Genomic DNA, 55673 nt, shown 5'->3' on the forward strand with positions numbered 1-55673 from the left:
ACCAAGAGCTGAAGGCCGGCACCCCGAAACGACGGGGTGCCGGCCTTCACGCGTCCGGGTGAACCGAGCCCGGTAGCCGGGGTGGCCGCAGCGGCCGCGAGGGTTGGATGCGGGCATGGACGAGGTGGACGCCCCGGCACTACGGCAGGCGTACGAGGAGTTGTTCGCGGAGATCGACGCGGGCGGGTTCGGGCCGCCGCCGGAAGGGCAGTTGAGCGCCGAGCAGATCGTCGCGCACCTCGCCGCCAACGACGAGCTGATGAGCGAGGCGACGGAGGCGGTGCTGGCCGGGTCGCCGTTCGCCTACTACGACCTGGACACGATCCACCGTCCCCAACTGGACGCGCTGGTCTCCGAGTGCGGCGGGCTGGACGGTCTGGCCGCGTTGTTCCGGGCCACCAGCCAGAAGTTGTGCGCGCTGGCCGAGCGGCTCGGCCCGGCGGCGGAGACACCAGTGGACACGGTGCTGCGCGAGGGCTTCGACCTGGACGTGGACGACTCGCTGCCCTGGGGCAGGGCGCTGGACCTGCACATCCGCGTGCACCTGCCGCTGCACCTCGCCCAGCTCCGCGCCCTGCGCCGCCAGCCCCACCTCGCCTGAGCCGCCCGAACCATAGAGCCGCCCGAACCGCCGAGCCGTCGATCATGCAGTTGTGGCAGTGGACAACTCCGGCATGCCCGGCCTTCCAGGCGCCACAACTCCAAGATCAACGAGAGTGGAGCGCGGGGCGGAACGCGGGGCAGGAGACGGGCGGAACGTGCGGCGGTAGGCGGTGGGGGATACGCCGACCCGGGTGTGGAAGTGCTGGCGCAGCGCGGCGGTGGTGCCGAAGCCGGCGGCCCGGGCGATCCGGTCCACGCTCAGATCAGTCGTCTCCAACAGCACCCGGGCGTGCTCGGTCCGCTGCTGGAGCAGCCACTGCGCCGGGCTGAGCCCGGTCTCGGAGCGGAAGTGCCGGGTGAACGTACGGACGCTCATCCGTGCGTGCGCCGCCATCTCGCGCAGCGCCACCGGCTCGTGCAGCCGCTGCCGTGCCCACTCGCGGGTGGCGGCCGTGCCGTTGTCGGCGCCGCGGGGCACCGGCCGCTCGATGTACTGGGCCTGCCCACCGTCGCGCCACGGCGGCACCACGCAGCGCCGGGCGGCCCGGTTGGCGACCGCGCTGCCGTGGTCGGTGCGGACGACGTGCAGGCACAGGTCGATGCCGGCGGCCACTCCGGCCGAGGTGAGCACGCGGCCGTCGTCGACGAAGAGCACGTCGGGGTCGAGCGGTACGCCGGGGTGCAGGCGGCGGAAGCGCGACGCGTACGCCCAGTGTGTGGTGGCCGGGCGGCCGTCGAGCAGGCCGGCGGCGGCGAGTACGAAGGCGCCGGTGCAGATGGACATGACGCGCGCGCCCCTGTCGTACGCGGCCCGCAGCGCGTCGGCCACCTCGACCGGAACCGTGCCGTCGGAAAGCGGCGAGCCGGCGTGGATGCCGGGGACGATCACGGTGTCGGCGCGCTCCAGCAGCTCCAGGCCGTGATCGGGGAGGACCTGGAAACCGGCGCTGCTGCGGACCGGCAGCCCGCCGGGGGTGCAGGTCGCCACGGCGTACAGCGGGATGTTGTCGTCGGCGCGGGCGGCGCCGAGGACCTGGGCCGGGGTGCCGAGGTCGAGCGCCACCACGCCGTCGAGGGCGAGCACGGCGACCCGGTGCGGTACGGACATGGCCCGATTATTGCGCACGATGGCTTTCCGGCCACTCGTCGGAGGAGCCGCCCGGCCCGAGACTCGGCTGGTGAAGCGATCCCGCCTGCATCCGGCCTGGCTCGTCGCCGCCGTCGCCTTCGTCGCGCTGGTCGGCGCGGCCGGTTTCCGCGCCACCCCGGGCGTGCTGCTGCACCCGCTGCACGCCGAGTTCGGCTGGCCGCTGGCGACCATCTCCGCCGCCGTCTCGGTCAACCTGCTGCTGTACGGCCTTACCGCGCCGTTCGCCGCCGCGCTGATGGACCGGTTCGGCATCCGCCGGGTGGTGGCCGGCGCGCTGGTGCTGGTCGCCGCCGGCAGCGGCCTGACCGTGGGGATGACGGAGAGCTGGCAGCTCCTGCTGTGCTGGGGCGTCCTCGTCGGGCTGGGCACCGGCTCGATGGCGCTGGCGTTCGTGGCGACGGTGACCGGTCGCTGGTTCGTCAAGCGGCGGGGCCTGGTGACGGGTGTGCTCACCGCCGGGGGCGCGGCCGGGCAGCTCGTCTTCCTCCCGCTGCTGGCGGTGCTGGTGCGCGACCACGGCTGGCGCACGGCGGCACTCGTCGTCGCCGGGGCCGCGCTGGCGGTCGTACCCCTTGTGGTGTGGTTGTTGCGGGAGCATCCGGCGGACCTGGGGCGGCCCGCCTACGGCGCGACCGAGGTCGTGCCGCCGGCCCGGCCGGAGGGCGGCGCCGCCGCACGGGCGGTCGGCGCGCTCGCCGCCGCCGCGCGGACGCGGCCGTTCTGGCTGCTCGCCGGCGGTTTCGCGATCTGCGGCGCGACCACGAACGGCCTGGTCGGTACGCACTTCGTGCCCGCGGCACACGACCACGGCATGCCGGAGACCACAGCGGCCGGGCTGCTCGCCGTGGTCGGGATCTTCGACATCGCCGGCTCGATCGCCTCCGGCTGGCTCACCGACCGGGTCGACCCCCGGCTGCTGCTCGGCGCCTACTACGCGTTGCGCGGGGCGTCGCTGCTGGTGCTGCCGAGCCTGTTCGCCGGTACGGCGGAGCCGAGCATGCTGGTCTTCATCGTGTTCTACGGGCTGGACTGGGTGGCGACGGTCCCGCCCACAGTGGCGCTGTGCCGGGAGTGGTTCGGTGCGTCCGGCGCGGTGGTGTTCGGCTGGGTGTTCGCCGCGCACCAGTTCGGCGCCGCGCTCGCGGCCACCGGCGCCGGTCTGGTCCGGGACCGGCTCGGCGACTACGCGATGGCCTGGTACGTGGCCGGTGCGCTGTCGATCGGCGCGGCCGGGCTGTCGCTGCTGCTACGCCGCCGTCCCGCCGACGAGCCCGCGTTCACGCTGCCGGTGGTCGCGGGCCGGCGGGCCTGGAGCTACCGGGGGTGACGGGCCGCCGCCACCGGGGGCTGACAGGTCAGCGCCACCGGGGCCGACCGGTCAGCCGGCCGCCCACTGCTGCTCGGGTGCGCCGCTGCACGGCGCCTGCTCCAACTCACGACCGGGCTCGGTGCCCGCGTCGTCGACCTGCGCGCACTTGCCGCTGTGCACCGCCACGAGCAGCGCCGCGCCGTCACCGGCCGCCTGGAACTTCCACTGCTGGTTGGCCTGCCCGTTGCAGGACCACTGCTGCACGTCCGCGCCGTCGTCGGTCTTCGCCTCGTTGACGTCCAGGCACTTGCTGCTCGCCGCGTTGACGAGCAGGTAGGTGTCGTTGGTGACCGGCGTGACCACCCACTGCTGCTCCGGCCCGCCGGTGCAGTCGGCCAGCGCCGCCTGGGCGCCCTCGGCCTCGTCGCCGGTCACGCCGAGGCAGCGCCCGGAGGGCACGCCGCGCAGCACCTTCGGCGTGGCCACCGGCGCGGCCGGGGTGGTCGGCGCCGCGCTCGGCGACGGCGACGACGAAGGCGTGGGCTCCGCCGTCGGTTCCGCGCTCGGCTCGCTCGCCGCCGCTGTGGGCACCGCCGCCGCCGGCACCACCGGCCGCTCGCCGCCGCCGCCGAGCACGCCGGTGGCGAAGAAGGCCCCGAGGAGTACGCCCGCCACGCCGACGCCCAGCGCGACCCGCATCAGCGGGTCCTGGGGCAGCCGGACGCCCCGGACGCGCCGGGTGCGGCGGGCGCCGCCGTAGACGGTGCCGGACGGGTCGGAGTGCGGGTCGGCCATGGGAGCATGGTGACCCACCGGGGCCGCCGGGTGCCAGTCGCACCGGCGGCACGGTGACTCAGTCGACGACCCGGACGTCCTTCCAGAACGCCACCCGGTCGCGGACCATCTCCGCCTCCGGCTTGGGATCGGGGTAGTACCAGACGGCGTCCGGGCTGGTGGCGCCGCCGTGTTCGAGCGTGTAGTAGGAGGCCGTGCCCTTCCACGGGCAGACCGTGTGGGTGTCGGACTCCCGGATCAGGTCCTCGCGCAGCGCGGTACGGGGGAAGTAGTGGTTGCCCTCGACCACCACTGTGTCGTCGCTCTCGGCGACGACGAGGTCGTTCCAGACGGCTTTCGGCATGTCCTCCACGCTATGCCGGTGGTCGCGTACCGGCCACCGTTCAACGCGTCGGCTCCTCATCGGTCACGTCGGCCACCGTCGCGCCGAGCGCGGCCAGCGCGGTGTCCGCGTCGACAGCGACGGCGAGGCCGTGCTCGCCCGCGCCGAGCGTGATCTCCCGGCCGCGCAGCCGCTCGTCGGCGATCACCGGCCAGGCGGTGGTGGAGCCGAACGGCGTGATGGTGCCGCGCGCGTACCCGGTGGCGGCCTTCGCCGCCTCGGCGTCGGGCATCGACAGGCGGCTCACCCCGAGCAGGGCGCGCAGCTTCGGCCAGGAGATCACCCGGCCGCCGGGAGTGAGCACGAACAGCAGGTCGCCCTCGCCGCGGCGGACCACGATCGTCTTGACCACGTCGGGCACCTCGACGCCGCGCGCCGCGGCCGCCTCGGCGAGGCTCGCGACCGGACCGTGGCGGATCACCCGGTACGGCAGGCCGGCGTGGTCGAGAGCGGTCAGCGCGGGATTCGGCATGGCGGTCACGGTAACGCGCGCGTCGTCGGCGAGTCGCCGAAAGGCCACCGTGGACGTCCCACGAATTGTCGTACCCGAGCGTAAGGTGATCTCATGCACGCTGTCCGTGATCATGAACGGGCGGTGGACACGCTGCGGCGCTCCTACGCCGCGGTGCCCGCCGGGGAACCCGTACGGCTGGCCAAGCAGACCTCGAACCTGTTCCGGCCGCGCTCCGCGCCGCGTACGCCCGGCCTGGACGTGAGCGGCCTGACCGGGGTGCTCGCCGTGGACCCGGCGGCCCGCACCGCCGACGTGCAGGGCATGTGCACGTACGAGGATCTGGTCGACGCGACGCTGCCGCACGGCCTGATGCCGCTCGTCGTGCCGCAGTTGCGCACCATCACGCTGGGCGGGGCGGTGACCGGCCTGGGCATCGAGTCCACCTCCTTCCGCAACGGCCTGCCGCACGAGTCGGTGCGGGAGATGGACGTCCTCACCGGCGCGGGGGAGATCGTCACGACCCGGCCGCAGGGCGAGCACGCGGACCTGCACCGGGCCTTCCCGAACTCGCTCGGCAGCCTCGGCTACGCGACCCGGCTGCGCATCGAGCTGCAATCGGTCCGCCGGTACGTGTCGCTGCGCAACATCCGGTTCACCCGGCTGGAGGAACTGGTCGACGCGATCGGCGAGGTGGTCGCCAAGGGCGCCTGGGGTGGTGAGCCGGTCGACGCCGTGGACGGGGTGGTGTTCAGCCCCGGCGAGGCGTACCTCGTGCTCGGCACGTTCACCGACGAGGCCGACGAGCGTCCGTCCGACTACACCGGCCAGGAGATCTACTACCGCTCGCTGCGCCGGCGCACCCGGGACGCGCTCACCGCGTACGACTATCTCTGGCGTTGGGACACCGACTGGTTCTGGTGTTCGGCGGCGTTCGGGGTGCAGCACCCGGTGGTGCGGCGGCTGTGGCCGCGGCGCTACCGGCGCAGCGACGTCTACCACCGGATCGTGCGGCTGGAGCACCGGCACCAGGTGGCCGCCCGGGTCGACAGGTGGCGTGGCCGCCCGGCCCGCGAGCGGGTGGTGCAGGACGTCGAGGTCCCGCTCGACCGCACGCCCGAGTTCCTGCGCTGGTTCGCCGCGAACGTGGGCATGACGCCGGTGTGGCTGTGCCCGCTGCGGCTGCGGGAGCCGTCCGGTCCCGGGTCGGCGAAGGCGTGGCCGCTATATCCGCTCCAACCGGGCGAAACGTATGTGAACATCGGCTTCTGGGGAAGCGTGCCCATCGCGGCGGGCGCCGCCGACGGCGACGTCAACCGCCAGATCGAGCGCATGGTGTCGGAGGTGGGCGGCCACAAGTCGCTCTACTCCGACGCGTACTACGACCGGGGCGAGTTCGACCGCCTCTACGGCGGGGACACCTGGCGTGCCGTGAAGGACCGCTACGACCCGGACCACCGACTCACCGGACTGTACGAGAAGGCGGTATCCCGAGCATGAGTCTGACCGACCGAACACCGGGGGCGGCGAGCGTCCCGGCCGGCCCGCCGGCGGGCGGGCGGCGTACCGGACCCACAGTCGCGGACGTGGTCCGCGCGGTCACCACCGGCGACCTGCCCGTCCGGGTCGCCGGATACGACGGCAGCGCGGTGGGCCCGGCCGACGCCGGGATCACCCTGGCGATCCGCACTGAGCGGGGCCTGTCCTACCTGCTCACCGCGCCCGGCGACCTGGGCATGGCCCGGGCCTACGTCAGCGGCGACCTGGGGCTGGAGGGGGTGCACCCGGGCGACCCGTACGAGGCGCTGCGGGTCATCAAGGACGAGGTGCCGCTGCGGATACCGGCGATGAGCGAGGCGCTCGCGCTGGTCCGAGGGCTGGGCTGGGAACGGCTGCGCCCGCCGCCGCCCCCGCCCCAGGAGGCGGCCCCGCGCTGGCGGCGGCTGATGACCGGGCTGCGTCACTCGCGTACCCGGGACAGCAGCGCGATCTCGCACCACTACGACGTGTCGAACGCCTTCTACGAGAAGGTGCTCGGGCCGTCCATGACGTACACCTGCGCGGTGTACCGCAGCCCCGGCGACACGCTGGAGGAGGCGCAGCGGAACAAGTACGACCTGGTCGCCGGCAAGCTGGCGCTCAAGCCGGGGATGCGGCTGCTGGACGTCGGCTGCGGCTGGGGCGGCATGGTCCGGCACGCGGCCCGGGAGTACGGCGTCAAGGCGCTCGGTGTGACGCTGTCGAAGGCGCAGGCCGAGTGGGCGCGGGCGGCGATCGAACGGGAGGGGCTGAGCGAACTGGCCGAGGTGCGCCACCTGGACTACCGGGACGCGCCGCGCGAGCAGTTCGACGCGATCTCCTCGATCGGGCTGACCGAGCACATCGGGGTGCGCAACTACCCGGCCTACTTCGGCGCGCTGCGCTCCCGGCTCAAGCCGGGCGGGCGGCTGCTCAACCACTGCATCACCCGTGCCGACAACCGGGCGCCGCACCGCTCCGGCGCGTTCATCGACAGGTACGTCTTCCCGGACGGTGAGCTGGCCGGTCCGGGCCGGCTGATCAGCGAGATCCACGACGCCGGGTTCGAGGTGCACCACGAGGAGAACCTGCGCCAGCACTACGCGCTGACGCTCGCCGGCTGGTGCCGCAACCTGGTCGAGCACTGGGACTTCTGCGTCGGCGAGGTCGGGCCGGGCACCGCGAAGGTGTGGGGTCTCTACATGGCCGGCTCCCGGCTGGCGTTCGAGCGCAACGGCATCCAGTTGCACCACGTGCTCGCCACGCACAACGGCCCCGAGGGGGTGAACGGGTACCCGCTGCGTCCGGACTGGACGCCCTGACCGGTCGTACCGACGAAAGGCCGCGCGGACCGCGCGGCCTTTCGTCGAAGCCATTGACAAAGAAGTTTTGTACGTACAAACTGATTTTGCCATGAGAGACGTCCTGTATCTGGAACAGCGCGAGCAGGCCGAAGTCCTGCTCAAGCCGCAGCGCATCGAAGTGCTGCGGCAACTGGCCGAGCCCCGCACCTGCACCGAGGTCGCAACCCGGCTGGAGCAGACGCCGCAGCGCGTCTACTACCACGTCAAGCAGCTCGTCGCGGCCGGGCTGGCCGAGCAGGTGGCGCAGCGGCAGGTGCGCGGCATCACCGAGGGCATCTACCAGGCCGTCGCCCGGTCGTACTGGCTCTCGCCCCGCCTGGTCGGCCGCATCGGCGGCACCCGCCGGGCCCGCGACGAGCTGAGCCTGGGCTACCTGCTCGACCTCATGGAGGAGGTCCAGGCCGACATCGCCGCGCTGGACCGCACCGCCCCCGAACTGCCGTCCATCGGCGTCTCCGGCGAGATCCGGGTGCCCGCCGAGCGGCGGCAGGAGTTCCTGCACGACCTGCAGACGACGCTGCAGGACCTGTTCACGCGCTACGGCGGCGCCGAGGGAGACGCCTTCAAGCTCGCCGTGGCCTGCTACCCGAAAGGCGACACGCATGACTGAGCCGATGACCATCCGCGCCCGCCTCGCCGCACCGGTGGCGACCGTTCGCCGCGCCCTGACCGACCCCGCCGAGCTGCGCGTGTGGCTCGCCGAGCACGCCGAGGTCGAGCTTCCCCGGCGGTACGAGTTCTGGGGCCGCTACACGCCCGAGGGCGACGCGCCACACCAGCGGCTGCTGCACGTCGACGACCGGACGCTGCGCTTCGCGTGGACGCTCGACGGGGTGGAGACCACCACCGAGTTCGAGCTGGAGCCCGACGGCGACGGCACCATACTCACGCTGCGGCAGAGCCACTTCGACTACGCGGAGGCGATGAGCGGCAGCAGCATCCGCGGTGTGCTCCAGACGTACTGGTACCTGGCGCTCGCCCACCTCAACGACTACCTGGACGGCCGGCCGCTGCTGCCGCGTACCGACTTCACCTCCGCCGACCTGCGCGGCGAGATGGTGATCGACGCGCCGATGGACAAGGTGTGGACGTCGCTCACCGACTCCGAACAGGTCACCGCCTGGTTCGGCTACCCGATCGGCGTCGAGCCCTGGGAGGGCGGCCGGTACGCGATGGGCGGCCTCGACGCCGGTGAGGCCGCGAAGGTGTTCGACGTGAAGCCGGGACGGGCGCTGTCCATCGACTGGGGACCGGTCGGCGTTACGTCCTGGGAGCTGGAGGAGTCCGACGGCCGGACGAAGCTGACGTTCGTGCAGTCCGGCTTCGACGAGGGCAACCCGCCGTATGCGGCGTGGAGCGGCAACGTGGCCGGGTGGGCCGAGTTGCGCCGCTTCCACGAGGTGCCCGACTGGAAGCCCATCTGGCTGACCGACGAGGTTCCCGCCTGACCTTCCGGTGACTCACCCGGGGCCCGCTTAGCCCGGGCACCGGGTGGGTAATGCCGGGCGATGTTCTTCATCTTCGGGCTGCGGACCAAGGTCGTCCGGTCCGGCGTCGTCACCCAGGTCTGCCGCAACTGCGGCAACCAGGCCGCCCAGGTGATCACCCGCCGGGTCACCAAGTTCAGCCTCTTCTTCATCCCGCTGATCCCGCTGCGCACCCGGTACGCGCAGCAGTGCACGTTCTGCGGCGCCGAGTACGACATCTCCCGCGCCGAGGCCCAGCGCCTCCCGGTCGGCTGACAGTGACCCGTTTCCTCTACTGGCTGATCGGCCGGCAGCCCGCCGCCCCGACCGCCCCGCCGGTGCACACCGCCGCCCGTCCACCCTGCACGCCCGGGCGCCGGCACCGCCGCCGGCGTCGCCCGGTTGCGGGCGCGCAGTCGCCCCGCTCGCCCTGGAACCGCTCCGCCGGCCGCTGACGCGTCGTGTTAACAAGGGGGCCCTCCTCTACCGGAGGCGTTAACAAGGGGCCCTTCCTTACACTTCATCGGGTGGAAGATCGGCTGGCACGGATCAGGGGTGGTGGGCCGCCCCGGCGGCACAACGCCCGCACCATCGCCGCGCTGACCGGCAACCCCGGCTGCACCCGCCGCGCCGTGCTGGACAGCGCCGGCGCGGACAAGCCGGCGCTCGCCGAGCAACTCGGCTTCCCGGCGAGGTTCGGCCAGTCCCGCTTCGCGATCACCCGGGGCAACGCCTTCGAGGCCCAGGTCAAGGCCGACGGCGGGAAGGAACTGCTGCGCCTGGTCGCGGAGCGGCTCGGCGTACCGGTCCCGGCTGACGCCACCTGGACCGACCTCGGTGCCGACGACGACCGGCCGGAACGGTCCCGGGCGGCGCTGACCGCGAGCGGCGACGGCCCGGCGTTGTTCGACCATCCGCTGCTCGGCCTGGACGTGGCGGGTACCCGCGTGCACCTGGAACCGGACCTGGTCGCGGCCCGGCTGGCCGGCCGGTTCCACGTCGTGGAGATCAAGTCGTTTCCGGTGATCGACGGGCAGGCCGACCCGGGCAAGGTCGCCGCCGCCGCGATCCAGTCCGCCGTCTACGTGCTGGCGCTGCGCGAGCTGCTCGCCGCCGAGGGACGCGACCCGGAGCTGGTGTCGCACGACGTGGTGCTGGTCTGCCCGCGTGACTTCGCCAACCAGCCGGTGGCCAGTCTGCTGGACGTGCGCCGGCAACTGCTGGTGCTGCGCCGTCAGTTGGCCCGGATGGCCCGGGTCGAGGAGTTGCTCGCCGCCGTACCGGCCGGGTTCACCGTCGACCCGGCTGCCGATCCGGCCACGCTCGCCGCCGCGCTGCACCAGGTGCCCGCCCGTTACGCGCCGGACTGTCTGGCGGCCTGCGAACTGGCGTACTTCTGCCGGCACGAGGCGCGCGGGCAGACCGGCGCGCTGGGCCGGCCGGTCCGCGAGGCACTGGGCGGCGTGGAGGAGGTGGCCGACGTGCTGGCGCTCGCCGAGGGCGTGGCCGCGCCCGAACCGGAGCAGGCGGAGGCCGCCGCGCTGCTGCGGGCCGCCGCGCGCCTGCGCGCCGACGCCCTAGCGGGGCAAACCGCGTGAGTACGCTGCACGCGCTCGCCCGGGCGCAGGCGGTGGCCACCGGGCGGGCCCAGCCGGTGGCCACCGTCCGCCACCTGCACCTGTCGGAGCGGCCGCTGGTGGTGGTGCCGCTCGCGCTCGCCGGTGAGGCGAACGCCCCGCTTGCCGCGATGGTCGGCGCCGCGCCCGACGAGGGCCGGCTGCTCGTGGTGCCGCAGCCGCGCAACCGGGACCAGCGGTTCGCGTTCGCCGCCGAGCTGGCCGCGATCGTGCTGCCGTACCTGGACGAGTTCCGCGACCTGACCGAGGCGGTGCCGGTGGACCGGGGTCGCGACGTCCGCCACCGGTACGTCGACGCGCCGCAACTGCTGGTGCCGAACCCGGCCGGGATCACGTTCCTGCGGCTGTTCGGCCGCTCGACCCGGTTCCGCCGTACCGACGGCGACTATCCGGTGCACCAGTCGGTGCCGCTGCTCGGCCGCTGGCTGACGTTCTTCGCCGAGCGTGCCGAGCAGCCCGGTTCGTCGGCTCTGCTGGCGCTCACCGACGCGCTGACGCTGCACTGGGCGACCGGGCAGAGCGTGGTGGAGGATCTGCATCTGCCGGCGGTGCTGGGCTGGCTCGACCCGCCCGCCGGGCTGACCGGCGCCGAGGCGGCGGTCCGTGCCGAGGACCCGGAACACTGCCCGCCGGCCGGGCCGGCCACCGACCCGGACTTCGACAACCGCCGGCTCGCCCCGGCGATCGAGGCGTACACCCGGGCCGAGGACGACCCGGCGGCCCGCGCGGCCGCGTACGACGAGCTCGCCGGCCTGCTGCGCGACCAGCTCACGCCCACCTGGGAGCTGATGTGGCGCGGCGTCGGGCTGCTGCGGACGCTGCCGGCCGGCGCGCGGGTGACCGGCCGGTGGGCCGGTGACCGGGACGCGTTCACCGCGCACGCCGAGCACGCCGACGCCGGGGGCGGCCCGCAGCCGCGACGCGACGGCGCGGTGGCGGCGGCGCTGCGGTTGCAGCGGCTGGAACGGGCGTCGACCGCGTGGGCGGTGCAGCGCGCCTACGACGATCCGCTGGTGATGGCCGAGCACCGGCTGTCCGGGGAGGCGTTCGTCGGCGAGGTGACGCTCGCCGACCCGGCGCGGGTGGACGACTCGGGCAAGCGGCCGGTGCTGCGCCCGCGCATCCAGGTGGTCACCACCGAGCCGGTGCCGATGCCGGTGGGCGCGACGTTGTACTCCCCGGCCCGCCCGGCGCAGAAGGCGAAGGTCGTGTTCGTGACGCCCGGCGGCGACGGCAAGACCGAGGTGGTGCTGGAACTGTCCGGCGGGATGGGCCGGGGGCTGACCGCGCCGCCCGGCAGCGTTCCAGAGGTGGGCGAGCGGATCTGCCTGACCAGCCTCTCCGACGGGTTCCTGCCGGGTGGCGCGTTCCCCGCGCCCGAGGAGACACCGTGGACGCACGGCGGGCCGCCCGGCACGGCCGCCACGCCACAGGATCCGGCCCCGGCGGAGGACTGGTCCTGACCGGCGCGGCTCAGCCCAGGGCGGCGAGGGCCGTCCGCGTCTCGGCCGCCGTCGGCCGGTCCGGGTCCGCCGCCAGCAGCGCCTCCAGGCTCCGGCGGTACGCGACGTCGTGTGCCCGGTCGGCCGGGGTCTCCACGTCCGGGGCGACGCCGGAGCCCTCCCAGTTCGTGCCGCTCGCCGCGTGCACGGGCCGGGCCACCGGCACCGTCAGTTCCAGGTGCTGGTGCAGCCGGTGCCCGATCCGGGGGTGCGCGCCGCCCCGGGTCGGCTCACCGACCACTGTGGCCCGCCCGAACTGCTGAAGGTCGTACGCCAGCTCCTCGCCACCGGAGAACGTCGCAGGGCCGGTGAGCACGTGCAACGGTTTGTCCGGGGCGTACCGGGGGACCGGCAACCAGGCGGCGCTCCAGAACTGGCGGGTGGCGCCGGAGCGTTCGTGCATGGTGTGCAGGTGCGTCGGCTCGGCGAAGAACCAGCCGCAGATCAGCGCCACCCCGTCCGGGCTGCCGCCCTCGGTGCCGCGCAGGTCGAGCAGGAGCGCGTCGGTGCCGGCGAGCAGCCGCAGCGCGGCGGTCAGCGCGTCGCCGGCCAGGTCGGGCGGGAACACGTACGGCTTGATCTCCAGCAGCCCGACGTTGCCTGGTAGCCGTTGCACCCGGGTCACGCCGCCCATGCCGAGCGCGGCGAGGCGCGCGAAGTGCTCCCCGGTCGGGTCGTCGGCCTTGTCGGACAGCGGCTGCTCGTGGTGCTTGAGCCGCAGGTGCAGGTCGCCGTTTACGGACTGGAGGTCGGCCGTGACGAGCGCGCCGAGCGTGGCGGCGTCGCCCGCCTCGGCGTACGCGCCGGCGCGCAGGCCCGCGCGCAGCCGGCCGGCGACCCGGTCGGCGACGTCGGGCAGGACGTACTCGTCGGCGACCAGGGCGGCGGCCCGTTCGACGATGGCGGTGATCTGGTCCGGATCCATCGAGGCCCCGTTCTCGTGGTGGGTGAGAAGTAGAACAGCCGGTTGACAAAGCGTCAAGAGAACTAGACGCTTTGGTGGTGACCGACGATCCGCTGGAGATCCGCGAGCCGGCCCAGTTCAAGGCGCTGGCCCACCCGTTCCGGCACCGGCTGCTGTTCGCGCTCGGGGCCGGACCCGCCACGCTCAGCCAGCTCGCCAGCCGCCTCGGTGCGGCGAAGGGCACTGTGGCCCACCACCTCGGGGTGCTGACCGAGGCGGGCATGGTCCGCCCGGCGCACAGCCGGCAGGTCCGGGGCGGCACCGAGCGCTACCACGAACGCACGTTCCGCCGCCTCGTCGGCACCGACACCGACGCGGGCGCCACCGCGGCCCTGCTGGGCGCGTACGCCGAGGAACTCGCCGGTGACCCCGACCCGCTCGTGCACCTGCGGCACCTGCGGCTCACGCCGGCCCAGGCCCGGCGCCTGCGGTCCACGCTGGACGAACTGGTCGGCGAGGCCGAGGAGGCGCCGCCGGGGCAGCCGCGCTACGGCGTGCTGGTCTCCCTCTACCGGCATCCGCCTGCGGTCCGCTGACCGACAGTCGTCGACTCTGGCGGCCGTCCCCGGCGCTGGCTAGGCTTGCGCCGTCCGTCGTCCGGTCCTCGTCGTCGAGGGTGCACGTCTGGAAGAGAGCCGGAGCGCATCGTTGTATCCCAGCACGACGTGAGCCTCGCCGCCGCGGCGCCGGCCCGTCATCCGCTCGTCGGCCGTGTCGGACTCGTCGCGGCCGCTGTCGTCGTACTCGGGGAGATGGCCTGGCTGGCCGCCCGGCTGCCCGGCGCGGCGCTCGTGAGCGACGTCGGCGCGATGGCGGTGTCGAGCTGGGCGGCGGTTCTCTGCGTCGGCGCGGCGCGACGTCAGCCGGCCACGTTGCGCCGGTTCTGGGAACTGCTCGCCGCCACCATGATGCTCGCCGCGCTCGGCCGTGCGGTGTGGACCGTGGAACGGCTCGGCGGGCTCGGCCTGCCCCACACTCCGCTGGTGGCGGGCCTGTTCGCCGCCGGCATCGTCACCGGCACCGGCGCGCTGCTGTGCGCCCGCACCGGCCCGCGTAGCGTGATCGGCCGGGCCCGCACCCTGCTCGACGGGGTGATCGTCGGGCTGGCCCTCATCCCGATCGGCTGGGTGGTGGTGTTCCACCGCATCACCGACGCCGAGCTGGCCGACCCGATGCGGACGTTCGGGCTGCTCTACCCGATGTTCGACCTGATGCAGCTCACCATCCTGGTCGCGGTGGCCGGTCCGGGCCGGCCGATGTGGCGGGCGCTCACAGTGATCGGGGCGGGCCTGGCGATCCGGTCCGGCGCGGACGCCGTCTACGTATCGCTTGTCGCACGCGGCGACTACACGCCCGGGCACCCGGTCGACGTCTGCTGGCCGCTGAGCTACCTGCTGGTCGGCCTGGCCACCCGCTATCCGCCTCCGTCCGACGGGGACGGCGAGGACGACGTGGTCGACTCGCCGCTGCCGCCGTGGTGGCGGGTCGCGTTGCCGTACCTGCCGGTGGGCGGCGCGATCGTCGCGGTCCTGCTGTCGCGGCAGCCCAGCGGGCAGACCCCGCAGGTGGTCTTCGTCGGCATGATGGGCCTGCTCGGGGTGCTGGCGCTGCGCCAGGGGCTGGCCGCGAACGAGAACCTGCGGTTGGTCGGCCGGCTGCGCCGGCTCGCGTACTCCGACCAGCTCACCGGCCTGCCCAACCGCCTGACGTTCGTCCGGCGGCTGCGTCGGGCGTTGCGCGCCGGCGGCCCGGTCGCCGTGGTGCTGCTCGACCTGGACGGCTTCAAGCAGGTGAACGACAGGTTCGGGCACGCCGCCGGGGACCGGCTGCTCACCGCCACCGCCGAGCGCATGCGGGACGCGGTCGGCCCGGACGGGATGATCGCCCGGCTCGGCGGCGACGAGTTCGCGGTGCTGGTGGCGGGGGAGCGCCAGGTGTCACCGGAGCGGCTCGCGGTCCGGCTGCTGACCGCGCTGGAACCGCTGCCGGGCGAGGAGGACCTCGGTGTCCACCCGTCGGCGAGCATCGGCATCGCCGAGTACGGGCCGCAGCACGCCTCGCACACCGACCTGCTCCGCGACGCCGACATCGCCATGTACGCGGCGAAGGCCGCCGGCAAGGCCGCCTACCGCACGTGCACGCCGGAACTGCGCGAGTCGGCGGTCAGCCGGGCCGAGCTGATCGCCGACCTGCGCCGGGCGGTGGACGAGGGCCAGTTGCTGATGGAGTTCCAGCCCATCGTCGACCTGGACACCGGCACGGTACGCAGCGCCGAGGCGCTGGTGCGCTGGCGGCATCCCCGCCTGGGCGTGCTGACCCCGGCGCGGTTCCTGCCACTGGCCGAGGAGACCGGGCTGATCGTGGCCATCGACAGGTGGGTCATCCACGAGGCGTGCCGGGCGGCGGCCACCTGGCGCGAGCACGCGCCCGACGTGACCGTGGCGGTGAACATCGCCGCTGCCCACCTGTGCCGGCCCGACCTGATCGCCACCGTCACCGGCGCGGTCGGCGCGGCCGGTCTGCCGCCCCGCGCGCTCACCCTGGAACTGACCGAGTCGGCGCTGATCGAGGGCAGCGAGTCGGTGCTGGACCGGCTGTCCCAGCTGCGCGACCTGGGCATCCGAATCGCTATCGACGACTTCGGCACCGGCTACTCGTCGCTGAGCTACCTGCACCGCATCCCGGCCACCGAGCTGAAGATCGACAGGTCGTTCGTGTCCCGGCTGGACGCCGGCGACGCCCGCGCGTACGCCACAGTCGAGATGGTGAACCGGCTGGCCGGCGCGTTCGACCTGGCCGTGGTCGCCGAGGGGGTGGAGACCGTCGCGCAGCACGCGGCGGTCACCGCGATCGGCTGCCGGCAGGGTCAGGGCTGGCGGTACGGCCGCCCGGCCGCCCTGCCGGACCTGCTTCCCGCGCTGTCCGGCGCGGGCGCCGGGCGCTGACCGGCCCGGGTCCACGGGGGCCGAAGGTCCCGGACGGGACAGGGGATTCGACCCTGCTCACCGGCGGTCCGCCACCGCCATGATAGTTCTCGTCAACAAGACGAACACACCCTCCACACGGGAGCTTGATATGAAGCGACGGACTCTCGACCTGCTGTTCAGCATCGGTGGGCTGGGCCTGGCGGTCCTGCTGCTCGTCGTCGGCGTCGTCCTGACGACGAACGCCAACTTCGCCAACGACTACGTACGCAGCCAGCTCGGCGAGCAGAACATCACCTTCACCCCGGCGGACAAGCTCTCCGACGAGGAGAAGAAGTCGGACTGCCTGCGCGAGTACGCCGGCCAGAAGATGACCACCGGCAAGCAGGCCGAGTGCTACGCCAACGAGTACATCGGCCTGCACCTGAAGAACATGGCCGGTGGCAAGACCTACGCCGACCTGGGCGAGCCGCAGAGCGCGCTGCGTGAGCAGGTGGCCCAGGCCGAGCAGAGCAACGCCGCCAACCTGGCCGACCTGCAGAAGCAGCTCGCCGAGGTGACCGCCCAGCGGGAGACCGTGTTCAAGGGTGAGACGCTGCGCGGCCTGCTGCTCACCTCGTACGGCTTCAGCGAGTTCGGCCGCAAGGCCGAGCAGGGCGCCCTGGCCATGTACCTCGGCGCGGGCCTGCTCCTGCTGCTCTCGGCCGCCGGCCTGGTGCACGCCGTCCGCACCCCGCCGAACGCGACCTTCGCCGCCCCGGAGAAGGAGAAGGTCACCAACTGACCGCACCGACGACGCCCCCGGCCGATCATGGTCGGGGGCGTCTTGCTGTCCGGCTTGACCCTCACGCAGCGGGAGGCGGGAGTCTTTGTCGCGGAAGGGAGGGAACCATGCCGTACACGGTGGGACAGGTGGCGCGGGCGGCCCGGGTGACGGTCCGGACGCTGCACCACTACGACGAGATCGGGCTGCTGCGGCCCAGCGGGCGCACGCCGGCGGGCTACCGCCGCTACGAGGAGGCCGACCTGGACCGGTTGCAGCTCATCCGGTACTACCGCGAGCTGGGGTTCCCGCTGGAGGAGATCGCCGAGATCCTGGACGATCCGGACTCCGACCCGGTGGCGCACCTGCGCCGGCAGCACGAGCTGCTGTCCGGGCGGATCGGGAAGCTGCAGGAGATGGTCGCGGCGATCGAACACGCGATGGAGGCGAGGACGTTGGGGATCCAGTTGACGCCGGAGGAGCGGTTCGAGGTGTTCGGGGACTTCGACCCGGACGAGCACGCAGAGGAGGCCGAGCAGCGCTGGGGCGGCACCGAGGCGTACCGGCAGTCGCAGGAGCGCGCGGGCCGCTACTCGAAGGAGGACTGGCTGCGCAACAAGGCGGAGAACGAGGACTGGGGGCGGCGGTTCGCCGCGCTGATGGAATCGGGCGCGCCCGCTGACGGCCCGGAGGCGATGGCGCTGGCCGAGGAGCACCGGCAGCTCATCACCAAGTGGTGGTACGACTGCTCGTACGAGATCCACACCGGCCTGGCCGACATGTACGTGGCGGATCCGCGGTTCACCGCGTACTTCGAGGCGCTGCGGCCGGGGATGGCCGCGTACCTGAACGAGGCGATCCACGCCAACGCGATCACCCGGTCCTGACCGGGAGCGGGTGGCAGGATGGCCGGCATGCTCATCGTCGCCGGCACCCTCTACGTCGATCCGGCCCGGCGGGACGCCTACCTGGCGTCCTGCGAGGCCGCCGTCCGCGCGGCCCGGGATGCGCCCGGCTGCGTCGACTTCGCGGTCAGCGCCGACCCGGTCGAGCCGGGCCGGATCAACGTCTACGAGCGGTGGGAGTCCGACGAGCAGTTGCTGGCGTTCCGGGGCTCCGGCCCGGAGGCCGAGCAGGTGGCGGAGATCCTCGGCGCCGAGGTGCACAAGTTCCGCATCTCCGGCGTCGAGGCTCCCTGACCGTCGCTAGATGAAGACGTCGAGCAGTAGGACGCCGAGGAAGCCGACCACCGAGATGATGGTCTCCATCACCGACCAGCTCTTGATGGTCTGCCCGACGGTCAGCCCGAAGTACTCCTTCACCAGCCAGAAGCCGGCGTCGTTGACGTGGGAGAAGAACAGCGACCCGCAGCCGATGGCCAGCGCCAGCAACGCCACCTCGGGGCCGGCGAGCGTGTCGGCCAGCGGCGCGACGATCCCGGCGGCGGTGATGGTGGCGACCGTGGCCGAGCCGGTGGCGACCCGGATGCCGACCGCCACCAGCCAGCCGAGCAGCAGCGGCGAGAGGTTCGCGCCGTCGGCGGCGTTCGCGACCAGGTCGCCCACGCCGGCATCGACGAGCACCTGCTTGAAGCCGCCGCCGGCGGCGACGATCAGCAGGATGCCGGCGATCGGCGGCAGCGAGCCGCCGAGGAAACCGGAGACCTGGGTACGGCTGAAGCCGGACCGGTAGCCCAGGAAGATCATCGCGAAGATGACGCCTGCGAGCAGGGCGATGATCGGGGTGCCGACGATGTCCAGCGCCTTGCGGCCGGTGGTGTCCTCGCCGAGCGTCAGCTCGCCGATCGCCCGCAGCAGCATCAGCACCACCGGCAGCAGCACCGTCACCACTGCCGCCCAGAGCGCCGGGGAGCGGCGCGAGCGCCGTCCGGCCGGCTCGTCGATCGCGCCGCCGGGCCGTCCGGTGCCCGGGTTGACCAGGTCGTCCTCGGTGACCAGGTCGCCGTCGGCGTCGAGCCGCCCGTCACCGGGCCGGGTGGGGCTGCGGTCATCGGTGTCGCGCCGGGTCGGCAGCAGCTCGGCCGGTGCGGTGGCCGGCACGTACCGGGCGATGAAGTTGCCGAAGACCGGACCGGCGATGATCACCGTGGGAATCGCCACCAGCAGGCCCAGCGCCAGCGTCTGACCCAGGTTGGCGCCGAGCGCGTCGATCGCCACCAGCGGGCCGGGGTGCGGCGGCACCAGGCCGTGCAGCACCGACAGGCCGGCGAGCGCGGGAATGCCGATCTTGATCAGCGGCACGTTCACCCGCAGCGAGACGAGCAGCACGATCGGCACCAGCAGCACCACGCCGACCTCGAAGAACAGCGGCAGGCCGATGAGTGCGGCCACGCCGGCCATCGCCCAGGGCAGCGCGGTCCCGGAGACCCGGCCGACCACCCGTTCCACGATGCCGTCCGCGCCGCCGGACTCGGCCAGCAGGCCGCCGATCATCGCGCCGAGCGCGATCAGCAGGCCCACCCCGCCGACTGTGGAGCCGACGCCGCCGCTGAACGAGGTGACGATCTTGTCGACGGGTACGGCGGCGACCACGCCGAGCACCGCGGCGCCGAGGATCAGCGCGAGGAACGGGTGCACCTTGCCCCACGCGATGAGCAGCACCACAGCGGCGATGCCGAGCAGGGCCGCGAGGACGAGCTGGGTGTCACCGGCGTTCGTGAGCGGTTCCGCCGGTGCGGCGAGCAGTGTGACCACGGCTGTCACGCCCTTCGGTCGTCAGCGGGGTGGTGCGGTGGGTGGTGGTTCCGGCGGCAGGCTCGGCGCCATCCGCCGCAGGGACGCGAACGTGGGTACGAGCGCGTCGTACAGCTCGGAGAAGAGCGGAAGCAGTGCCGCGTACGTGGCGGCGGAGGCGGGATCCGGGCGGACCGTCTCCTCGATCCGGACCAGGTCGGCGGCGACCTCGATCGATTCGATGAGGCCGAGCGCCTGCATGCCGAGCAGCGCCGCGCCGAAGCCGGACCCCTCGTGCCCGGCGGGGAACCGCACCGGCATGCCGAGCGCGTCGGCGAGGATCTGCCGCCACAAGGCGCTGCGCGCGAAGCCGCCGCTGGCGCGGACCTCGCGTACCTCGTTCCCGGCCGCCCGAACCGAGGCGAGGACCAGGGCGAGCTGCTGGCAGACGCCCTCCAGCGCGGCCCGGACCAGGTGCGGCCGGCCGTGGCCGTGGGTCAGCCCGACGTACGCGCCGCGCGGCAGCGCGCTCCAGTGCGGTGCCCGCTCGCTCAGCAGGTACGGCAGCATGATCAGCCCGCCGGAGCCGACCGGCGCCGTGGCGGCCAGGTCGAGCAGTTCCTCCTCGGCGTGCTCGCCCAGTTCGGGGGCGAGCGCGTCGTTCGCCCACTGGAGCACGATCCCGCCGTTGTTGATGGCGCCGCCGACCACCCAGCGGTCCTCGGTGAGCGCGTAGCAGAACACGCCGCCGAGCGGGTCCACGCCGGGGCGTTCCACCATCACCCGCATCGCGCCGCTGGTGCCGATCGAGCAGGCCACCACGCCGGGGCGTACCGCGCCGAGGCCCAGGTTCGCCAGCGGCCCGTCGCCGGCGCCCACCACCAGCGGGGTGTCCGCCGGCAGCCCGGTGGCGCGCGCCGCCTCGGCGGTGAGCCCCGGCAGCACGTGCGTGGTGGGTACGAGCTGGGGGAGCTGCTCCTCGGTGATGCCGGCGATGCGCAGCGCCTCGGTGTCCCAGGCCAGCTTGTGGATGTCCATCAGGCCGGTGGCGGAGGCGACCGAGTGGTCGGTGACGAGCGCGTCGGCGAGCCGCCGCAGCACCAGATCCTTGATGCCGACCCAGTGGGCGACCCGCTCGTGCAGTTTCGGTTCCTGCTCGGCGAACCAGACCAGCTTGGGCAGCGGCGCCATCGGGTGCACGGGCGTGCCGGTGCGCCGGTGCAGGGCGAGCCCGGACGGCGCGGCCCGAAGGCGTTCGGCCTGCGCGCTCGCGCGGGAGTCGGCCCAGGTGATCGACGGGGTCAGCGGGGTGCCGTCGGCGTCCAGCCCGATCAGGCTGTGCATGGCGGTGCTGAACGACAGGCCCGCCACCGGCCGGCCCAGCTCGTCCACCACCGCACGGATCACGCCGAGCACGGCCTGGTAGATCAGGTCCGGATCCTGCTCGGCCCAGCCCGGGTTCGGCTCCTCCAGTGGGTAGCCGATCGAGTGAGTGGCCAGTTGCCGGCCGGTGGTGTCGAACGCGACGGCCTTGGAGCTGGTGGTGCCGATGTCCACACCCACCACCACGGCCGGGTCGCCCACCGGTGCACCTCCTCGCTGCCCGGGGCCGCGCTCCGCCCCGCCGTCGTGGCTGACGTTACCGACGTGCCCTCGCGCGCGCATGACGAAGCGGGACCGTCCGGAACCGTTGGCACGGAACGTGAATCGACGCGCGAGTTTTCGCCGATTGTGTAGGTCAATCAGCCGATCGGTCTAATTGGCGACTTTGGCGTGTCTTGGTACCCATCCCGCGTCGTTGACATGAACGACACCCCGATTGGTGGGCTCGCGCGGCGGAGGAGTCGGCGTGGCGAAGACTGATTCGACGGGTTCCACATGGCGGTACCGGTGGGCGCACCGGCAGAACGAGCGTCGGCAGCGGGCCTTCCGCGCCGCGGACGAGGCGTGGCGACGCCGCGACGAGGAGCTGCGCCGCCTGCGTACGCTCGCGGTGTCCTTCCACGGCTCGGCCCAGGCGGGCGTCGGCCTGCCGATGGAGCTGGCCCCCGGCGAGGTGGTCTTCTGGACGCTCCCGGCCGCGCAGCTGGTGGAGGTGCGGCACACCGCCGTGCTGCCCGCCCCCGAACTGACAGTCGACCCCGACCCGCCGGTGCTGCGTCCACGCCGCCCCGAGGGCGTCAAGGTGGTCGACGCGGGGCTCGCCGTGCTCACCAACCGGCGTCTGGTGCTGCTCGGCGGGCGCGGCCGGCGCGACTGGGCGTACGGCCGGATGACCGGCCTGTCCCACGACCCCGGCGCACCGGTCACCCTGATCCAGGTGCTGGACCGGCGGCGTACCTCCGGGTTGCTGCTGCCCACCGGCGCGGCGGCCGACTTCCGGTTCACGCTCACGCTGGCGTTCGCCGACGCGATCGAGCAGCGCGCCGCGGTAGTGGCCGAGCTGGACGAGCTGATCGCGGAGCACACCGCGGCACGGCCCGAACGCCCCGCCGTGCTCACCCCCGCCCAGGCCCGCGTCACCGCGCTGGTGCCCGGCGGCCGGCGCACGGTGGCGGTCGGCGCGGCGCTCGCGCTGATCGTGCCGGCGATGCTCATCGAGTCCAACCCGCCCACCCGGGCCGGCTCGGAGCGGGCCGCCGCCGCGACGCCGGCTGCCAGCGTCACCCCCGCCCCACCGCAGCACGTCGCACCCGCCGTCCAGGTCCGGCCCACCACGAGCCCCGAGCCGTCCCGCGCCCGTCCCGCGCCGTCGCGCGGCACGCCGCAGCCGCCGGTCGAGCGCCGCTGCGGCGCCCCGGCGAACCCCTTCGGGTACGACTTCTGCGGCGGCCAGCGCATTCGCCGGCCGGCTGCCGGAGTGTGCGACTGGTTCGAGTGCGTACCGGGGTTCTGGTCCGACCGCGGCTGGCTGGTGCAGTGCCGCGACGGCGCGGTCAGCCGCAGCGGCGGGCAGCGCGACGTGTGCGCCGGTCACAAGGGGTTCCGCCGGACCGTCTGGCGCTGACGGCGGTCAGGCCACCGGGCGGGGTGTGACACGCAGCGGCAGCAGCCCGGCCAGCACCAGCGTGGCGCCCACGGGCAGCAGGTCGAGGTGCACCGCGATCGCCAGGAACCCGGCGAGCACCAGCACCGGCGCCCACACCGGCAGCAGCCGGGCCGCCGCCGCCCGGTACAGCAGCACCAGCAGGCCGACCTCGAACAGCAGCGGTCCGCCGTACAGCACCAGGCCGGGCGTGGGCACCGCGTCGGCGAAGCGCGGGAACAGGTCACCGAGGATCACCCAGACGAAGGCGGCGGCGCCGACCAGACCGGCCGGCGCTGCCACGTCGTCGAGCGTCCGCAACCGCGACGACCGGGTACGCAGCAGGCCGTGCAGCCCGACGATCAGCGCGGCGAAGCCGAGGACGCCGAGCAGGAACAGGGTGTGGCCGGTGTTCCAGGCCCAGGCGCCCTTGTCGCTGTGCCCGTCCAGGCGGTCGAGCAGGCGCAGCAGGCCGTAGCCGAGCAGCAGCGCCGCCGACGCCACGGCGACCGGGCGCACCCACTGGTACGGGCGTGTACGGGAATCGATGAGGCTCATCGTCTCAGCGTTCCGCCCACCGGTGCGCGGGGCATCCGGGTCCGGTCCCGCACCGGACCCGGATCAATCCGCTCGCCTCCCGTAGGGGTGCCCGGATACCGTCCGGCCGTGTCCCGCACCGTCACGCTGGTCCTGCTCGACGCCGCCGGCCGCCCGCTCGGCGCGCTGCCGCCGCTCGGCGTACCGGAGCCGTGGTGGCAGGAGGTGCACTCGATCGTCGGCACCGTCCGGCGGCGCCACGGGCTGGAGGTCGCCGTGCTGCGGCTGCTCGACGCCGATCGTCCCGCGCCGCCGGGCGGCCACGTCCGCTACCTGGCGCAGGTGGTCGACCCTCGTGCCGCCTTCCTGGAATCGGCCGTCGACGTGCCCGCCGTACCCCTGGAACCGGCGACAGTGGACCTGGCGCCGCATCCGCTGCGCCAGCCGTGGGCGGAGGCCGGCGGCCCGGCCCGCAGCGTCGCCTGGGCGACCGGCGAGCTGCGCCGGCTCGGCCGCCGGGTGACGGCGGTGGCGCAGCAGCGCACCTGGAACCTCTCCGCCATCTGGCGCCTGGACACCGACCAGGGCCCCACGTGGCTGAAGCAGCTCCCCCCGTTCGCCCGCCACGAGCCCACGGTCCTGGCCTTCCCTGTTGGCACGAACTCCTTGATCAACGGGCCGGTGGTGCTCGCCGCCGACGGGGAGGGGCGGATGCTGTTGGCGGACGTGCCGGGGGAGGACCGGTACGGGGCCGGGGAAGGGGAACGGGCCGCCGTCGCGGCGGAGCATCACGCGGTGCAACTGCGGGCGTGCGGGGTCGTTGGCGATCTGGTCGCGGCCGGGGTGCCCGACCTGCGCGGGGAGGGGCTGGCGGGCTGGATCCGGGAACGGCTCGCCGGGCACGACGTGTCGGCCGCCGCCGGCCTGCTCGACGGGCTCGATCGGCGGTTGTGGCGGGTCGGCGACTGCGGCCTGCCGGACACGCTCGTGCACGGCGACCTGCACCCCGGCAACGTGCGCGGCGACGACCGGCACCGGACGGTGATCGACTGGGCGGACTCGTTCGTCGGCCATCCCGCCTTCGACATCCTGCGCCTCACCGAGGATCTCGACGCGGACGCCGCCGCCCGGCTGGTCGACGCGTGGGCGCGGCGCTGGCGGGCCGACGTGCCCGGCAGCGACCCGCGCCGGACCGTCGACCTGCTCCGGCCGGTCGCGCCGCTGCGGCTGGCCGCCGTGTACGCGATGTTCCTCGCCGCCATCGAGCCGGGCGAGCATCCGTATCACGTACACGACGTGCCGGCCGCGCTGGCGCGAGCGGCGGCGGTGGCGCGCCTCTAGACCCGGCGCACCGGGATCCACAGCTCCGCGTCGGCGGTGCCACCGTCCTCGGCGACACGGACCCGGGAGATCTCCGGCCCCGGACGGGTCTCGTACGGGTTGGACGGGAACCACGACGTGAACACGGCCCGCCACAGGTGCTGCACCGCCACCGGGAACGCGCCGGAACTGGAGAACACCGCCCAGTCGCCGGCCTCGACCGGCAGGCTGCGCAGGTCGTCCGGCACGTCCGTGCCGGTGACCGCCGCGTACCAGTAGTCCAGCTCGGCGCCCTCGTCACGGGCACCGGCCAGCTCGGCGCTGACGTTGACGATCCCGTGCGGCTCCTGGTCGGACAGCGCCTCGATGCGGCGGACGGTGGCCGGGTCGATGCCCCTGACGAACGCCACGATGTGCGGGTTCATCCCCTCGTGGACGAGCGGCACCCGCGCCGTCAACCCGGCGAGCCGGAAGGCGTCCTTGGTCACGATCCGGTAGTCCATGCTGGTGTTCCCTTCGACGACGAGCCGGAAGGACATCCGGGGCTGGGACCGCAGTACCGCACCGGCGTGCCGGGCCTGCGTCGGCCCGACGCCGTGCACGGCCCGGAACGCGCGGGCGAACGCCTCGTTCGAGCCGTACCCCCAGCGGACCGCCACGTCGAGCAGCGATTCCCGGCCGGCGAGCACGTCGGCGCCCGCCAGCGTCATCCGGCGACGGCGCACGTACTCCGACAGCGGCAGCCCGGCCAGCGCCGAGAACAGCCGGCCGAAGTGGTGCTCCGACACGCCGGCGATCCGGGCCAACTCGGCCACGTCGAGCGGCTGGTCGAGCCGCTGTTCGAGGTGGTCCAGTGCGGCGTTGAGCCGATCCAGCACCCGTTCTTCCCTCCTGGTGACGCCTTCGACGCTAGGTTCCCGGCCGACCGCCGACCCGATCACACCGGACCCGGTCCGGTCGCCTGATCGACACTGGCGAGCGTGTCGCATCATGACGTGGTGATCTTCCGGAAGCGGCACCACAAGAAAAAGAAGAGCCGGGACTGGTGCAACTGCGACGTGCCCACCTGCGACGGTCCGGGCTGCTGCGACCTGGGCCTCTTCTCGATGCTGCTCACCCTCGGCTCGGTGACGGCGGGCGTCGTCCGGCGACCGGCCGTGGACCGGGCCGGCCGGGCCGCCATCCTCGGTTACCGGCGCTGGCTGTCGCACCGCTGGCCGGCGACCTGTCGCTACACGCCCACGTGCAGCGCGTACGGGCTGGCCGCCGTCGAGCGGTACGGGCTGGCGGTGGGCGGCCGGATGGCCGCCGACCGGGTACGCCGATGCCGTCCCGACGTGCCGCACGGCACCCACGACCCGCTGCGCTGACGCCGATCGCCCGCCGGTGCGCCTCGCGCGTCGGCCGGCGGTCATCCGGCCGACGTTGGGCGGCCGAAGACGACAGGGACGCCGGGGGAGTAGAGCACGCTCACCGGTGGCCCGTCCGGTGCCGGCACGCCCCCGGCGGTGACCAGTTCGTCGTCCAGGTGCAGCAGTTCGGCACGGTGCAGCGGCCACTGTGGATGCCAGTTCGGCACGTGCAGGGTGCTGCCGTACGCACGGGTGTGCAGTCCCCAGCGGGCGGTGAGGAAGTGTTCCAGCGGCGTCGGCTCGGGAACGGGCGCCCCGACGCGTACCGTCATCCGGCTCGTCGTGCCGGCCGGACCGGGCCAGCGACGGCGGCATCGGTAGGTGAGCGTGTCACCGGACCGGTCGAGCCGCATCGCCGACCACTTGTACGGCAGGCGCAGGCTCAGCTGCGCCACCAGCACGGGCACCAGCCGGGACGCGTCGAGCGAGCGGAACACGACAGCGCGCCGCCCCGAGCCGTCGACCGAGTAGAGCCGGACGTTCGTCTCCCAGAAGGTGCCGAAGTAGGGCACGCCCGGACCCCGCCCGAGCCCCAGCCCGACCATCCGGAAGCCGATCAGCCCGACGTAGGTGAGCCCGTCGAACGTGTCCGGCCGGGTGCCTGCGGGCAGCAGCGGCGCCACCCGTTCCGGCGGGACCGCCCAGTGCAGGAACGTCAGGTCGTGCCAGCGCTGCGCCAGCCAGGCCCGGCGGATGGCGCGTACCGGAGCGTGCTCGACCGGCTCGATCTCCACCGGTCCATCCTGCCTCGCCGACACAACGGACTCACTCCGGGCGGTGGCAGACCGCCTCGACGTTGTTGCCGTCCGGGTCGCGGACGAACGCGCCGTAGTAGCCGGCGTGGTATTCCGGCCACTCCTTCGGCGCGTGCAGGACCTCCGCGCCCGCTGCCACCGCCGCGTCGTGGAACGCCCGCACCGTCGCGTGGTCGGCCGCGGTGAACGCGATGTGCACCGGCACCGGCGTGGCGCCGGACGGGGCGGGCTCCACCCAGAAGTCGGGCGCCTCGACGCCGTAGCCGATCGGGCCGGGCTCCATCAGCCGACGCGCGCCCAGCGGGGCCAGCACCGTGTCGTAGAAGGCGCCGCTGGCCGCCAGGTCGCGCACTGCTACGGAGAAGTGGTCGAGCACGTCGCCTCCCGTGGTCGTCGATGACCGCGTCAGGCTACGGGCTCTCTACGACACTTCCCCCCGGCACCGGAACCGCAGATCCATCCGCTCATGTGCTGTCGCATACGCGACAGCGCGCGGGCGGGCGTGAAGGAGCCAATGTCCCTTGTCAATCCCGACCAGGCGGGTTGAAACGGGCGCGCCTTCCCGCTGTGCCTGCAGGACGGACCGAAGCGTCCGTTGACATTTATGTAGTGGTTGGCACTATGGACGTACGGAAGTGCATAAGACCGCAGAGGTGAACTGCACTCGGTGGCCGGTCAGGGCCTCCAGGTGCCGAAAACCGGGGAGCGTGGCCTATGGCATCAGATCTTCCGGAGGTCAGCCGATCCGAGGGATTCGGCATGCTGCCTAAGCGACTCGCCTTCTTGGCGGTGACAGCGCTCCTCCTGCTGTTTCTCTTCGTCGCGCTGGTGGAGTTTCCGTGGGCGAACCTGGCTGTGCACATCATTTTCGGATTCCTGGCGGCGGGCGCCGGCCTAGCGCTGGCGCTGCTGCGGGAAACTCCCAATCTCAAAGCAATGGCACCCGGTGCGCCCGTCGCTGAATCGCCGAGCCGGGAGGAGATACAGGAGGCCGCGAGTTATGTCGCCCGCAACTACGACCCATATGCGATCGCCTGCTTCATCAACCTCTTGCTCGATCCGCCACGCTCGCTGGCGAGGGTCCACGACGAGGTCGAGCCGAGCGGGCGGATGCTCCGTGTCAGGACGACGCTGCAATATCGGATCGACTTGCCGCAGCCGGCCCATCGACCCAACTACAGCGACGAAACCGGTTCGCCCGAGCACGTCGGCGCCGATCCCCGTTCGACGGCAGCGGAGGGCGGCGAACGAGGTGGACGAGGTGCGACCGGTGTACTGATCCCCCTGGTGACTGCGCGGAAGGGTTTGCTGTTCGACCTGGTGAGTGCCACGGACGCGAAAGGGGAGACCATCCCTGTTCTTTCCCAACGGGAAGTTCGCGGCCTCACCGCGCTCGCGATCGAGTCCCTCTTTCTGCTGGCTCGGCAGGAGACGGGTCAACATCTGAGCTCCCCCGCACTCAGGAAATCTGACCGCGACATCATGGCCCGGGTCATCGTGGCGATCTGCCGGCCTGCTGCGGCTCCGGTCGGAGTCGGCGGGACGAGACCGACGGATGCCCCCAAATCAGCATGGGAAGAGGTTCAGGATGCGCTGAAGCAGATCACTGGCCTCAGCGAGGAGATCTCCCCGGTCTGGCGAGACAAAATTCTCGACATCTGTAAGGTGCTCGCCAAGAGTTATGTTGTGGTCGGCGAGGTGCCGGTTCCGGAGACGATGAACGTCCTGGTCACCTACAGCTCCCTCTATTCGCCCGAAAGGATGCATGTCAGCCCGTATGAGAAGCTGAGGGCTCGTTTCGGCTTGGCGCCATTTACGCTCGACGTACCGATGACGCGAGCGCTCCAAGCAGACAGCTACCATTTCGAACTGCTTGCCCCGGCGGGTTGCTATGTCTTCAGTCATCATCTCGAGGTGTTGGGTGGGCGAGACATACTTCGTCAACGCCATTTCAAGATCAATGGGTTTCAACAGTGTGTCCGGCTCCACCACGAGCAGGCCCGCCCCGTGGCGCATCTGTACGTCCGCCGACACGGGCGCTGGGGCGACCTGAGGTCCATCGCCCCTGGCGAGCGCGTGTCCTGGGACTTCAAATCGATCGTCTACCTGCGAGAGATTCCGCCGGGCGCGCTAGGCAACGCAGCGACTCTCGCCACGCTGACCGCTATCGTTCTTCTCTTCTTCACGTTGTCCCGCGCTGGTCTGGACAACGCAGCGGCTGCCGTCGGTCTGCCCGCGCTCGTGCTGGCGCTGCCGGCGTTTGTCGCAGGCGCCTTGGGCCGAGGACTCGACCAGGAGCGGGTCGGCCGCGCTTCGCTCATTGCGTACTTCGGCCTTCAGTCGGTGATGTTACTTTCGTTCGCAGGCGTGCTGCTGTACGTGCTCGACGCCGCGAAACGCCTGCCGACCGAGGTTGCCCTGAGTCTGGCCGGGCTTCCACACACGATCCATAGCGACGTCCTCTGGTTGGGGCTGTCCTTCCTGGCGCTGGTCGTCGCGACCTTCCTGATTCGGCAGCGCCAGCAAGCCACGAGGTATTACCTGAAGGCACAGGAGCGAGCGGTGGCCAACAAGCACGTTGAGCCTGGCCATTCAACTAACGGCACGGATTGACGGAGGTGCGGCTTGGAGCAGAACGAGGAGTGGGGCGACGGGCGTCTTGTCGTGCGACGGGCAGAAGTGCCAGACAGTGACATCGTGGACATGACCGTGGTGACCACCCGAGCGCAGCACCTTGCGCTCAATGCGATCGTCTACGCACTGGTGGACCGGATCAGAGAGGCAGACGCGGCCAGTATCAGCCATTATTCGCTGCCGAATCCGACGGTGACCGGCGCCGACGGTTGGCAGGGCCTCACCTCGGAAGGCGGCAAGTAGCTCGTCGCCGCCTGGCGGTGTCCGCGACGATCAGCAGGCCGGGCGCCGCGCCGAGCAGCCAGATCACGCCCACCGGCCAGTGGATCATTTCGCCGACTGCGCCTCGGATCTCCGGCACGTCGCCCACCACGTAGGACGCCTCCGGGTCGCTCGTGCGGCAGTCGAGCGTCCACGAACCGGGTGTCGGCACCCGCACTGTCGCCACCCAGGAATAGACGGCGGCGTCGCTGCCGTAGTCGCCCGGCGGGACGGAGACCGGCTCGGCCGCCCGCACCTCCGAGCCGTCGCCGGTGACGCGGCAGTCGGCGTTCGCCGGGGAGAAACCCAGCGCGAAGATCCCGTACGCCCCGGCGGCCGGCGCCGTGAACCGGCTCGCCGACGTCACGTAAGGGCCCACGCCGCCGTACTCGTGCGGGGGGTGACCGGTCGTGCTGTCCTCGGCGCCGAGCCGTACCGCGGACTGCGCCAGCAGCGCGCCGAACACGACGGCGAGCCCGCCGACCAGACAGCCGCGACGCGACGCCGGGCGGGCCCGGTGGGGCAGGCGCCCGCCGGCGGCGTACCCGATGAGCGCACCGGCCACCGCGAGCGCCGCACCGCCGAGCAGCGCCCGCCCCCAGCGGGCCTCGCCGGTCAGCGGCACGACCCACCGGAAGAACGCGAGCGATACCGCGAGAAGCGCCGTCGTGACCAGCGTGGACACGCCGACGGCGGCGGCGGGGCGCCGGGGTTGCCGGGCCGCGAGCACGGCGGCGAGCAGCGGCGACGCGAGCACGGGCCACCACAGTGCGGTGGAGAGCGGCTGCTTCTCCTCCCACCTGTGGGTCCACTCGTAGACGACCAGTGGGGCCGGCACCGTCGCCACCAACCAGGCCGTCAGCGCTCCGGGACCGGGCAGCCTCGCGCTCATCCGTCGATCCTCGACCACCCGGATCATCGACGAAAGTCCGCGAGCCGTCCGAAAGGGATTGCTCACGCAGCGTAGGATCGCGTGCGACACAGCCGAACACACGGGGGAAACGATGTTCGAGCGCCTGGGCAGATTCGTCGTGGGCAAGGCATGGTGGGTGATCGGCGGCTGGGTCGTCGCCGCGATCGCGATCATCGCTGCCAGTCCTTCGCTGAGCGACATCACCTCCGCGGACCAGGAGAGCTTCCTGCCGCGTTCCTACGAGTCGGTGCAGGCCACCGAGCTGGCCGCGAAGTCGTTCCCGCAGGCCGCCACCGCCACCGCCACAGTCGTGGTCAAGCGCAGCGACGGCAAGCCGCTCACCCCGGCCGACGAGGCGCGCGTGGGGCAGCTCGCCACCGCGCTCAAGGCCCGGAACATCCCGCAGACCTCCGGCTACCTGACCGGCCCGCAGGCCGTCGCGCCGGACAAGTCGGTGCAGGTGGTCACCGTCGGTCTCGACGCCGACAGCCCCGACGACCCGCGCCTGCTCGACGCGGTACGCGACCTGCGCGCCGCCCTCGGGCCGGACCTGTCCGGCAGCGGCCTGACCGCCGGGGTGGCCGGCGACGTGGCGAGCTTCGTCGACAACGAGGACACGTTCAACGAGGCGTTCGCGGTCGTCGGTGTCGCCACCATCGTCCTCATCATCGGACTGATCCTGATCATCTTCCGCAGCCCGATCGCCGCGCTGCTGCCGGTGGTGGTCATCAGCGTCGTCATGTCCGTCACCACCGGGCTGGTCGCGGCCGCCGGCAAGGCGTTCGACCTCAACGTCAGCCAGGACCTGCAGACCATCCTGCTGATCGTGCTGTTCGGCATCGGCACCGACTACATCCTGTTCCTGCTGTTCCGCTACCGCGAGCGGCTGCGCGCCGGGGACGACAAGCGCACCGCGATGGTCGTCTCGGTACAGCGGGTCGGCGAGGTCATCACCTCCGCCGCCGGTGCGGTCATCGTGGCGTTCCTGGTGCTGCTGCTCGCCTCGCTCGGCTTCTTCGGGTCGCTCGGCCCGGCGCTCGCCATCGCCGTCGGCGTCATGCTCGTCACCTCGCTGACCCTGATCCCGGCACTCGTGTCGCTGCTCGGCCGGTGGGTGTTCTGGCCGTCGAAGGCGTGGCAGCGCCCGCCCAAGGCGACCCTGTCCCGGCGGCTCGGCGCGGTGGTCGGACGCCGCCCGGCGATCGTGGCAGCGGCCTCCGGCGCACTGCTCGTGGCGCTCGCCGCCGGGGTGCTCGGCTACAAGGCCGACTACGACTTCGGGGCCGGCTTCCCGCAGGACACCGAGTCGGCGCGGGCGGCCCAGGACCTCCAGCGCGGCTTCGCCGCCGGGGCGCTCGCGCCCACCGAGGTCTACCTGACCACCGGCGACGGCACCCCGCTCACCGAGCAGCAGGTGAACGACTTCGCCGCCGCGTCGGCACGGGCACCGGGCGTCGGGCAGGCGCAGCCGCCGGAGCGCAGCGCCACCGACCCGAGCGTCGTCCGGATCAGCCTGCTGCTGAACGAGAACCCGATGTCGAACGAGGCGATCACGCTCGTGCGCGACGACCTGCGAAAGGCGGTGCACGAGGCGGCGCCGCCGGGCACCAGGGCGCTCGTCGGCGGCACCACGGCGATCTTCGCGGACATCAACTCGGCGAACAACAGGGACCTGTCGGTGATCCTGCCGGTCGCCGCACTCCTGATCGCGATCATCCTGGCGCTGCTGCTGCGCAGCCTCGTCGCGCCGGTCTACCTGGTGATCGCGGTGCTGCTCAACTTCGCCGCCACGCTCGGCGCCACCGTCTACGTGTTCCAGGGGCTCCAGGGCAACCCGGGCGTGACGTTCCAGCTGCCGATCATCCTCTATCTGTTCGTGGTGGCGATCGGCACCGACTACAACATCCTGATGATCGCCCGGCTCCGCGAGGAGGCGCGCGAGGGCCACGAACCGCACCAGGCCGCCGCGATCGGGGTGGAACACGCCGGCCCGACAGTCGCCGCGGCCGGGCTGATCCTGGCCGGCACGTTCGGGGTGCTGATGCTCGCGCCGATCTCGTTCCTCCAGCAGATGGGCTTCGCGGTGGCGATCGGGATCGTGCTGTCCGCGTTCGTCATGTCGATGTTCTTCGTACCGGCGCTGACCGGGCTGATCGGCCACAAGGCATGGTGGCCGGGACACGGCGACGAACGCCGCAACGGCGGCGGCCGGCACGCGGCACCCGAGCCGGCGGACGCGGCGTCGACCTGACTGTGACCCGCCCCGGCGCGGCTCAGCCCTCGCCGGGGCGGACCAGCCCGCTCTCGTACGCGATCACGACGAGCTGCGCCCGGTCGCGGGCGTTCAGCTTCTGGAGCAGCCGGCTCACGTAGGTGCGGGCGGTATCAGGGCTCAGGAACAACGCCTGCCCGATCTCCGTGTTCGATCGTCCGGCGCCCACCTGCGCGAGCACGTCCCGTTCCCGTGCGGTCAATCCGGCCAGTCGCGCCGGGTCGGCCACCGGTGAGCGGGCCGCCGCGGCGAGCACCCGCCGGGTCACCGCGGGGGAGAGCAGCGCGTCGCCACCGGCCACCGTCCGGACTGCGTCCCGCAGGGCGTCGGGCGGGGTGTCCTTGAGCAGGAAACCGGCCGCCCCGGCGCGGATCGCCTCGAACAGGTACTCGTCGTCGTCGAACGTGGTGAGCATGACGACCTGCACACCGTCGAGCGTCGGGTCGGTCAGGATCCGCCGGGTCGCCTCCAGCCCGTCGCCGCCGGGCATCCGGACGTCCATCAGCACGATGTCGGGCCGCTGCTCCCGTACCACCGCCAGGCCGCTGCCGCCGTCGCCCGCCTCGCCCACCACCTCGATGTCCGGCGCCCGGTCGAGCAGGGCGCGCAGGCCGGTGCGGACCAGGTGCTGGTCGTCGACGAGAACGACGCGGATCGGGCTCACGCGGCGACTCCCGTCAGTGGCAGGTGGACCGACACCCGGAAGCCGCCGCTCGTGCCGGGTTCGGCGCTGCCCGTTTCGATCGTGCCGGTTTCGACGGTGCCGCCGAGCAGGGCTATCCGCTCGGCCATGCCGCGCAGGCCCTGGCCCGTCCCGTCCCCGGCGGGCGGGCCGCCGCGACCGTCGTCCACCACCTCCAGCGTGAGCCGGCCGGGCGTGGCGCGGACGGTCACGGTGACCCGGGTGGCCTCGGCGTGGCGCAGGACGTTCGTCAGCGCCTCCTGCACGACCCGGTAGACGGTGCTGCCCACCACCGCCGGCAGCGTGTCCACCGAACCCTCGATCCGCAGGTCGACCGCCAGCCCACCCCGGCGTACGCCGTCCACGAGCGCCGCGAGCTGATCGAAGCCGGGGACCGGTTCCCGTGGCCCGGGTTCGCGGCGCAGCGTGCCGAGCGTGGCCCGCAACTCCGCCATCGCGCTGCCGCTCACCGACCGGATCGCCGCCAGCGCGTCCTCCGCCTGCGCCGGATCGCTGTCGGCGAGCGCCTCCCGGGCGACTGCGGACTGCAACGTGATCACCGAGATGGTGTGCCCGAGCGTGTCGTGCACCTCCCGGGCGATGCGCAGTCGCTCCGCCTCGACCTGACGGGCCGCCTCCCGATGGCGCTCCTCGTCTGCGGCGACCGCCTGCCGGACCAGGGCCGCCCGCAGCGACCTGCGGTTGCGTACCGCGTCACCGAGGGCGATGACGGCGAGCAGCAACGCCGCCTCGGAGCCGAGTTCCGTACCGACGACCACCGCGATGTCGTCGCCCTCGGCCAGCCGGGCGACCACCGACACGGCCAGCAGGCTCCCGGCGACCACGGCGGCCGGGACGACACGCCCGCGCTCGGACGCCCGGTAGAGGACGGCGGCGGCCGGGGCGGCCACCCCGACCGGCGGCAGGTCCAGCGCGTAGTACCCGAGGATCACGACCGCCGTGGCGACCAGCGCCGGCAGCGGCCACCGCCTGGCGCACAGCACCAGCCCGCCGAGCGCCCCGCCGACCACGACCGCGAGCGCCGCGCCGCCGGGCGACTGCTGGTCGGCCGCCACGGCCACCGCGACCAGGCCGAGCGTGGCCGCCGCGAGCAGCACGTCGGCGCGGGTGGGCGAGGTGTCGGGCACGCCTTCGAGCCTAGGTCCGCGCGGACCCTCACCGCTGTCGTCCGCAGGCGTCAGGGTCGACCCCGAGGCGTACGCCGAGAAGCGACATCCGGTCGCGCGGCCACGCGGACGACGGTCGGGGGCGGCCGACCTAGCGTCGATGGCGTCCCCGAAACGTGAGGAGAGCCCTCGTGGTACGCGCAAGACTGACCTGGTTCGCCCTTATTGTCATGGTATGGGCGTCGATGATGTCGTTCGGTGGGGTCGCCGCCGAGACCGTCATGCTCTACCCGAACATCTTCAACGACGCGCCCGCCTCGCTCGACCGGGCCCGTGAATTCCTCGTCCACGGTGGCCCGCACGACTACTTCCCGCCGCTCGGCGCGTCGGTGATCCTCAGCAGCGTCGCCGCCACGCTGCTCACCTGGCGCGACCGTCGGCTGCGCTGGTGGGTCGCCGGCGCCACGGCCGTCTTCGTCGTCTGCGAGTTCCTGTTCTCCGCTGTCTTCTTCTGGCCGCGCAACGAGATCATGTTCGTCGACCTGCCCGGGACGCACTCGGCCGAGTACCTGCGCCAGGTCGCCGCCGAGTTCGTCGCCGGTCACTGGGTACGTTTCGCCGGAGGCGCGGTGACGGCAGTGCTGGCGTTCGTCGCGTTGCTGAGGTTCGTGCGCTCGACCGCGTCCGTTCCGCAGTCGGCACCCGCATCCGCACCGGATTCCGGGCCGGCGGGGGTGACCCGATGAGCGCGGGTCGCCGTACCCTCGGGTTCTCCTGGCCGGCGCTCGTCGCGCTGGCCGCGCCGGCCGCCCCGCGCGTGGCGCTGCACGACCTGGGTGTGGTGCCGGAAGGCACCGTCGTGGCCGCGCTGCTGGCGCTCGGACCGCCGCTGTGCTGGGTGGCCGCAGTGCTGTGGCGGCGGCCGCCGCGCCCGTTCCTGACGACGGTGGTGATCGGGGCGCTGTACGGGGCGTTTCTGGCGGTCGGCCACCAGGTGTTCTGGGACTCGTCGCTGGGGATGGACGCGCCCGGGCTGGCCGGGCTGGAGCCGGAGGCGCGGGAGGCGTTGTTGCGAGGCGCGGCGGTGATGTCGAGCCTGGTCACCGGCACGATGGTCGGAGTGATCGCGGGTGGGGTGGCAGTGCTGTCGTCCCGGGTGCTGCCAGCCCGACGTCGTGAGCAGGCCGACGCCTCGCGTCCGCTCGCCTGACTTGGCAAGCGGACGGAAGCCTCCTAGCTCAGGCGGCTATCGCCCGCGCGGCGGCGTACATGTCGGCGGGAAGCGGCTGCCGCAGTTCCCAGAGGATCCGCATGGGCCGGTCGCCGCTGTGCTCCCGGTACGTCATCGGACCCGCGTACAGGTACGGCGGTGCGCCCAGGTCACGGTCGGCAATCTTGGTCTCGCGGACGAACAGGTGCACCGTCGAGCCCTGCGCGACGTGGTTGACGTACCGCTGGCCGGTGGCCGAGCCCGACGACGTTGTGCTCTGCGACTCCCACTGGAACAGCTTGTCCGTGATAGCGCGGTCGGCGTACATGGTGGTGGGCGAGTAGTGCTCCTCGGACTTGACGAGCGTGACGAAGAACAGATCCGCGCGCTCGTCGGGCAGCCACTTCACGCCCTCGCGCAGCGAGCCCGGGTTGGTCATACCGAAAGCCGCGCACGCCTCATTGCGGCTGTAGCGGGCGTGCACTCGCAGCGGCACCCGGCCCGGGGCAGGTGACTCGGTGACCCGGTGGATGCGGTCACGCAGCACGTCAACTACCTGCCGCAGCTCGGCGCAGCGCGCCGGCTCCGCCCACAGCCGCTTGAGCCGGGCGTCGCGTTCGGTCAGCGGCACCGACGGCCCCCACAGGCTGAAGTGCAGCATGTCGAGCAGCCGCCCGGCGGCCGGGCGCTGGCCTGCGGCGAGCTGAGCGATCAGGTCCAGCCGATCGACATCATCGATGTGAAGCATCCGGCCGATGGCCCGGCTCAGGTCACGGTCGTCCGGGCCGCCTTCGGCCGGGTCGAGACCGGCGAGACGCCGCAGCCCGGCCCAGCCGCCGATGCTCGCCGACCGATACACGTCCTCGATTTCCAGGCCGGTCTCGCGCAGGAAGTCGGACAGGCTCACGTCACCGAGCTGCCGCAGTTCGGCCACCAGCGAGTTCTTCGACGTCGGCAGCGCCGACTTGAGGTTGGCGAGCACGATCTCTTTCGCCACCCGGTCCAGCTCGATGTGGCAGCCGCTTGCTAGCGAGGGGAAGTCGTCCCGGACTGCGGCTTCGACCGCGCGCCGGCTGACCCCGGCGAGGGCACGCCAGCGCATGTCGAACCGGAAGTTCGCGTGCTGGCCGCCGATGAAGTCGAGCACCGTCAGGCACGGCTTGTCGTCGTCCAGCCGCAGACCTCGGCCCAGTTGCTGCAGAAAGATCGTCGCGCTCTCAGTGGGGCGCAGCATGAGGATGGTGTCGACCATCGGCAGGTCGACGCCCTCGTTGAACAGGTCGACAGTGAAGAGCACCTTCAGCTCGCGCTTGCGGAAGCGGTCGATCAGCACGTGGCGATCCGGCCGGTCAACAGTCGACGTGATGGCCGCGGACGGCACGCCGTGCCGGGTGAACCAGTCGGCCATGAACTCCGCGTGCCCGATGCTGACGCAGAAGCCGAGCGCGCGCATCCGCCCGACGTCAGCGATTCGCCGGACCGCGTGCAGGATGAGCCGCGCCCGAGCGTCGTTGCCGGTGTAGACGCCGTCCAGCTCGCCCTTGTCGTACCCCTGCCCGCGCTTCCACCGCACCCGCGTCAGGTCCACGTCGTCGTGCAGCCCGAAGTACTGGAACGGTGCCAGCAACTGCCGTTCGAGGGCTTCCCACAGGTGCAACTCCACCGACGCGCGGCCGTCGAACCACCGGCGCACGTCGCGGCCGTCGCTCCGCTCAGGGGTCGCGGTCAGGCCCAGGAGTACGCGCGGCCGAAGCCGCTCCAGCAACGCCGTGTACGTGGCCGCCTCGGCGTGGTGGAACTCGTCGACGATCACCATGTCAAACGCCTCGGGATCGATCTTCCGCTGGCGTAGCGACTGGATTGACGCGAAGACGTGCTGCCACTCCTGCGGCCGATCGCCGCTGACGAGCGTCTCGCCAAACGTGCCGTCGCCCATGACCTGGCGGAACACTGACCGGCTCTGCCGCAGGATCTGCTCCTGATGGGCGACGAAGAGCAGCGAGGCGACGTGGCCGGCTCGCCGGAGCCGGCGGTAGTCGAGCGCCGCCACTACTGTCTTGCCGGTGCCGGTCGCCATCACCACCAGGTTGCGCCAGCGACCGTGCACCAGACGCTCGGCGTTGAGGTCGTCAAGAACCTCCTGCTGGTATGGGAACGGCCGCACGTCCAGGTTCGCGATCTCGGCCGGGACGTCGTCGGCACGTTCCCCGCGCAGTGCGACACGTAGCCGCTCGGCATCGGTTGCCGGGTCGTAGGTCTCGAACGCCGAGTCGTTCCAGTAGTCCGCGAACGTCGCCTCGAACGTGTCGATGACGTGCGGCTGCTCCAGATTCGAGATGCGCACGTTCCACTCCACGCCGTCGACGAGCGCGGCCTTGGAGAGGTTCGACGAACCGACGTACGCGGTGGTGGTGCCGTTGTTCCGCCGGAACAGCCACGCCTTGGCGTGCAGCCGGGTGGTCCGCGTCTCGTAGGACACCTTGATCTCGGCGCCCAGCTCGGCGAGCCGATCGAGCGCCCGCTGATCGGTGGCGCCCATGTACGTGGTCGTGATGACCCGTACCCGACCGCCTCGGGCGACCAGCTCGGTGATCGCGGGCTCGATGATGCGCAGACCGTGCCACTTGATGAAGGCGCAGAGCAGGTCCACCTCGTCCGCCGACGCCATCTCGTGGCTGACCTCATGGCCGATGCGCGGCTGGTGCCGGCCGTTGACCAGGAGCGCGCCGGTGGAAAGCGGCGTCGCGGGGCGGATCGGGAAGACCGGTGCGGCCGGCGGAGTGGGCGGTGCGGCGATGGCGTGCAGCAGACGTTGGGCGTCCGCCACCTGGTCGTCGGCGGTGACGGCGCGGGGCTCGGCCTGAGCGATGTGCGCGGCGATGCGGTTCGCCAGGTCGACCTGCCGGGCCAGCTTGTTCTGCCCGCCGCCCACGCCGAGGAGCGCCCGGCGCGCGAGGCCCGCGATGTGCCGGGCCAGGACATCATGCGCGTCGGCGGCATCCAGCTTCGCGTCCCGGACGAGGGCGCTATCGACATGCCTGAGCTGCGTCGCCAGCTTCTCGGTGATCAGGTGTTCGTAGATGCCCCGTTCAAGATCCCCCACGGTGGCAAGCTAGCCGCGATGAACGCCGGGCGGAAGCCGGTGCGATAGGTGTCAGGAGCTTTGTCCTATGGCCTGTCGGATCATCGACACCTAGAGATGAAGGTAGACGCGTTGCCCGTCGGGCGGCAGTCGCTTGCCGAGAGGCTCAGACGAGATCGGCGAATGGCTTCCACCGTAAGCCGTTGTCGCCTTGGGTGACTGACTGCAATCGTTTGGCAAATTCGGCCGCTACGCTCGCGGAACTCGCGAGCAGCGGCGTGGCAGCAGCGATCATTTTGAGTTCGCGGGCTTCTCGAAGAAGCGGCCAGTCGCGGTCGGACATCACGTCGTACCCGTACGCCTCGGCGAGCGCCCGATGCGCCCCGGTCTTCCCGAAGCGGGCCTCGCCCGCAGCGACCGCTGCCAGGTCCACCTGCCAAGGCCCTAGACAAGTGGCGTCGAAGTCGCAGAGCAGGATGCCGCCGGATGCATCCCGGAGTAGGTTGCCGACGTGCGCGTCCCCGTGGATGAGCGACTGCTCCACGCGCTGGTTGAGGTCGGTGACCTGCGGCTCCAAGCGGTTGCACCACGTCATCAGGTAGTCGTGGTCCTCTGCGCTCAAGCCGTCGGCATCCGCCAGGCGTCGACGCGCATCCCCGATCGGATCCCAGGCGGCTAGCGGGAAGGGCGGGGGGCCGAGCGCATGGAACCGCCGCAGCGCCACCCCGAGGTCGTCGACCGTCGGAGTAGGCGCGGCGGGTGGCACGTAAGTCCAGACCGAGGCAGCCAAGTCACCGACCGCCACTGGCTGCTTCACGCCAGGCGCCAGCCGGATCGTGGGCGCGTCCAGCTCGGCGAACCATCGCGCGAGGTGAACGACCTTTGTCACCCGATCCCGGAGCCGATGCGTTCGCGCGATGCGGATGACAAGCCCGGATGCCGGCAACGCGAACACGGCGTTGTTGGTCAGCCGCAGGAGTTGGGCGTCGTCGGCCGGCACGTCGAGGCCGCCGGCGATCTCCCGCATGGCGCGGCTCATCGCTTCTTCCGAGAACCGTCCGCTCATGCCGTGGCCGCAGCTCGTGCGGTGAGCGTCCGTTCGAATTCGGCGACGACGGGAAGGTGGCGGTGTCGTCCGAGATCACGGCGCAGGTTGATTACTCGATCAACCACTCGGCTGGAACTCAGCGCACACGACTGCTCCACCGCGCGCGTGCCGACAGCGACCGCCCGCTCGGGCTCATCGGTGAGGAAGAGCGCGCTGCACAATCCGACTTCGTTCAGGACCATGCTGCGGACGTTCGCCGGGCCGAAGGCGACGATCGCCTCTTCGACGCTCCGCACCGCCTGTGCGGCGTGCGTTCCGGCCTGCCGGGCCATGTCGCGGTACACGCGGCCGTACTGGGCGAGCAGCTCGCCACGGTCGTAGAAGGCCATCCAAGTCGGTTCACGCTCGGGATCCACCCGCTCGAACTGATCACTCGCGCGACCGAGGAGGGTCAGCGCGCTTCGGTGGTCGCCGAGTGCGGCTGTCGAAGCGGCCTCCGCGCCCCAGAGCAGCGCCGTCACCGCCGGGGTCGCCCGTGATCCCAGCTCTGAGTGGGCCAGCCTCAGCGCGGCCAGAGCATCCTGGTTGTGCCGAAGGTGCTGTAGCTGCTTGGCCTGCGAGTAGCGGATCAGGGCCGCCAGCGGGGCATCGTCAGCGGACATTGCGGCCCGCTCGCCGGCGGCGAAATGCCGCTGAGCGTCCGTGTGCCGGCCGGCGTCCAGCGCGGTCCAGCCGGCCAGCTGACGCGCCGCCGCGACCGCCGCGACCAAGCGGGGTGTCAGCCCGGGGCCGTGCGACCAGTCGAGCATTCTGTACACCGACTCCGCGAACCGCGCGACCTCCCGATAGAGCAGGCCGCCACCGCATTCGTAGTCGACCGACCGGTAGAGCTCCAGGACCGCGTTCAGCCGAGAGACGTCCGCACTGCCGATACGGCGGGGCCGAGGCTGCTCCCCGACCCCGACCAGCCCGGCTCCTGCCGACACCGCGGCGATGCCGGCCAGGAGGCTTCGCCGGCCCAGGTCTGGTGTTGTGCGGACCTCGTCGGCCATAGCGCCGACTGCGAACCAGAGAGACCCCGGCGGGATGCGGAGCACTGTCGCCCAGTGCGTCAGCCGATCGAGATGCACCAGGGCGGGGCCGTTCTCGATTCGGCTCAACTGCGCCTGAGTGATCCCCAGCCATCCCGCGACGACGCTCTGCGGCAGCGGGCTCCGCCCGTGGTACGGGTGGTGGCGGTACGCCCGGATCACCTGGCCGAGATGACGCCGGGCCAGCGCCGTACGTACCGGTTCATGGGCCCAGAACGAATCGGGTACGGCGGGTGGCGTGCTGAGGCGGTCGCGTTCGGCGGCCTGGCAGGGCGCGCAGCGTCCCGTGTCGTTGTCACGCGCCAGGCGCCCGCCGCAGCGGGGGCAGTTCGCAGGTGTCACCGGCAACCTCGCCGTTCGCGGAGAACCTGTGTCCGAAGTCGAGCCTAGCCATTCCACCCGGTCCGGAGCGGGCCGGTATACGCGCTGTGCATATCGCGGCATGTCTCGGAATGGTGACCGAGGGTATGCGGTACATGCATTGCGGCGACGACCATCAGGGCATGCGCCTTCTGCCGAGTAGGACTGAGGGTCGGCGCATGGCCCGGGGCGGGTGCCGGGCTCCGGTGGCACCGCGTCCCCCGATCGCGGCTCCCGCCGTCCCCGCCCGCCCCGGCGCCACTCCACGAGACCCGACCCGGAGGCGCCTGCCGATGTCCGCCGTACTCGCCGACTTTCCCGTCCTCACCCCGGTCACCGACGAGGACCTGCTCGTCGCCGCGCTGGCCGTGCGCGTACACGTGCCCGAGCATTGGCCGCAGGGACCGCTGTGCCGCAGCGAGCGCGTTCCGTACCCCTGCCGGCTGGCCCGGTGGGGGAGGGCGACGCTCGCCGCGGCCGGGTTGCCCGACGAGGCAGTGGTGGCCGGGACGGTGGCGTCGTGATCCACGTGACCGGCGAGCGGGTGCAGGCGTATCAGGTGCGCAGCGCCGTCTTCGACACCCGCTGGCGTGGCCTGGACCCGGCGCAGGTGCACGACTACCTGTGCCGGGTCGCCGACGAGATGGACCGCCTGCACCGGGAGCTGACCACGGCGCGCACCGAGTCGGAGCGGGTCCGCCAGGCGCTGCGGCAGTGGCAGTCCCGCCACAACGGCTGCCGGCGGCGCGGCCACGATGACTGAGCCGCGCTGGATCGTCCACCTGTCGACCACGCTGACCAGCCGGGACGCCGCCGTCGAGCTGGCCGCCGCGCTCGCCCGGTCGCTCGGGCACCTGGATGTCGTCGACTTCGGTGAGACGACGCTCAGCGAGGAGGACGCGCAGCACCTGCGGTACCGGGTCTGGTGTGACGTGCGGCTGCCCGGCGGTGGGCGCTGCGGACTGCGGGACGGCCACGACGGGTCATGCGGGGCGGCGGAGCTGCGCTGACGTCGGCGTGTCGGTCGATGAACGCCCTGGTGACGGGCCGGTCCGCTGGGAGCGGTCCCAAACGGGGCGACCATCCACCCTGTACGGTCGCTACACTCCCCGAAAACGCCCGGAACCGCCCACGGAGTCTGGAGACGCCAGTGACCCGCGACAAGGCCGCACCGCCCGGAATCGACGTCACCATTCCCAGCGTGGCCCGGGTCTACGACTACTTCCTGGGCGGCAAGGACAATTTCGAGGTCGACCGGAAGGTCGCCGAGCACGCCCTGCGGATCACGCCGGACGGGCCGGCCGCCGGTCAGGCGAACCGGGCGTTCCTCCGCCGGGTGATCCGCTACCTGGTGACCGAGGCGGGCATCGACCAGTTCCTCGACATCGGCTCGGGGCTGCCCACCCAGGGCAACGTGCACGAGGTCGCGATCGAGCACAACCCGGCCGCCCGCGTCGTGTACGTGGACAACGACCCGATCGTCCTGGCGCACGGGCGGGCGCTGCTCGCCGCGGAGGGCACCGCGACGGTGATCCAGGCCGACATCCGGGAACCGGAGGAGATCCTCAACGACCCGGACGTCCGCCGGTTCCTCGACTTCGACCGCCCGATCGGGCTGCTGCTGTTCGCGATCCTGCACCACATCGGCGACGACGAGGACCCGCGATCGGTGGCTGCGGCGCTGGTCGACGCGCTGCCGTCGGGCAGCTACGTCGCGATCTCGCACTTCCGTGACCCGGGCGAGCGGGATCCGGAAGGCTCCCGCAAGGCCCGCGAGGTCGAGCGGGTGTTCAACGAGTCGCTCGGCACCGGCCGCTGGCGTACCGACGAGGAGATCCTCGCCTTCGCCGACGGGCTGACGGTGCTGGAGCCGGGCCTGGTGCCGCTGGCCGAGTGGCGTCCGGACCCGGACGCGCCCGCCCAGCAGCAGACCGACACGTACCACACCTTCGTCGGACTGCTCGCCCGCAAGCCGTAGGCGGTGCGAAGGGCCCGCGAGCGGGTACGGGCACGTCAGCCGGCCTCTTCGTCGCCCTCCTCGAACCGTGCCAACACGGCGGACAGGTCCCGCAGGAACGCGTCGACCCGGGCGCGGTAGTAGCCGTGCGCGACGAGCGGCAACTCGAGCAGGGCCCGCTCCACCTGTACCTTCGTTGCGAGGCGCAGCAGGTGATCCTCCGACCGCAGCGCCTCCCGGCCCTTCTGCACGAGGGCGTCGACGGCATCCCTGTCGTATCCGCGCGCTTCGATCGGGAAGTCGGCTGAGTCGAAACGCTGACGGACGATCTGTCGGTGGTCGGTGAAACGGCTGCCGCCGTACCGGGCGAGGGCGTCGGCTACCTGGTCCGTCTTCTCCCGAACGTCGTGCACTTCGAGCAGGACCAGGCAGGGCCGGCCGTCCAACGGGCTGCGGTGTGTCAGTGGAAGGTCGAGGGCCGACGTGGCGGCGGGTACGAGCAGCAGCAACGGCGATGGCATCCTCTTGTCGGACAGCACCGGAGGTTGCTGGTCCAGGACCAGGTGGTCGATCTCCGCCCAGGGCAGCAGCCGGTTCAGTCCGGCCGTCCGGACGGTCAAGCCGTCGACGTTGATGTGGAACCGGAACGGCCGGACCGCCTCGACGACGCCCGCAGCGCCGACGAGCATGATGAGCCCGCCGAAGATCAGCCCGCCGACCAGTCGAAGGGTGCTGCCGCTCAGCCCGGACAACACCATGCAGAAACCGAACGGCAGCATGACGCCGACGAACAAACCGGCGCGACTGCGGTGAAGATCCATCGTCTCACCCGCGATTCCCCGTCTCTTCTGACTGAGAGGGTGACAGCCGGGCGCAAGGTGATCGATGAAGCAGACGGCGATCTTCCTGGCGGCGGTGGGCGGCCCTGCCCGGGCGCGTGTTAAGAAGGGGCCCCGCCTCTACCGGAGACGTTGAAAGGGGGCCCTTCCTTGCACGAAGCGGAGCAGGTGATCCAGCGTGTGCTGCGGGATCTGCGCGACGGCACGCACCGCGGCGTCGTGGTGGACTCGCCTCCCGGCGCCGGGAAGTCGACCCTCGTCGTCCGCGCCGCGATCGAGACCGCCGCCACCGGTGACCCGCTGATGATCGTGGCGCAGACCAACGAGCAGGTGGACGACCTCATCGACCGGCTCGGCCGCAAGGCGCCGGAGCTGCGCGTCGGGCGGCTCTCCGCGACCGACTACCGGCCCACCGAGCGGGTCACCGCCCACCCGGCGGTCCGCGTCGCCGCGAAGGTGGCCGACCTCGGCGGGCCGGCGGTCACCATCGGTACGGCGGCCAAGTGGGCCACCGTCACCGAGGGGAGCTGGCCGTGGGCGATCGTCGACGAGGCGTACCAGATGCGCGCGGATGCGCTGCTGCGCGTGGCGGGGCGGTTCGAGCGGGCGCTGTTCGTCGGCGACCCCGGGCAGCTCGATCCGTTCAGCACCGTGGAGACGTTCCGCTGGACCGGCCTGACCTGGGATCCGATGCAGTCGGCGGTGGCCACGCTGCTGCGGCACAACCCGGAGCTGCCGGTGCACCGGTTGCCGGTGTCGTGGCGGCTGCCCGACTCGGCCGCGCCTGTGGTGTCCGCCGCGTTCTACCCGTTCACCGGGTTCCGCGCCGGGACCGGCCCGGCCGACCGGGCGCTGACGTTCACCGGGCCCGGCGCGGGTGACGCCTACGACGCCTCGGTCGAGCTGGCCGCCGCCACCGGCTGGGCGTTGCACGAGCTGCCGGCCCGGCACACGGTGCGTACCGACGGGGAGGCCGCCGCGGCCTGCGCGGAGCTGGCGCTGCGGGTGCTGGCGCGCGGCGCGGTCGCGGTCAGCGAGGCAGCGCCGGGCGGCGCGCCGGTCACCGCGGACCGGATCGCCGTCGGGGCCGCGCACCGCGATCAGGTCGCGGCCATCCGCTCCCGGCTGGGCGCGGCCGGTGCGGGCATCACCGTGGACACCGCCAACCGGCTCCAGGGCCGGGAGTACGACGTGACGATCGTGCTGCACCCCCTCTCGGGCCGGCGCGACGCCACCGCGTTCCACCTGGAGTCGGGGCGGCTGTGCGTGCTGGCGTCACGGCACCGGCACGCCTGCGTGGTGGTGGCGCGGGCCGGGATCGGTGAGCTGCTCGACGCGTACCCGTCGACCGAGCGGGTGCACCTGGACGTACCGGTGAAGTTCCCGGACGGCTGGGAGGCCAACCAGACGGTGCTGACCCACCTCGATGCCCACCGGGCGTGACGAGGGGCCGTCGCGGCAGGATCGGCGGACCGTTCGGATCTTCCGGCGTTCGCGGCCGGTGGGCACGATGGCCGGATGCATCCTCACGATCCCTATCAGCAGGATCCGTACCAGCACCAGGTGTACCAACAGCAGCCGTACTATCCGCCGCCGGCGTACGTGGAGCAGCCGAGTGAGGGGATGAGCAGGTGGGCGATCGTCCTGTGGGTCATGGTGCCGGCGCTGCTGGTGATCCTGTGCTGTGCCGGATGCGTCGTCTCCGGGTTTGCGGGCGGGTTCATGGAGGGCTTCAACGAGGGCTACTCGTCGTCGTAGGCGGCGGACCGGCGCACAACACCGCCCTCGGCGCGCGGCGCTGGCGGCGGTGCGTTAGACAGGGATCATGACCGCGAGCGTGCTGCAGTGGCTGGGCGGGGGCGTGGTGGCGGTGGCCGCCGGTTTCCTCGCCGTGTCGCTGCCCCGGCGCCGCGTCCGGGCCGAGGACCGGCGGGTCGCCTGGTCGTCGGCGCGGGCGGCGATCCACGACGCCACAGTCAGCCGGGACGCGTCCCCGGCCGCGGTACCGGAGGCCGAGCGGCTGCTGGCCCGCGCCGAGATGCTCGCCGCCGCCCGTGGCGGCGCCGACGCGGCCCGGGCGGCGGCCGAGCACGCCCGCCGCGCCGACGAGCTGTGGCGGGCCGGGCGATGACGAGGGTACGGCGGGAGCTGCTGCGCTGGTCGCTGCTGGCCGCCGCGGCGGCGGTGCTCGTGGTGTTCCTGGTGGCGCAGCGGCAGAGCGTGGAGGTCAGCTACGGGCGTTCCCCGTCGGCCGCCGCGCTGCCGGAGGGCTCGGCCGGCGAGTTGAGCGATGCGAGCGTGCCGTCGGTCGAGGAGATGACGGCGCTGGTCGCCGCCGCGCCGGTGGTGCGGCTGCCGGGGGCTGTCGCGCGCTGGGACGAGCAGCGGGTCCGGGCCGCCATCGGTGACCGGGGCACCCGCATCCTGGTCGCCCCGCCCGGTCTGGACGAGGCCGAACGCCGGCGGGTCAAGGACGTGGAGAAGGCGGAGATCCGGATCGTCGGTACGGAGGTCAGCGGTGGCCTCTACGTGGCGTCGCCGGACGACCTGCCGGGCTGGCGGGCCCGGTTCGCCACACACGACGTGACCGGCGCGCTGCTCACGCTGCTGGCGACGCTGCACGAGCAGCCCCTCCCGCCGGACCGCGACGACCTGCGCTGGCGCGAACCGACCGGCCCGGAACTGGCCCCGATGGTCACCGCGCTGCGGGCCACCGGCCGGTACGTGGGCACCGGAGCCACGCTGACCCGCCTGCCGGAGAAGGCGGCGGGCACCGCGTTCCCGGACGGCGCCTGGTTCGTGGTGCTACCCGCCCAGCCGTACGGGGAGCCGCTGCCCGCGTACGGGCCGGCGCTGCACCGGCTCGCCCCGGACCAGCCGCTCGTGGTGATGTACGGCGACTGGATCGAGTACCACGGTCCGGGCGCTGCGGAATTCGCCGAGGTGGCCACCGCGAGCTTCTACGCCCAGTTCGGCGGGCGGATCGGCCGGTACGCCTACCCACAGCAGAACGTGCTCGGCACGTACCTGGCCCAGGTCACCGACGTGCGGTACGCGGGGCTGTTCGACCGCCCGCTGCCGTACCGGCCGTTCGACCCGCTGCGGGTGGCGTTGCCGGCGCTGCCCTGGCTCTTCGCCGTGTGCGTGGCGGGTTTCGTGGTGCTGTCGATCCGTACCGTGCGGGCGTCCGGCCGCCGCCCGGCCGACGTCGGTCCCGGTGGTACGCCGGCCCGGCTGGCCGGGCTCTCCGCGCTGGCTGTGGAGCTGTCGCTGCTGACCGACGCGCGCAGCGACCCGGCGCTGGTCCGGGGCGTGGGCCGGTTGCGGGCGGCCCGGGACGCGTTCGACGAGGGGTTGCCCGACCGGCACGTACGCGAACTGCTGGCCGACGCGGCGGCCGAGCTGGACGACGTGGCCCGGGACGTGCGGATGCCCGGCTACCGGCCGGACGTCTACCTGCGGGCGAGGCTGTCGTGAGCCGCGTCGCGAACCGGCCCGCACGGGCGGCGGACCGTCGTGGCGGGACGGCGACCGGCCCGCGCCGGCTGCTCGGCCGCCTGGTCGGCACCGCGTTCGGCCGCGCGGTGCTCGCCTGCCTGGCGCTGGCCGGCTGGGCGCTGTGGACCGGCGGGATCCTGGACGGGCCGATCGCGCGGCAGGTGCGCGTCTCGTCGGTCTACGCGGCGCCCGGAGTGGATCTGGACCGGGCCGCCGCCGAACGGGTCATCGGCAACCGGCGGCTGGTCGTGCTGATCATGGAGCCCGGTGCCGACCTGCGTGAGGCGTGCGGCGACACCGAGCGCGCCGCCCAGGGCACGCTGGTGCTGGCGATGAGCCGCGACGGCGAGGACTGGGACACCTACGGCTGCTCCCGCCTCGGTGGCGACCTGGGCCGGGCCGTGGTCACCGAGACCACCATCGGCCGGGGCGCCGATGCGTTCGTGGACCGGCCGGTCGAGGCGCTGAAGGTGATCGTGCTCAACTACGACCGGCTGGTCCGGGCCGGTCTGGTGCCGGACGGTGCCCGTACCATCAGCCCGTCGCTGCCCCGGTATCTGCTGGCCGGCGGCGCGGTGGCCGGGGTCGTCGCCGGTGCGGCGGTGCTCTGGCTGGGTGGCCGGCGGGCCGGGCGGCTGGCCGACGCGCGCCGGGCCGGGCGGGACGCGCGCGCCGACGAGCGGGCCGCGCTCGGCGCCGCCACCGCTGTCCTCGCCCAGCAGATCATCGACCTGGACGGGCGGGTCGGGCCGGTCGCGCCGGCCTACCGGCGGCTGGCCGCCGACTACGTCGGCCTGCTCGACGAGGTGTCCGAGATGGACGGGAACGCCGAGGCGCTGCGCCGGTTCCGGGAGCGGGTCGAGGAGCTGAGCCGCCGCGCGGCGGACCTCGCCGACGACGCCGCGTCCGGCCGGCGTGCGGACCGCGCGGGCGGCCGGAAGCCGGACAAGGTGGCGGCCGGTGCGACGACGGGGAAGGGCCGGACGCGCGGACGGGGCCGGCGGTGAGCCGCCGACCCCGTCGTCAGTGCGTCGTCAGCGCTGGGCGCCCACCGTCGAGGCGGCCGGCCAGCTGCCGGTGAAGACCTGGGCGGGCGTCGCGCTGCGGACGGCGAAGCCGAACAGCGAGTCGACCCGGGAGGCCTCGGCGGAGCTGGGGTACGGGTTGGTGCAGCTCGTACCGGCGCTGCCACCGGACATCAGGATGGCGCAGTTGCCGTTGTAGTTGTCCGGCAGGCCGAGGATGTGGCCGATCTCGTGCGTCATGATGCGCAGCGGCGAGTACTGCTGAGCCTGGTAGTAGTCGATCACCACGCGGCCGTTGCCGAGGCTGGTGCGCTGGGCGTACGAGCCGCCGCCGTAGGTGTAGGTGATCCGCAGGTTGGACCCGCACTGGGCCATGTTGATGTTGTTCGTGTAGTTGTTCCAGATCGCCGCCGCCTGCACCGCCGTGTTGGCGAACGGGCCAGCCTGGCTGATGTTGTAGCAGACGTTGCGGACGGCGGCGGAGGCCGGAGCCGGGTTGACGGCTACCGCGCCGAGCGCTGCCAGCGTCGCGGCCGCGAGGGTGGCGAGGATCCGGGACAGCTTGGGCTTACGCATGGTTCACACTCCTTGGGATGGGGGGTGAGCGGAACGCCGCCAGCCTATAGATAGGCATTCATCGATATCAAGGGTTGCGGTGAACTGACCGTGCGACGGTGCACCGCTGGCTGCGGTTGATCGCGGCGGACGCGGAGCCGGCGCCGTACCTGATCGGGGTGGACCGCCGGCGGCTCGCCGCGCTGCTCGCCGCCCGGCTGGACGCGGCGCTGGGCGGGGTGCGGTGGAGCCCGGACGGCGCGCCCGCGGACGTCGGCGGGCCGGTCCTCGGTGGACTACGACGCCCGCCGCTCACCGGGGAGCAGTGCTGGCGCGTCCTGAACTACCTGGCCGCGGCACTCTGGACGCTCGACCTGCCGGCGGCGGCGGTCGTCGGCGCGCAGCGGGCCGTGGCCGGGCTGCTCCGGGCCTGACCGTCCGCCGGTGTGTGGCACGTGAACCGGGCACAGGAACTGTCGTTCACGCCGCCGGGTATCCCCGGGTTTCCTGTCGACCTCCCGTCACGCGGGGTGTTTTTCTGATCGCTTCCGGTCGATAGCGTCGGGCCACTGCCGTCGACGAAGGGCCGACGATGAACGACAACGGACACCTGCTCGACCGTCGGCGACTGCTCGCCGGCGCGGCGGCGGCCTCGGCGGTCACCGTGACCGGCCTGGCCGTCGCCACCACCACCGGCGCCGCGGCCGCACCGGGCCGCCCCGCGACGCCACTCGTCTCCCGGGACCGCATCGCCACCGCCGCGTTGCGGGCGCCCGACGGATCCGCACTCCCGGTCGCCGTCCAGGCCGACTTCCACGCCCGGCTCGCCGCCTGGCTGGCGTTCTGGTCGGCGAACTCGCCGGCGGCCTGGAGCGTGCCGGTGCAGGTGGTCGCCCGGATCGAGGCGGCCGGCGACGCGCTGGTGCTGCACGGGATCCGGCACCGCCGCGACGACGAGCTGCGCGCCGGCTTCGCCGCCGGCCGGCGGGACGCCACCCACCTGGCCACGTCGGCCAGCCTGCACCACCACTTCCCGAGCGTGCGGGTCCGCCCGGACGGCACGATCCGGGTCGCCGACGGACCCGCCGGATTCACCGGCGCGCCGGAACAGGTCGCCTTCGCCGTCGCCGCCTGCCGCGAACTGTGGGGCGACAACACGGCGACCGCCGACCGCTGGGCGGAGCACGCCGCCCGGGTGCTCGCCCGCGCCGGGCACCGCACCGACGCCGCCTCGCACGCCGGCTGGGCGGCCTTCACCCGCACCAGCCTGCGTCGCGGGCTGGGCACCGAATCGTACGAGTGACCGGAGGAAGCACATGGCCCGCAACGAGTTCCGCTTCGTGGTCGACGGCGTCGACCTGAGCCCCGAGCAGCAGACCCTGATCGCCGCGGAGATCCAGAAGGCCGGCCTGGCCGCCCTGCGTACCGCCGACGCCAGGCTGACCAACCCGCTGACCGTCGGCCACGGCAACATCAAGCTGCGTCCCGAGTGGTACGGCCTCTGGGTCATCGACGGGCCGTTCGCCCAGGACCTCGGGCAGAAGATCAACGACATCGGGTTCTGGATCCAGCGGTGACCGACGCCGCCCGGCCGGCCGGCACGCCGGAGCGGATGTGCCCGAGCACCCCGGCGTCGAACGCCACCGTGTTCCTCGGCATGATCACTCCGGCGGGCCGGGTGGCCTACGTGACACCGGCCGTACCGGCCGAGGTGGCGCTCGCCGGGCTCGGTGACTCCGACGAGCCGATCGAGTCGCGGGCCCGGCTCGCCGGCCCGTGCGTCACCTCGTCCTGCGGCTTCTGGACCGGCTCGCACTGCGGGCTGGGCGCCCGGATGGCCGCCTCGTACGCCGAGACCGCCCCGCCCGCGGAGGAGACGCTGCCGAAGTGCGCGATCCGGCGTACCTGCCGGTGGTTCGCCGAACAGGGACCGGCCGCCTGCCCGGCGTGCGCGCACGTGGTGACCGACGCGCGGCTCTGAGGGACCCTCCTTGTCGGACCCTTCGGCTAGCGTCGTGAGGTCATGGAGCCGCGGTTCGGCCAACACCTCATCGGGCGGGAGCATCCCGCTGCGCTGCTGCGCGCCGAGGTGGCCCGGCTGGTCGACAGTCACGGCGGTCTCGTCCTGGTCACCGGCGAGCCGGGCATCGGCAAGACCACGCTGGTGTCGGCCGCCGCCGACGAGGCCCGCCGCGGCGGGGCGCTGGTGCTCGGCGCCGCCTGCTGGGACTCCGACACCGCTCCCGACTACTGGCCCTGGGTGCAGGTGCTGCGCCGGCTGGCCCGGTCCGCCGACGACCCGCGCGGGGTGCGGGAGACAGCCGCCGCCGGCCTGGCGGCACTGCTCGGCGAGCGCACGGCGGGCGACATGACCGAGCCGGGTGACGTCGGCCGGGCCGAGTTCGACAGGCACGACGCGGTGACCGCCGCCCTGGCCGCCGTGGCCCAGCACCGGCCGGTCGCGGTGGTCCTCGACGACCTGCACTGGGCCGACCCGGCGTCGCTGCGGCTGCTCCAGTTCGTCACCCAGCACGCCTGGTTCGAGCGGCTGCTGCTGATCGGCACCTACCGGGACGCCGAAGTCGAATCCGGCGACCACCCGCTGCGGCAGTGGCTGCTGCCGCTCACCGCCAAGGCCACCACCGTCACGCTCGCCGGGCTGGGCCGTGCCGAGGTGGCCGCCCTGATGGCCCGCACCGCCGGCCGGGAGCCCGACGCGAGCGTCGTCGACGAGGTGCACCGGCGCACCGGCGGGAACCCGTTCTTCGTCGAGCAGACCGCCCGCCTCTGGCACACCCACGGCCTGACCGACACCGTCGCCCCCGGTGTACGGGAGGTGGTGCGCCGCCGGCTCGACCAGTTGCCCGCCGGAGTGGTCGAGGCGCTCACGGTGGCCGCCGTGCTCGGCCGCGAGTTCGACAGGCGGACGCTCGCCGCCTGCGTACCCGCTCCGGTCGCGCAGGTGGACCGGCTGCTCGCCCGCGCCGCTGCGGCCCGGCTGGTGCTGCCCCGCGACGGCGGCCGGTTCGTCTTCGTACACGACCTGGTCCGCGAGACGCTCTACGACGGGCTGGCCGACGACGAACGGCGGGCCCGGCACGCGGCGGTGGTCCGGGCCGTCTACCAATCGGACCTGCTCGCCGGCGCACTCAGCCCGGCCCACCTGGCCCGGCACGCCTGGCTGGCCGGCGCCGAGCTGGACCCGGAACGCGCCGGTGACCTGCTGCTGGCCGCCGCCCGCGACGCCGGGGGCCGGATCGCCGTGGACGAGTCGGTACGGCACTACCGGCGCGCGCTCGAACTGACCGGCGAGCCCGGCCGGCGGGTCCGGGTGCTGCTGGAACTGGCCGGGCTGCTGCACCACGCCGGCCCGCCGGCCGAGGTGGAGCGGCTGCTGGCCGAGGCCGCCGCGCTGGCGAGGGAGCTGCCCGATCCCGGCGTGCTGACCCGGGTGGCGCTCATCGCCCACCGGCAGCACTCCGCCACCCGCCGCCGGCTCGACGCCGCCGAGCTGGTCCGGGAGGCGTACCGGCGGTCGATCGCGGAGCCGGACCCGGAACGGCCGGTACGCGCGCTGGTCACCGACCTGATCACCGCCACCGAGACGCTCGCCCGGCACGGCCGCGACGACGAGGCGCTCACCTTCAGCCTGTGGGCCCGCCACGACACCACCTGGGGGCTCGGCACCGCGCAGGAGCGAGCCGTGGTCACCGCCGAGATCCGGGAGGTGGCCCGCCGCAGCGGCGACCGGGAGACCGAGCTGTGGGCCACGGCCCTGCGCTGGGTCGCGCTGCTGGAGCTGGGCGATCCGGGCTACCGGCAGGAGCTGACCGCGTTCGTGACCGGCGCGCGACGCGACGACGTGGCCCGGCAGCGGGTGGCGGCGATCGCGGACACCGCCATCATCGCCGCCTTCCAGGGCGACCTCGCCGCCGCCGAGGCGGGCTTCGCCGAGGCGGAGAGCTACCGCGAGCCGGGGCACTCCGATCACGCGTTCATGACGCACCACATGCGCTGGTCGATTCTGCTGCTGTACGGCCGCCTCGCCGAGGCCGAGGCGGTGCTCGACCGGGTGGGCGCCGGGCACCCGCAGGTGGAGCTGCTCCGGGCGATCACCGCGGCCGAGCGCGGCGACGTGGCCACGGTGCTGCGGCTCACCGCCGCGATCGAGGCAGCGGGCACCGCGTACCCCCGGTCGTTGTCGCCGTTGTGGCTGCGCCTGCGGGCGCAGGCGGCGGCAGTGGACGGCGACCCGGCGCGGTGCGCGGCGGTGCGGGCCGACCTGGCCCCGCACCGCGGGCAGTGGGCGGCGGCATTGTTCGGCTGCGACATCGTCGGCCCGGTCGACCTGTGGTTGGCCGGTGTGGACGCGGCCGAGGGCCGGTGGGACGACGCTGTCGACTGCTACGCGGCGGCCCGGGACGCGGCCGACCGGCTGGGCGCCCGGCCCTGGTCGGTGCTGGCCCGGGCCGGTCTGGTGGGCGCGCTCGCCGGGCGCGGCGGGCCGGGCGACGCGGCCGAGGCGCGGCGACTGCGGGCCGAGACGGTGGCCGAGGCGCTGTCGCTGGGGATGGTTCAGGTGGTGGACCGGCTGGGCGCGGCGGATCCCGCCCCGGCGGCGGTGTCCGCAGTGGTCGCGCCGGTGCCGGCCCGGCTCGGCGCGGGCGTTCCGGCCCTGGCCGTCGCGTCGTCGCTGTCCAGCCGGCGGGGTGCGCTGGGCCTGTCCCGGGCGGGTGTGGTGCACGGGCGGCCGCCCGACCCCGGCGCGGACGTCATCCAGCCCGAGTTCCGTCCGGACGGGCCGGTGTGGCGCCTCGCGTACGACGGCGTCGTGGTGCACCTGCCCGACGCCAAAGGGCTGCACGACCTGCGCCTGTTGCTGAGCCGTCCCGGCACGGACGTGCCCGCCGTCGAACTGCTCGACCCGGCGGCCGGTCCGGAACTCGTCGCCGTGCGCCGCCTCGGAGCCGATCCGGTGCTCGACGACGAGGCGAAGGCCCGCTACCGCCGGCACCTGCGGCGGCTCGACGACGAGATCGACCGGGCGGCGGCCAAGGACGACGGGCGGCGGCTGGCCGAACTGGACGCCGAGCGCGCGGCGCTGCTCGACCAGTTGCGTGCCGCCGCCGGGCTGGCCGGGCGCCACCGGCGACTCGGTGACCAGGCGGAACGGGCGCGCAAGGCGGTGACCGGGCGGATCCGGGACACCCTGCGCCGCATCGACGAGCGGCATCCGGCGCTCGCCGCGCACCTGCGCGAGTCGGTCACCACCGGCGGCGCCTGCCGCTACCGGCCGGCCGAGCCGGTGCCCTGGCGGCTCTGACCGACAAGGTGGCGGGGCCGGGTGGACCCCGCCACCCTCGTCGCGTCAGCGGCGGTTGTAGCGGTACATCGTCAGCGTGCCGAAGACGACCACGAAGAGGGCGCTCCAGAGCAGCATCCACATGGTGCTCGGGCCGTCCACCGAGCCGGCCATCGCCGCGCGGACCGAGGTGACGAGCTGGGTGATCGGGTTGATCTTGACGAACGCCTGCAGCCAACCGGGCATGGTCGACGGGTCGACGAACACGTTGCTCAGGAACGTCAGCGGGAACAGCACCATCATGCTGGTCCCCATCACCGACTTCTCGCTGCGCAGCACCAGGCCGAAGAACGTCCACACCCAGGAGAACGCGAACGAGAAGATCACCAGCAGCCCGATCCCGGCGAGCACCCCGAGCAGACCGCCGTCGGGGCGGAAGCCGAGCACCACGCCCACGGTGAGGATGACCACGGCGGCCAGGACGTAGCGCAGCACGTCGCCGAAGATCATCCCGACCAGCGCCGCCGGCCGCCAGACCGGCAGCGTACGGATCCGGTCGAAGACGCCCTTCTCGATGTCGCTGTTCAGCCCGACCCCGGTGTACATGGTGATCATCACGACGCTCGTGACCATGATGCCGGGCAGGAAGAACTGCAGGTACGCACGCGGGCTGTCGGCGAGCGCGCCACCGAACAGGTACGTGAACATCAGCACCATGATGATCGGGAACGCGGTCACGTCGAACAGCTGCTCCGGCACGTGCTTGATCTTCAGCAGCGCCCGCCAGCCGAACGTCAGCGACGCCGACAACGCGCTGGGCCGGGCCGGCCGCTCGGCCGGGGCGAGCACGGTGGCCAGCGCCTCGGCGGACGGCATGTAGACGGACGGCGACCGCCCGGTGCTGATCGCGGTGTCGCTCATCGCGCCGCCTCCAGTTCGTCGTCCCGCTCGTCCGCCGGGACGGCCGGGTGGTCGGTCAGGGCCAGGAAGACCTCGTCCAGGCTGGGCTGGCCGAGGGAGAAGTCGTCCACCACGATGCCGGCGGCGGCCAGCTCACCGAGCGCCCGCGCCGCCTGCGTACCGGCCTCCAGATCGGTGCCGTGCTCGCCGACGCGGGCGGTCAGCGCCGCCGGGTCCGCGGCGAGCTGCACCGGTACGCCGAGCGACGCCCGCAGCACCTGCTCGGCCTGCGGCCGCTGCTCCGGATCGCGCAGCCGGATGTGGACGCTGCCCGCGCCGATCGACGA

General features: G+C 72.9%; 57 protein-coding genes (1 of these 57 running past the window's edge). 36 read left to right on the forward strand and 21 right to left on the reverse strand.

All coding sequences use genetic code 11. The annotated features are described in order from the left end of the window. Positions 1–115: 115 nt before the first annotated feature. Complete coding sequence (locus tag IRY44_RS05885) at positions 116–601, forward strand: hypothetical protein (protein WP_228531604.1); 486 nt, start codon at positions 116–118, stop codon at positions 599–601. Between the two features lie 42 nt (positions 602–643). On the opposite strand, the gene IRY44_RS05890 is transcribed toward IRY44_RS05885, so the two are convergent. Further along, a complete protein-coding gene (locus tag IRY44_RS05890; RefSeq protein WP_194799460.1) occupies positions 644–1711 on the reverse strand; it encodes a GlxA family transcriptional regulator in 1068 nt (355 codons plus the stop codon). 70 nt (positions 1712–1781) lie between these two features. On the opposite strand from IRY44_RS05890, the gene IRY44_RS05895 reads away from it, so the two are divergent. Continuing rightward, a complete protein-coding gene (locus IRY44_RS05895) occupies positions 1782–3080 on the forward strand; it encodes an MFS transporter (protein WP_269696186.1) in 1299 nt (432 codons plus the stop codon). Positions 3081–3131: 51 nt separating this feature from the next. On the opposite strand, the gene IRY44_RS05900 is transcribed toward IRY44_RS05895, so the two are convergent. From IRY44_RS05900 to IRY44_RS05910, 3 genes are read right to left on the reverse strand one after another with little or no spacing between them, the layout of a single operon-like run. Next, on the reverse strand, positions 3132–3857 hold the full coding sequence (locus IRY44_RS05900; protein ID WP_194799462.1) for an RICIN domain-containing protein: 726 nt from the start codon (positions 3855–3857) through the stop codon (positions 3132–3134). A 58-nt stretch (positions 3858–3915) separates the two neighbouring features. Then, positions 3916–4200, reverse strand: a complete 285-nt coding sequence (locus tag IRY44_RS05905) for a DUF427 domain-containing protein (protein WP_194799463.1) — start codon at positions 4198–4200, stop codon at positions 3916–3918. Between the two features lie 40 nt (positions 4201–4240). After that, entirely contained in the window at positions 4241–4711 is a 471-nt protein-coding gene (locus tag IRY44_RS05910) for an aminoacyl-tRNA deacylase (RefSeq protein ID WP_194799464.1), read from the reverse strand. A 93-nt stretch (positions 4712–4804) separates the two neighbouring features. On the opposite strand from IRY44_RS05910, the gene IRY44_RS05915 reads away from it, so the two are divergent. From IRY44_RS05915 to IRY44_RS05945, 7 genes are all read left to right on the forward strand, one after another. Continuing rightward, a complete protein-coding gene (locus tag IRY44_RS05915; protein ID WP_194799465.1) occupies positions 4805–6190 on the forward strand; it encodes an FAD-binding oxidoreductase in 1386 nt (461 codons plus the stop codon). After that, the gene (locus tag IRY44_RS05920) at positions 6187–7530 is read left to right on the forward strand and encodes a class I SAM-dependent methyltransferase (protein ID WP_194799466.1); all 1344 of its coding nucleotides are present in this window, start codon (positions 6187–6189) and stop codon (positions 7528–7530) included. Before IRY44_RS05915 ends, IRY44_RS05920 begins: the two co-directional genes overlap by 4 nt. A gap of 91 nt (positions 7531–7621) precedes the next feature. Beyond that, positions 7622–8182 carry a helix-turn-helix domain-containing protein gene (locus IRY44_RS05925; protein ID WP_194799467.1) on the forward strand — a complete coding sequence of 187 codons (561 nt, stop codon included), beginning with the start codon at positions 7622–7624 and terminating at the stop codon, positions 8180–8182. Further along, a complete protein-coding gene (locus tag IRY44_RS05930; RefSeq protein WP_194799468.1) occupies positions 8175–9020 on the forward strand; it encodes an SRPBCC family protein in 846 nt (281 codons plus the stop codon). Before IRY44_RS05925 ends, IRY44_RS05930 begins: the two co-directional genes overlap by 8 nt. 60 nt (positions 9021–9080) lie before the next feature. Further along, positions 9081–9314 (forward strand): zinc-ribbon domain-containing protein, encoded by a 234-nt coding sequence (locus IRY44_RS05935; RefSeq protein ID WP_194799469.1) that lies wholly within the window; start codon positions 9081–9083, stop codon positions 9312–9314. Between the two features lie 251 nt (positions 9315–9565). Then, entirely contained in the window at positions 9566–10636 is a 1071-nt protein-coding gene (locus IRY44_RS05940) for a hypothetical protein (protein ID WP_194799470.1), read from the forward strand. Then, a complete protein-coding gene (locus IRY44_RS05945; protein WP_194799471.1) occupies positions 10633–12138 on the forward strand; it encodes a hypothetical protein in 1506 nt (501 codons plus the stop codon). The genes IRY44_RS05940 and IRY44_RS05945 overlap by 4 nt, the downstream gene beginning before the upstream one ends. A 10-nt stretch (positions 12139–12148) precedes the next feature. On the opposite strand, the gene IRY44_RS05950 is transcribed toward IRY44_RS05945, so the two are convergent. After that, a complete protein-coding gene (locus tag IRY44_RS05950) occupies positions 12149–13102 on the reverse strand; it encodes a S41 family peptidase (protein WP_194799472.1) in 954 nt (317 codons plus the stop codon). Positions 13103–13179: 77 nt separating this feature from the next. Here IRY44_RS05950 and IRY44_RS05955 point away from each other — a divergent pair, with 77 nt between their 5' ends. The 5 genes from IRY44_RS05955 (at position 13180) to IRY44_RS05975 (ending at position 18027) form a co-directional block, all read left to right on the forward strand. After that, a complete protein-coding gene (locus IRY44_RS05955) occupies positions 13180–13677 on the forward strand; it encodes a transcriptional regulator (RefSeq protein ID WP_194799473.1) in 498 nt (165 codons plus the stop codon). Positions 13678–13806: 129 nt separating this feature from the next. Next, entirely contained in the window at positions 13807–16086 is a 2280-nt protein-coding gene (locus IRY44_RS05960; protein ID WP_269696192.1) for a bifunctional diguanylate cyclase/phosphodiesterase, read from the forward strand. A 130-nt stretch (positions 16087–16216) separates the two neighbouring features. Beyond that, complete coding sequence (locus tag IRY44_RS05965) at positions 16217–16849, forward strand: hypothetical protein (RefSeq protein WP_194799474.1); 633 nt, start codon at positions 16217–16219, stop codon at positions 16847–16849. A 107-nt stretch (positions 16850–16956) separates the two neighbouring features. Next, positions 16957–17715, forward strand: a complete 759-nt coding sequence (locus IRY44_RS05970; RefSeq protein ID WP_194799475.1) for a MerR family transcriptional regulator — start codon at positions 16957–16959, stop codon at positions 17713–17715. Between the two features lie 27 nt (positions 17716–17742). After that, a complete protein-coding gene (locus IRY44_RS05975) occupies positions 17743–18027 on the forward strand; it encodes a putative quinol monooxygenase (RefSeq protein WP_194799476.1) in 285 nt (94 codons plus the stop codon). A 6-nt stretch (positions 18028–18033) separates the two neighbouring features. Here the strand turns inward: IRY44_RS05975 and IRY44_RS05980 are convergent, their stop codons facing one another. Both IRY44_RS05980 and IRY44_RS05985 read right to left on the reverse strand, forming a co-directional pair. After that, entirely contained in the window at positions 18034–19542 is a 1509-nt protein-coding gene (locus tag IRY44_RS05980) for an SLC13 family permease (protein ID WP_194799819.1), read from the reverse strand. A 21-nt stretch (positions 19543–19563) separates the two neighbouring features. Beyond that, positions 19564–21105, reverse strand: a complete 1542-nt coding sequence (locus tag IRY44_RS05985; protein WP_194799477.1) for a gluconokinase — start codon at positions 21103–21105, stop codon at positions 19564–19566. A 265-nt stretch (positions 21106–21370) separates the two neighbouring features. Here IRY44_RS05985 and IRY44_RS05990 point away from each other — a divergent pair, with 265 nt between their 5' ends. Further along, positions 21371–22528, forward strand: coding sequence for a hypothetical protein (locus IRY44_RS05990; protein ID WP_194799478.1), 1158 nt, complete (start codon positions 21371–21373; stop codon positions 22526–22528). 6 nt (positions 22529–22534) lie between these two features. Here the strand turns inward: IRY44_RS05990 and IRY44_RS05995 are convergent, their stop codons facing one another. Continuing rightward, positions 22535–23104: a hypothetical protein gene (locus tag IRY44_RS05995; protein WP_194799479.1), complete on the reverse strand. Its 570-nt coding sequence runs from the start codon at positions 23102–23104 to the stop codon at positions 22535–22537. A 108-nt stretch (positions 23105–23212) separates the two neighbouring features. Between IRY44_RS05995 and IRY44_RS06000 the strand changes: the two genes are divergently transcribed. Next, a complete protein-coding gene (locus IRY44_RS06000) occupies positions 23213–24424 on the forward strand; it encodes an aminoglycoside phosphotransferase family protein (protein ID WP_194799480.1) in 1212 nt (403 codons plus the stop codon). Here IRY44_RS06000 and IRY44_RS06005 read toward each other — a convergent pair. Next, positions 24421–25281, reverse strand: coding sequence for an AraC family transcriptional regulator (locus IRY44_RS06005; RefSeq protein WP_194799481.1), 861 nt, complete (start codon positions 25279–25281; stop codon positions 24421–24423). The two genes, IRY44_RS06000 and IRY44_RS06005, sit on opposite strands and share 4 nt — an antisense overlap. Positions 25282–25383: 102 nt before the next feature. Here IRY44_RS06005 and yidD point away from each other — a divergent pair, with 102 nt between their 5' ends. Further along, complete coding sequence (yidD, locus tag IRY44_RS06010) at positions 25384–25773, forward strand: membrane protein insertion efficiency factor YidD (RefSeq protein WP_269696195.1); 390 nt, start codon at positions 25384–25386, stop codon at positions 25771–25773. Between the two features lie 41 nt (positions 25774–25814). Here yidD and IRY44_RS06015 read toward each other — a convergent pair whose 3' ends face one another. Next, positions 25815–26549 carry a YqjF family protein gene (locus IRY44_RS06015; RefSeq protein ID WP_194799482.1) on the reverse strand — a complete coding sequence of 245 codons (735 nt, stop codon included), beginning with the start codon at positions 26547–26549 and terminating at the stop codon, positions 25815–25817. A 31-nt stretch (positions 26550–26580) separates the two neighbouring features. Then, the gene (locus tag IRY44_RS06020; RefSeq protein ID WP_194799483.1) at positions 26581–26946 is read right to left on the reverse strand and encodes a VOC family protein; all 366 of its coding nucleotides are present in this window, start codon (positions 26944–26946) and stop codon (positions 26581–26583) included. Between the two features lie 383 nt (positions 26947–27329). Here IRY44_RS06020 and IRY44_RS06025 point away from each other — a divergent pair, with 383 nt between their 5' ends. Both IRY44_RS06025 and IRY44_RS06030 read left to right on the forward strand, forming a co-directional pair. Then, positions 27330–29183, forward strand: coding sequence for a hypothetical protein (locus IRY44_RS06025; protein ID WP_194799484.1), 1854 nt, complete (start codon positions 27330–27332; stop codon positions 29181–29183). A 12-nt stretch (positions 29184–29195) separates the two neighbouring features. After that, positions 29196–29447 carry a hypothetical protein gene (locus IRY44_RS06030; protein ID WP_194799485.1) on the forward strand — a complete coding sequence of 84 codons (252 nt, stop codon included), beginning with the start codon at positions 29196–29198 and terminating at the stop codon, positions 29445–29447. Here the strand turns inward: IRY44_RS06030 and IRY44_RS06035 are convergent. Then, positions 29425–30357 carry a hypothetical protein gene (locus IRY44_RS06035; protein WP_194799486.1) on the reverse strand — a complete coding sequence of 311 codons (933 nt, stop codon included), beginning with the start codon at positions 30355–30357 and terminating at the stop codon, positions 29425–29427. The genes IRY44_RS06030 and IRY44_RS06035 overlap by 23 nt on opposite strands. Positions 30358–30469: 112 nt before the next feature. Between IRY44_RS06035 and IRY44_RS06040 the strand changes: the two genes are divergently transcribed. Next, on the forward strand, positions 30470–32629 hold the full coding sequence (locus IRY44_RS06040; RefSeq protein ID WP_194799487.1) for an MMPL family transporter: 2160 nt from the start codon (positions 30470–30472) through the stop codon (positions 32627–32629). A 22-nt stretch (positions 32630–32651) separates the two neighbouring features. On the opposite strand, the gene IRY44_RS06045 is transcribed toward IRY44_RS06040, so the two are convergent. Continuing rightward, positions 32652–33314 (reverse strand): response regulator transcription factor, encoded by a 663-nt coding sequence (locus tag IRY44_RS06045; RefSeq protein WP_194799488.1) that lies wholly within the window; start codon positions 33312–33314, stop codon positions 32652–32654. After that, positions 33311–34480 carry a sensor histidine kinase gene (locus tag IRY44_RS06050; RefSeq protein ID WP_194799489.1) on the reverse strand — a complete coding sequence of 390 codons (1170 nt, stop codon included), beginning with the start codon at positions 34478–34480 and terminating at the stop codon, positions 33311–33313. Before IRY44_RS06050 ends, IRY44_RS06045 begins: the two co-directional genes overlap by 4 nt. A 170-nt stretch (positions 34481–34650) precedes the next feature. Here IRY44_RS06050 and IRY44_RS06055 point away from each other — a divergent pair, with 170 nt between their 5' ends. Together IRY44_RS06055 and IRY44_RS06060 are read left to right on the forward strand one after the other, a co-directional pair. Next, positions 34651–35205: a DUF1772 domain-containing protein gene (locus IRY44_RS06055; protein WP_281600460.1), complete on the forward strand. Its 555-nt coding sequence runs from the start codon at positions 34651–34653 to the stop codon at positions 35203–35205. Continuing rightward, positions 35202–35669 carry a hypothetical protein gene (locus IRY44_RS06060; protein ID WP_194799490.1) on the forward strand — a complete coding sequence of 156 codons (468 nt, stop codon included), beginning with the start codon at positions 35202–35204 and terminating at the stop codon, positions 35667–35669. The genes IRY44_RS06055 and IRY44_RS06060 overlap by 4 nt, the downstream gene beginning before the upstream one ends. 28 nt (positions 35670–35697) lie before the next feature. Here the strand turns inward: IRY44_RS06060 and IRY44_RS06065 are convergent, their stop codons facing one another. The 3 genes from IRY44_RS06065 to IRY44_RS06075 form a co-directional block, all read right to left on the reverse strand. Further along, entirely contained in the window at positions 35698–38772 is a 3075-nt protein-coding gene (locus tag IRY44_RS06065) for a DEAD/DEAH box helicase (RefSeq protein ID WP_194799491.1), read from the reverse strand. Positions 38773–38917: 145 nt separating this feature from the next. Further along, entirely contained in the window at positions 38918–39817 is a 900-nt protein-coding gene (locus tag IRY44_RS06070) for a phosphotransferase family protein (RefSeq protein ID WP_194799492.1), read from the reverse strand. Further along, entirely contained in the window at positions 39814–41232 is a 1419-nt protein-coding gene (locus tag IRY44_RS06075; protein ID WP_194799493.1) for a helix-turn-helix domain-containing protein, read from the reverse strand. The genes IRY44_RS06070 and IRY44_RS06075 overlap by 4 nt, the downstream gene beginning before the upstream one ends. A 311-nt stretch (positions 41233–41543) precedes the next feature. Between IRY44_RS06075 and IRY44_RS06080 the strand changes: the two genes are divergently transcribed. From IRY44_RS06080 to IRY44_RS06095, 4 genes are all read left to right on the forward strand, one after another. Beyond that, a complete protein-coding gene (locus IRY44_RS06080; RefSeq protein ID WP_194799494.1) occupies positions 41544–41774 on the forward strand; it encodes a hypothetical protein in 231 nt (76 codons plus the stop codon). Then, the gene (locus tag IRY44_RS06085) at positions 41771–42013 is read left to right on the forward strand and encodes a DivIVA domain-containing protein (protein WP_194799495.1); all 243 of its coding nucleotides are present in this window, start codon (positions 41771–41773) and stop codon (positions 42011–42013) included. Before IRY44_RS06080 ends, IRY44_RS06085 begins: the two co-directional genes overlap by 4 nt. Further along, positions 42006–42260, forward strand: coding sequence for a hypothetical protein (locus tag IRY44_RS06090; protein ID WP_194799496.1), 255 nt, complete (start codon positions 42006–42008; stop codon positions 42258–42260). The genes IRY44_RS06085 and IRY44_RS06090 overlap by 8 nt, the downstream gene beginning before the upstream one ends. 140 nt (positions 42261–42400) lie before the next feature. Beyond that, positions 42401–43228: an SAM-dependent methyltransferase gene (locus tag IRY44_RS06095; protein ID WP_194799497.1), complete on the forward strand. Its 828-nt coding sequence runs from the start codon at positions 42401–42403 to the stop codon at positions 43226–43228. A 35-nt stretch (positions 43229–43263) separates the two neighbouring features. Here IRY44_RS06095 and IRY44_RS06100 read toward each other — a convergent pair whose 3' ends face one another. Further along, positions 43264–44028 carry a hypothetical protein gene (locus IRY44_RS06100; protein WP_194799498.1) on the reverse strand — a complete coding sequence of 255 codons (765 nt, stop codon included), beginning with the start codon at positions 44026–44028 and terminating at the stop codon, positions 43264–43266. Between the two features lie 168 nt (positions 44029–44196). Here IRY44_RS06100 and IRY44_RS06105 point away from each other — a divergent pair, with 168 nt between their 5' ends. The 5 genes from IRY44_RS06105 to IRY44_RS06125 all read left to right on the forward strand — a co-directional run bounded on the left by IRY44_RS06105 (position 44197) and on the right by IRY44_RS06125 (position 48551). Further along, positions 44197–45489: an AAA family ATPase gene (locus tag IRY44_RS06105; RefSeq protein WP_194799499.1), complete on the forward strand. Its 1293-nt coding sequence runs from the start codon at positions 44197–44199 to the stop codon at positions 45487–45489. A 75-nt stretch (positions 45490–45564) separates the two neighbouring features. After that, entirely contained in the window at positions 45565–45804 is a 240-nt protein-coding gene (locus IRY44_RS06110) for a hypothetical protein (RefSeq protein ID WP_194799500.1), read from the forward strand. Positions 45805–45871: 67 nt separating this feature from the next. Next, positions 45872–46177 carry a DUF6403 family protein gene (locus tag IRY44_RS06115; RefSeq protein WP_194799501.1) on the forward strand — a complete coding sequence of 102 codons (306 nt, stop codon included), beginning with the start codon at positions 45872–45874 and terminating at the stop codon, positions 46175–46177. Continuing rightward, positions 46174–47523, forward strand: coding sequence for a hypothetical protein (locus IRY44_RS06120; RefSeq protein ID WP_194799502.1), 1350 nt, complete (start codon positions 46174–46176; stop codon positions 47521–47523). The genes IRY44_RS06115 and IRY44_RS06120 overlap by 4 nt, the downstream gene beginning before the upstream one ends. Further along, positions 47520–48551: a hypothetical protein gene (locus tag IRY44_RS06125; RefSeq protein ID WP_269696203.1), complete on the forward strand. Its 1032-nt coding sequence runs from the start codon at positions 47520–47522 to the stop codon at positions 48549–48551. Before IRY44_RS06120 ends, IRY44_RS06125 begins: the two co-directional genes overlap by 4 nt. Positions 48552–48578: 27 nt before the next feature. Here IRY44_RS06125 and IRY44_RS06130 read toward each other — a convergent pair whose 3' ends face one another. Then, positions 48579–49145, reverse strand: a complete 567-nt coding sequence (locus IRY44_RS06130; RefSeq protein ID WP_194799503.1) for a snapalysin family zinc-dependent metalloprotease — start codon at positions 49143–49145, stop codon at positions 48579–48581. A gap of 98 nt (positions 49146–49243) precedes the next feature. On the opposite strand from IRY44_RS06130, the gene IRY44_RS06135 reads away from it, so the two are divergent. From IRY44_RS06135 to IRY44_RS06155, 5 genes are all read left to right on the forward strand, one after another. Next, on the forward strand, positions 49244–49558 hold the full coding sequence (locus tag IRY44_RS06135) for a globin (RefSeq protein ID WP_269696204.1): 315 nt from the start codon (positions 49244–49246) through the stop codon (positions 49556–49558). A 158-nt stretch (positions 49559–49716) separates the two neighbouring features. Then, entirely contained in the window at positions 49717–50427 is a 711-nt protein-coding gene (locus tag IRY44_RS06140) for a hypothetical protein (protein ID WP_194799504.1), read from the forward strand. A 13-nt stretch (positions 50428–50440) separates the two neighbouring features. Then, a complete protein-coding gene (locus IRY44_RS06145; RefSeq protein WP_091418956.1) occupies positions 50441–50701 on the forward strand; it encodes a hypothetical protein in 261 nt (86 codons plus the stop codon). After that, on the forward strand, positions 50698–51105 hold the full coding sequence (locus tag IRY44_RS06150; RefSeq protein WP_091418959.1) for a hypothetical protein: 408 nt from the start codon (positions 50698–50700) through the stop codon (positions 51103–51105). The genes IRY44_RS06145 and IRY44_RS06150 overlap by 4 nt, the downstream gene beginning before the upstream one ends. Before the next feature lie 42 nt (positions 51106–51147). Beyond that, a complete protein-coding gene (locus tag IRY44_RS06155; protein ID WP_194799505.1) occupies positions 51148–54447 on the forward strand; it encodes an AAA family ATPase in 3300 nt (1099 codons plus the stop codon). Positions 54448–54492: 45 nt separating this feature from the next. Here IRY44_RS06155 and IRY44_RS06160 read toward each other — a convergent pair whose 3' ends face one another. After that, positions 54493–55347 (reverse strand): ABC transporter permease, encoded by an 855-nt coding sequence (locus IRY44_RS06160; protein WP_194799506.1) that lies wholly within the window; start codon positions 55345–55347, stop codon positions 54493–54495. Next, positions 55344–55673: the end of an ATP-binding cassette domain-containing protein gene (locus tag IRY44_RS06165; protein WP_194799507.1), read on the reverse strand. It continues 684 nt past the right edge of the window; the window shows 330 of its 1014 coding nt (coding positions 685–1014); the start codon falls outside the window, past its right edge — the gene reads right to left on this strand; the stop codon is at positions 55344–55346. The genes IRY44_RS06160 and IRY44_RS06165 overlap by 4 nt, the downstream gene beginning before the upstream one ends.

Source organism: Micromonospora sp. ANENR4, assembly GCF_015354395.1.
Lineage (GTDB): Bacteria > Actinomycetota > Actinomycetes > Mycobacteriales > Micromonosporaceae > Micromonospora > Micromonospora aurantiaca.

What these genes read in the sequence shown, in the direction of transcription:
- IRY44_RS06145 (WP_091418956.1), top strand. Translation starts at nt 50,441, where the DNA reads ATGGCCCGCAACGAGTTCCGCTTCGTGGTCGACGGCGTCGACCTGAGC.
- IRY44_RS06100 (WP_194799498.1), bottom strand. Translation starts at nt 44,028, where the DNA reads ATGGATCTTCACCGCAGTCGCGCCGGTTTGTTCGTCGGCGTCATGCTG.
- IRY44_RS06130 (WP_194799503.1), bottom strand. Translation starts at nt 49,145, where the DNA reads ATGCGTAAGCCCAAGCTGTCCCGGATCCTCGCCACCCTCGCGGCCGCG.
- IRY44_RS06115 (WP_194799501.1), top strand. Translation starts at nt 45,872, where the DNA reads ATGACCGCGAGCGTGCTGCAGTGGCTGGGCGGGGGCGTGGTGGCGGTG.
- IRY44_RS05965 (WP_194799474.1), top strand. Translation starts at nt 16,217, where the DNA reads ATGAAGCGACGGACTCTCGACCTGCTGTTCAGCATCGGTGGGCTGGGC.
- IRY44_RS05885 (WP_228531604.1), top strand. Translation starts at nt 116, where the DNA reads ATGGACGAGGTGGACGCCCCGGCACTACGGCAGGCGTACGAGGAGTTG.
- IRY44_RS05910 (WP_194799464.1), bottom strand. Translation starts at nt 4,711, where the DNA reads ATGCCGAATCCCGCGCTGACCGCTCTCGACCACGCCGGCCTGCCGTAC.
- IRY44_RS06070 (WP_194799492.1), bottom strand. Translation starts at nt 39,817, where the DNA reads ATGAGCGGACGGTTCTCGGAAGAAGCGATGAGCCGCGCCATGCGGGAG.
- IRY44_RS05900 (WP_194799462.1), bottom strand. Translation starts at nt 3,857, where the DNA reads ATGGCCGACCCGCACTCCGACCCGTCCGGCACCGTCTACGGCGGCGCC.
- IRY44_RS05935 (WP_194799469.1), top strand. Translation starts at nt 9,081, where the DNA reads ATGTTCTTCATCTTCGGGCTGCGGACCAAGGTCGTCCGGTCCGGCGTC.
- IRY44_RS05995 (WP_194799479.1), bottom strand. Translation starts at nt 23,104, where the DNA reads ATGAGCCTCATCGATTCCCGTACACGCCCGTACCAGTGGGTGCGCCCG.
- IRY44_RS06155 (WP_194799505.1), top strand. Translation starts at nt 51,148, where the DNA reads ATGGAGCCGCGGTTCGGCCAACACCTCATCGGGCGGGAGCATCCCGCT.
- IRY44_RS06080 (WP_194799494.1), top strand. Translation starts at nt 41,544, where the DNA reads ATGTCCGCCGTACTCGCCGACTTTCCCGTCCTCACCCCGGTCACCGAC.
- IRY44_RS06035 (WP_194799486.1), bottom strand. Translation starts at nt 30,357, where the DNA reads ATGAGCGCGAGGCTGCCCGGTCCCGGAGCGCTGACGGCCTGGTTGGTG.
- IRY44_RS06060 (WP_194799490.1), top strand. Translation starts at nt 35,202, where the DNA reads ATGAGCGCGGGTCGCCGTACCCTCGGGTTCTCCTGGCCGGCGCTCGTC.
- IRY44_RS05890 (WP_194799460.1), bottom strand. Translation starts at nt 1,711, where the DNA reads ATGTCCGTACCGCACCGGGTCGCCGTGCTCGCCCTCGACGGCGTGGTG.
- IRY44_RS05930 (WP_194799468.1), top strand. Translation starts at nt 8,175, where the DNA reads ATGACTGAGCCGATGACCATCCGCGCCCGCCTCGCCGCACCGGTGGCG.
- IRY44_RS05975 (WP_194799476.1), top strand. Translation starts at nt 17,743, where the DNA reads ATGCTCATCGTCGCCGGCACCCTCTACGTCGATCCGGCCCGGCGGGAC.
- IRY44_RS05905 (WP_194799463.1), bottom strand. Translation starts at nt 4,200, where the DNA reads ATGCCGAAAGCCGTCTGGAACGACCTCGTCGTCGCCGAGAGCGACGAC.
- IRY44_RS06140 (WP_194799504.1), top strand. Translation starts at nt 49,717, where the DNA reads ATGAACGACAACGGACACCTGCTCGACCGTCGGCGACTGCTCGCCGGC.
- IRY44_RS06160 (WP_194799506.1), bottom strand. Translation starts at nt 55,347, where the DNA reads ATGAGCGACACCGCGATCAGCACCGGGCGGTCGCCGTCCGTCTACATG.
- IRY44_RS06025 (WP_194799484.1), top strand. Translation starts at nt 27,330, where the DNA reads ATGCTGCCTAAGCGACTCGCCTTCTTGGCGGTGACAGCGCTCCTCCTG.
- IRY44_RS06110 (WP_194799500.1), top strand. Translation starts at nt 45,565, where the DNA reads ATGCATCCTCACGATCCCTATCAGCAGGATCCGTACCAGCACCAGGTG.
- IRY44_RS05915 (WP_194799465.1), top strand. Translation starts at nt 4,805, where the DNA reads ATGCACGCTGTCCGTGATCATGAACGGGCGGTGGACACGCTGCGGCGC.
- IRY44_RS06090 (WP_194799496.1), top strand. Translation starts at nt 42,006, where the DNA reads ATGACTGAGCCGCGCTGGATCGTCCACCTGTCGACCACGCTGACCAGC.
- IRY44_RS05920 (WP_194799466.1), top strand. Translation starts at nt 6,187, where the DNA reads ATGAGTCTGACCGACCGAACACCGGGGGCGGCGAGCGTCCCGGCCGGC.
- IRY44_RS05925 (WP_194799467.1), top strand. Translation starts at nt 7,622, where the DNA reads ATGAGAGACGTCCTGTATCTGGAACAGCGCGAGCAGGCCGAAGTCCTG.
- IRY44_RS06120 (WP_194799502.1), top strand. Translation starts at nt 46,174, where the DNA reads ATGACGAGGGTACGGCGGGAGCTGCTGCGCTGGTCGCTGCTGGCCGCC.
- IRY44_RS05950 (WP_194799472.1), bottom strand. Translation starts at nt 13,102, where the DNA reads ATGGATCCGGACCAGATCACCGCCATCGTCGAACGGGCCGCCGCCCTG.
- IRY44_RS05970 (WP_194799475.1), top strand. Translation starts at nt 16,957, where the DNA reads ATGCCGTACACGGTGGGACAGGTGGCGCGGGCGGCCCGGGTGACGGTC.
- IRY44_RS06040 (WP_194799487.1), top strand. Translation starts at nt 30,470, where the DNA reads ATGTTCGAGCGCCTGGGCAGATTCGTCGTGGGCAAGGCATGGTGGGTG.